The organism is Autumnicola edwardsiae, from assembly GCF_031846505.1.
Classification (GTDB): domain Bacteria; phylum Bacteroidota; class Bacteroidia; order Flavobacteriales; family Flavobacteriaceae; genus Autumnicola; species Autumnicola edwardsiae.
On record NZ_JAVRHP010000009.1, the window covers coordinates 1 to 57671 of the forward strand.

56 protein-coding genes (1 of these 56 running past the window's edge) are annotated in these 57671 nt (G+C 39.5%); 39 read left to right on the forward strand and 17 right to left on the reverse strand.

Annotated elements, in window-relative coordinates:
* Window positions 1–41 precede the first annotated feature (41 nt).
* Window positions 42–2510, forward strand: a complete 2469-nt coding sequence (locus RM529_RS03050; RefSeq protein WP_311483280.1) for a ligase-associated DNA damage response DEXH box helicase — start codon at window positions 42–44, stop codon at window positions 2508–2510.
* Here the strand turns inward: RM529_RS03050 and RM529_RS03055 are convergent, their stop codons facing one another.
* Window positions 2511–3026, reverse strand: coding sequence for a DUF1440 domain-containing protein (locus RM529_RS03055; RefSeq protein ID WP_311483281.1), 516 nt, complete (start codon window positions 3024–3026; stop codon window positions 2511–2513).
* A 104-nt stretch (window positions 3027–3130) separates the two neighbouring features.
* On the opposite strand from RM529_RS03055, the gene RM529_RS03060 reads away from it, so the two are divergent.
* Window positions 3131–3910: an amidohydrolase gene (locus RM529_RS03060; RefSeq protein WP_311483282.1), complete on the forward strand. Its 780-nt coding sequence runs from the start codon at window positions 3131–3133 to the stop codon at window positions 3908–3910.
* Here the strand turns inward: RM529_RS03060 and RM529_RS03065 are convergent.
* On the reverse strand, window positions 3897–5510 hold the full coding sequence (locus RM529_RS03065; RefSeq protein ID WP_311483283.1) for an Ig-like domain-containing domain: 1614 nt from the start codon (window positions 5508–5510) through the stop codon (window positions 3897–3899). The genes RM529_RS03060 and RM529_RS03065 overlap by 14 nt on opposite strands.
* A 57-nt stretch (window positions 5511–5567) precedes the next feature.
* Window positions 5568–6248: a ComF family protein gene (locus tag RM529_RS03070; protein WP_311483284.1), complete on the reverse strand. Its 681-nt coding sequence runs from the start codon at window positions 6246–6248 to the stop codon at window positions 5568–5570.
* A gap of 60 nt (window positions 6249–6308) precedes the next feature.
* Between RM529_RS03070 and RM529_RS03075 the strand changes: the two genes are divergently transcribed.
* The 6 genes from RM529_RS03075 (at window position 6309) to RM529_RS03100 (ending at window position 14975) form a co-directional block, all read left to right on the forward strand.
* On the forward strand, window positions 6309–7193 hold the full coding sequence (locus RM529_RS03075) for a DUF8428 domain-containing protein (RefSeq protein ID WP_311483285.1): 885 nt from the start codon (window positions 6309–6311) through the stop codon (window positions 7191–7193).
* 60 nt (window positions 7194–7253) lie between these two features.
* The gene (locus RM529_RS03080; RefSeq protein WP_311483286.1) at window positions 7254–8792 is read left to right on the forward strand and encodes a glycine--tRNA ligase; all 1539 of its coding nucleotides are present in this window, start codon (window positions 7254–7256) and stop codon (window positions 8790–8792) included.
* 177 nt (window positions 8793–8969) lie between these two features.
* Window positions 8970–11957 carry a GEVED domain-containing protein gene (locus tag RM529_RS03085; RefSeq protein WP_311483287.1) on the forward strand — a complete coding sequence of 996 codons (2988 nt, stop codon included), beginning with the start codon at window positions 8970–8972 and terminating at the stop codon, window positions 11955–11957.
* Window positions 11958–12094: 137 nt separating this feature from the next.
* Entirely contained in the window at window positions 12095–12856 is a 762-nt protein-coding gene (locus tag RM529_RS03090; protein WP_311483288.1) for an exodeoxyribonuclease III, read from the forward strand.
* A gap of 13 nt (window positions 12857–12869) precedes the next feature.
* Window positions 12870–13823 (forward strand): OmpA/MotB family protein, encoded by a 954-nt coding sequence (locus RM529_RS03095; protein ID WP_311483289.1) that lies wholly within the window; start codon window positions 12870–12872, stop codon window positions 13821–13823.
* A 120-nt stretch (window positions 13824–13943) separates the two neighbouring features.
* On the forward strand, window positions 13944–14975 hold the full coding sequence (locus RM529_RS03100; RefSeq protein ID WP_311483290.1) for an NADP(H)-dependent aldo-keto reductase: 1032 nt from the start codon (window positions 13944–13946) through the stop codon (window positions 14973–14975).
* On the opposite strand, the gene RM529_RS03105 is transcribed toward RM529_RS03100, so the two are convergent.
* Genes RM529_RS03105 through panC form a run of 6 tightly spaced genes read right to left on the reverse strand, consistent with a single transcriptional unit; the run spans window position 14972 to window position 20898 of the window.
* Complete coding sequence (locus RM529_RS03105) at window positions 14972–16102, reverse strand: M23 family metallopeptidase (RefSeq protein WP_311483291.1); 1131 nt, start codon at window positions 16100–16102, stop codon at window positions 14972–14974. The two genes, RM529_RS03100 and RM529_RS03105, sit on opposite strands and share 4 nt — an antisense overlap.
* Window positions 16103–16145: 43 nt before the next feature.
* Complete coding sequence (gene radA / locus RM529_RS03110; protein WP_311483292.1) at window positions 16146–17510, reverse strand: DNA repair protein RadA; 1365 nt, start codon at window positions 17508–17510, stop codon at window positions 16146–16148.
* Window positions 17511–17531: 21 nt separating this feature from the next.
* Window positions 17532–18680: an alpha/beta hydrolase gene (locus RM529_RS03115; RefSeq protein ID WP_311483293.1), complete on the reverse strand. Its 1149-nt coding sequence runs from the start codon at window positions 18678–18680 to the stop codon at window positions 17532–17534.
* Between the two features lie 35 nt (window positions 18681–18715).
* A complete protein-coding gene (locus tag RM529_RS03120; protein ID WP_311483294.1) occupies window positions 18716–19681 on the reverse strand; it encodes a lysylphosphatidylglycerol synthase transmembrane domain-containing protein in 966 nt (321 codons plus the stop codon).
* Between the two features lie 4 nt (window positions 19682–19685).
* Window positions 19686–20036: an aspartate 1-decarboxylase gene (panD, locus tag RM529_RS03125; protein ID WP_311483295.1), complete on the reverse strand. Its 351-nt coding sequence runs from the start codon at window positions 20034–20036 to the stop codon at window positions 19686–19688.
* Window positions 20037–20046: 10 nt separating this feature from the next.
* A complete protein-coding gene (gene panC, locus RM529_RS03130; RefSeq protein ID WP_311483296.1) occupies window positions 20047–20898 on the reverse strand; it encodes a pantoate--beta-alanine ligase in 852 nt (283 codons plus the stop codon).
* A 110-nt stretch (window positions 20899–21008) separates the two neighbouring features.
* On the opposite strand from panC, the gene RM529_RS03135 reads away from it, so the two are divergent.
* From RM529_RS03135 to RM529_RS03155, 5 genes are all read left to right on the forward strand, one after another.
* The gene (locus RM529_RS03135; protein ID WP_311483297.1) at window positions 21009–21821 is read left to right on the forward strand and encodes a glycogen/starch synthase; all 813 of its coding nucleotides are present in this window, start codon (window positions 21009–21011) and stop codon (window positions 21819–21821) included.
* A gap of 10 nt (window positions 21822–21831) precedes the next feature.
* Window positions 21832–23382 carry a BamH family beta-barrel-assembly machinery protein gene (gene bamH / locus RM529_RS03140; RefSeq protein ID WP_311483298.1) on the forward strand — a complete coding sequence of 517 codons (1551 nt, stop codon included), beginning with the start codon at window positions 21832–21834 and terminating at the stop codon, window positions 23380–23382.
* A 5-nt stretch (window positions 23383–23387) separates the two neighbouring features.
* On the forward strand, window positions 23388–25235 hold the full coding sequence (gene glmS, locus RM529_RS03145; protein WP_311483299.1) for a glutamine--fructose-6-phosphate transaminase (isomerizing): 1848 nt from the start codon (window positions 23388–23390) through the stop codon (window positions 25233–25235).
* A 269-nt stretch (window positions 25236–25504) separates the two neighbouring features.
* Window positions 25505–27016 (forward strand): F0F1 ATP synthase subunit beta, encoded by a 1512-nt coding sequence (gene atpD / locus RM529_RS03150; protein WP_311483300.1) that lies wholly within the window; start codon window positions 25505–25507, stop codon window positions 27014–27016.
* Window positions 27017–27120: 104 nt separating this feature from the next.
* Entirely contained in the window at window positions 27121–27408 is a 288-nt protein-coding gene (locus tag RM529_RS03155) for a F0F1 ATP synthase subunit delta/epsilon (protein WP_311483301.1), read from the forward strand.
* A 302-nt stretch (window positions 27409–27710) separates the two neighbouring features.
* Here the strand turns inward: RM529_RS03155 and RM529_RS03160 are convergent, their stop codons facing one another.
* Both RM529_RS03160 and RM529_RS03165 read right to left on the reverse strand, forming a co-directional pair.
* Window positions 27711–27920, reverse strand: a complete 210-nt coding sequence (locus RM529_RS03160; RefSeq protein WP_311483302.1) for a helix-turn-helix domain-containing protein — start codon at window positions 27918–27920, stop codon at window positions 27711–27713.
* A 3-nt stretch (window positions 27921–27923) separates the two neighbouring features.
* Entirely contained in the window at window positions 27924–28430 is a 507-nt protein-coding gene (locus RM529_RS03165) for a DUF2975 domain-containing protein (RefSeq protein ID WP_311483303.1), read from the reverse strand.
* A gap of 278 nt (window positions 28431–28708) precedes the next feature.
* Here RM529_RS03165 and RM529_RS03170 point away from each other — a divergent pair, with 278 nt between their 5' ends.
* The 17 genes from RM529_RS03170 to RM529_RS03250 all read left to right on the forward strand — a co-directional run bounded on the left by RM529_RS03170 (window position 28709) and on the right by RM529_RS03250 (window position 43351).
* Complete coding sequence (locus RM529_RS03170; protein WP_311483304.1) at window positions 28709–31018, forward strand: putative monovalent cation/H+ antiporter subunit A; 2310 nt, start codon at window positions 28709–28711, stop codon at window positions 31016–31018.
* Between the two features lie 32 nt (window positions 31019–31050).
* Window positions 31051–31464, forward strand: a complete 414-nt coding sequence (locus RM529_RS03175) for a Na+/H+ antiporter subunit B (RefSeq protein WP_311483305.1) — start codon at window positions 31051–31053, stop codon at window positions 31462–31464.
* Window positions 31465–31818, forward strand: coding sequence for a Na+/H+ antiporter subunit C (locus tag RM529_RS03180; protein ID WP_311483306.1), 354 nt, complete (start codon window positions 31465–31467; stop codon window positions 31816–31818).
* Window positions 31815–33341, forward strand: coding sequence for a proton-conducting transporter transmembrane domain-containing protein (locus RM529_RS03185; protein ID WP_311483307.1), 1527 nt, complete (start codon window positions 31815–31817; stop codon window positions 33339–33341). The genes RM529_RS03180 and RM529_RS03185 overlap by 4 nt, the downstream gene beginning before the upstream one ends.
* Complete coding sequence (locus tag RM529_RS03190) at window positions 33341–33817, forward strand: Na+/H+ antiporter subunit E (RefSeq protein WP_311483308.1); 477 nt, start codon at window positions 33341–33343, stop codon at window positions 33815–33817. Before RM529_RS03185 ends, RM529_RS03190 begins: the two co-directional genes overlap by 1 nt.
* Window positions 33814–34086 carry a cation:proton antiporter gene (locus RM529_RS03195; protein ID WP_311483309.1) on the forward strand — a complete coding sequence of 91 codons (273 nt, stop codon included), beginning with the start codon at window positions 33814–33816 and terminating at the stop codon, window positions 34084–34086. The genes RM529_RS03190 and RM529_RS03195 overlap by 4 nt, the downstream gene beginning before the upstream one ends.
* Window positions 34083–34490, forward strand: a complete 408-nt coding sequence (gene mnhG, locus RM529_RS03200; RefSeq protein WP_311483310.1) for a monovalent cation/H(+) antiporter subunit G — start codon at window positions 34083–34085, stop codon at window positions 34488–34490. The genes RM529_RS03195 and mnhG overlap by 4 nt, the downstream gene beginning before the upstream one ends.
* 153 nt (window positions 34491–34643) lie before the next feature.
* Window positions 34644–35789, forward strand: coding sequence for an aminotransferase class I/II-fold pyridoxal phosphate-dependent enzyme (locus RM529_RS03205; protein WP_311483311.1), 1146 nt, complete (start codon window positions 34644–34646; stop codon window positions 35787–35789).
* Window positions 35786–36403: a dethiobiotin synthase gene (bioD, locus tag RM529_RS03210; protein ID WP_311483312.1), complete on the forward strand. Its 618-nt coding sequence runs from the start codon at window positions 35786–35788 to the stop codon at window positions 36401–36403. Before RM529_RS03205 ends, bioD begins: the two co-directional genes overlap by 4 nt.
* A 137-nt stretch (window positions 36404–36540) precedes the next feature.
* Window positions 36541–36786 carry a hypothetical protein gene (locus RM529_RS03215; RefSeq protein WP_311483313.1) on the forward strand — a complete coding sequence of 82 codons (246 nt, stop codon included), beginning with the start codon at window positions 36541–36543 and terminating at the stop codon, window positions 36784–36786.
* Window positions 36776–37045: a type II toxin-antitoxin system RelE/ParE family toxin gene (locus RM529_RS03220; RefSeq protein ID WP_311483314.1), complete on the forward strand. Its 270-nt coding sequence runs from the start codon at window positions 36776–36778 to the stop codon at window positions 37043–37045. The genes RM529_RS03215 and RM529_RS03220 overlap by 11 nt, the downstream gene beginning before the upstream one ends.
* Window positions 37046–37114: 69 nt before the next feature.
* Window positions 37115–38416, forward strand: coding sequence for an adenosylmethionine--8-amino-7-oxononanoate transaminase (bioA, locus tag RM529_RS03225; RefSeq protein ID WP_311483315.1), 1302 nt, complete (start codon window positions 37115–37117; stop codon window positions 38414–38416).
* A gap of 81 nt (window positions 38417–38497) precedes the next feature.
* Window positions 38498–39085, forward strand: coding sequence for an SET domain-containing protein (locus tag RM529_RS03230; RefSeq protein WP_311483316.1), 588 nt, complete (start codon window positions 38498–38500; stop codon window positions 39083–39085).
* 76 nt (window positions 39086–39161) lie between these two features.
* On the forward strand, window positions 39162–40316 hold the full coding sequence (locus RM529_RS03235; protein ID WP_311483317.1) for a beta-ketoacyl synthase N-terminal-like domain-containing protein: 1155 nt from the start codon (window positions 39162–39164) through the stop codon (window positions 40314–40316).
* A gap of 159 nt (window positions 40317–40475) precedes the next feature.
* A complete protein-coding gene (gene bioB / locus RM529_RS03240) occupies window positions 40476–41567 on the forward strand; it encodes a biotin synthase BioB (protein WP_311483318.1) in 1092 nt (363 codons plus the stop codon).
* A gap of 303 nt (window positions 41568–41870) precedes the next feature.
* Complete coding sequence (locus RM529_RS03245; protein WP_311483319.1) at window positions 41871–42752, forward strand: cupin-like domain-containing protein; 882 nt, start codon at window positions 41871–41873, stop codon at window positions 42750–42752.
* A gap of 182 nt (window positions 42753–42934) precedes the next feature.
* On the forward strand, window positions 42935–43351 hold the full coding sequence (locus RM529_RS03250; protein ID WP_311483320.1) for an ester cyclase: 417 nt from the start codon (window positions 42935–42937) through the stop codon (window positions 43349–43351).
* Window positions 43352–43357: 6 nt separating this feature from the next.
* Here the strand turns inward: RM529_RS03250 and RM529_RS03255 are convergent, their stop codons facing one another.
* From RM529_RS03255 to RM529_RS03270, 4 genes are all read right to left on the reverse strand, one after another.
* Window positions 43358–43834 (reverse strand): regulatory protein RecX, encoded by a 477-nt coding sequence (locus RM529_RS03255; RefSeq protein ID WP_432264524.1) that lies wholly within the window; start codon window positions 43832–43834, stop codon window positions 43358–43360.
* 120 nt (window positions 43835–43954) lie between these two features.
* Entirely contained in the window at window positions 43955–44695 is a 741-nt protein-coding gene (locus RM529_RS03260) for an SUMF1/EgtB/PvdO family nonheme iron enzyme (protein ID WP_311483321.1), read from the reverse strand.
* 474 nt (window positions 44696–45169) lie between these two features.
* Window positions 45170–46708 (reverse strand): Rne/Rng family ribonuclease, encoded by a 1539-nt coding sequence (locus RM529_RS03265; protein ID WP_311483322.1) that lies wholly within the window; start codon window positions 46706–46708, stop codon window positions 45170–45172.
* A 301-nt stretch (window positions 46709–47009) separates the two neighbouring features.
* Window positions 47010–47303 carry an HU family DNA-binding protein gene (locus RM529_RS03270; RefSeq protein ID WP_311483323.1) on the reverse strand — a complete coding sequence of 98 codons (294 nt, stop codon included), beginning with the start codon at window positions 47301–47303 and terminating at the stop codon, window positions 47010–47012.
* A gap of 135 nt (window positions 47304–47438) precedes the next feature.
* Between RM529_RS03270 and mutY the strand changes: the two genes are divergently transcribed.
* From mutY to RM529_RS03295, 5 genes are all read left to right on the forward strand, one after another.
* Complete coding sequence (mutY, locus tag RM529_RS03275) at window positions 47439–48485, forward strand: A/G-specific adenine glycosylase (RefSeq protein WP_311483324.1); 1047 nt, start codon at window positions 47439–47441, stop codon at window positions 48483–48485.
* A gap of 100 nt (window positions 48486–48585) precedes the next feature.
* Window positions 48586–49050, forward strand: a complete 465-nt coding sequence (locus RM529_RS03280) for a single-stranded DNA-binding protein (protein WP_311483325.1) — start codon at window positions 48586–48588, stop codon at window positions 49048–49050.
* A gap of 22 nt (window positions 49051–49072) precedes the next feature.
* Window positions 49073–50395 carry a gliding motility-associated protein GldE gene (locus RM529_RS03285; RefSeq protein ID WP_311483326.1) on the forward strand — a complete coding sequence of 441 codons (1323 nt, stop codon included), beginning with the start codon at window positions 49073–49075 and terminating at the stop codon, window positions 50393–50395.
* Window positions 50392–50955 carry a gliding motility lipoprotein GldD gene (gldD, locus tag RM529_RS03290; RefSeq protein ID WP_311483328.1) on the forward strand — a complete coding sequence of 188 codons (564 nt, stop codon included), beginning with the start codon at window positions 50392–50394 and terminating at the stop codon, window positions 50953–50955. Before RM529_RS03285 ends, gldD begins: the two co-directional genes overlap by 4 nt.
* Before the next feature lie 63 nt (window positions 50956–51018).
* Window positions 51019–51924 (forward strand): DMT family transporter, encoded by a 906-nt coding sequence (locus RM529_RS03295; RefSeq protein WP_311483329.1) that lies wholly within the window; start codon window positions 51019–51021, stop codon window positions 51922–51924.
* Window positions 51925–51979: 55 nt separating this feature from the next.
* Here RM529_RS03295 and RM529_RS03300 read toward each other — a convergent pair whose 3' ends face one another.
* Both RM529_RS03300 and RM529_RS03305 read right to left on the reverse strand, forming a co-directional pair.
* A complete protein-coding gene (locus RM529_RS03300) occupies window positions 51980–54040 on the reverse strand; it encodes a M16 family metallopeptidase (RefSeq protein ID WP_311483330.1) in 2061 nt (686 codons plus the stop codon).
* Between the two features lie 18 nt (window positions 54041–54058).
* The gene (locus RM529_RS03305) at window positions 54059–55384 is read right to left on the reverse strand and encodes a M16 family metallopeptidase (RefSeq protein ID WP_311483331.1); all 1326 of its coding nucleotides are present in this window, start codon (window positions 55382–55384) and stop codon (window positions 54059–54061) included.
* A gap of 174 nt (window positions 55385–55558) precedes the next feature.
* Between RM529_RS03305 and RM529_RS03310 the strand changes: the two genes are divergently transcribed.
* The 4 genes from RM529_RS03310 to RM529_RS03325 all read left to right on the forward strand — a co-directional run.
* Window positions 55559–56023, forward strand: coding sequence for a DUF4199 domain-containing protein (locus RM529_RS03310; RefSeq protein WP_311483332.1), 465 nt, complete (start codon window positions 55559–55561; stop codon window positions 56021–56023).
* A gap of 108 nt (window positions 56024–56131) precedes the next feature.
* A complete protein-coding gene (gene rplU / locus RM529_RS03315) occupies window positions 56132–56629 on the forward strand; it encodes a 50S ribosomal protein L21 (RefSeq protein WP_311483333.1) in 498 nt (165 codons plus the stop codon).
* Window positions 56630–56658: 29 nt separating this feature from the next.
* The gene (gene rpmA / locus RM529_RS03320) at window positions 56659–56919 is read left to right on the forward strand and encodes a 50S ribosomal protein L27 (protein WP_311483334.1); all 261 of its coding nucleotides are present in this window, start codon (window positions 56659–56661) and stop codon (window positions 56917–56919) included.
* A gap of 247 nt (window positions 56920–57166) precedes the next feature.
* Window positions 57167–57671: the 5' portion of a DUF3332 domain-containing protein gene (locus RM529_RS03325; protein ID WP_311483335.1), read on the forward strand. 74 nt of this gene lie beyond the right edge of the window; 505 of the gene's 579 nt are visible here — the first part of the coding sequence; its start codon is at window positions 57167–57169; the stop codon falls past the right edge of the window.

The following is a 57671-nucleotide window of genomic DNA, read 5'->3' on the forward strand; positions in this document are numbered from 1 at the left end:
ATTAATCAGCGGGAGCTGATTAAGACGGAAGGGTAAAAAACATGAATAAAACTCAACTCATAAAATTAGCAGAATCATGGTTCTCTAAGCAGAACTGGAAAGCCTTTCCATTTCAGAAACAAACCTGGAACGCTTACCTGAAGGGCGAAAATGGCCTTTTAAACGCACCCACCGGGAGCGGAAAAACTTATGCGCTCTGGATTCCTATAGTTCTTGAATACATCAAAAACAATCCTGATTACAAAGAGAAGCATAAAAAAGGACTAAAAGCGATCTGGATAACTCCGCTACGTGCTCTTTCCGTAGAAATAGAACAATCAGCACAACGTTTTGCTGAAGAAATGGGGACAAATTTTACCGTAGGGATAAGAACCGGTGATACTCCTCAAAAGATTAGGGCAGCCCAGAAAAGGTCGATGCCAGATTTGCTCATTACAACGCCTGAGAGTTTGCAGTTGCTCCTTTCCTCCAAAAATTATGGCAAGACTTTTAAAAATTTAAATGCGGTAGTCGTAGACGAGTGGCACGAGTTACTCGGCACAAAAAGAGGCGTTCAGGTAGAGTTGGCCTTGTCACGCTTAAAAACAATTTCCCGAAAACTTAAGATTTGGGGTATTTCAGCGACTATAGGAAACCTTCAGCAGGCAAGAGAAGTTTTGTTGGGACCGGAATCTGAGGCTTTTAAAAATTCAGTATTAATAAAAGCGAACCTGGATAAAAAGATAACAGTACGATCTGTAATTCCGGAGAAAATGGAAAAATTTCCGTGGCGCGGGCACCTGGGACTGCATCTAATTGATGAGGTTGTGCCGATCATAAAAAACTCACGTACCACGCTGCTTTTTACAAATACCCGGTCGCAATGTGAAATCTGGTTTCAGAAACTAATCAACAAATATCCGGAATTTGCAGGGGACGTGGCGATGCACCACGGCAGTATTAACAGGGAAACGCGCTTATGGGTCGAGCAGGCAATTAGAAATGAGAGTCTAAAAGCTGTGGTTTGTACTTCCAGCCTGGATTTGGGAGTAGATTTTGCGCCGGTAGAGACCATCGTGCAGATTGGTGGGCCCAAGGGAGTGGCAAGGTTCCTGCAAAGGGCGGGAAGGAGTGGCCACCAGCCGGGAAAGGAGAGCGTGATCTATTTTTTGCCTACACATGCGATAGAACTTATTGAGGCTTCTGCTTTGCAAAAGGCAGCAAAGAAAACCGCGGTAGAAGACCGTATCCCGTACCTGCTTAGTTTTGATGTGTTGGTACAGTACCTTACCACACTGGCAGTTTCTGACGGATTTTTTCCGAAGGAAATTTATCCCGAAATAAAATCTACTTTTTGCTTTAACTTCATAACAGAAGACGAATGGCGCTGGATCCTCAATTTTGTTACCAAAGGAAGTCAGAGCCTGCAGGCTTATGATGAGTACAAAAAGATTGAAATTGAAGAGGATGGGAAGTTTAAAGTAAACGATCGCGGCGTCGCCATGCGGCATCGTTTGCAAATTGGGACCATAGTTAGCGACGCAATGTTGAGCGTGAAATACGTGACGGGTGGTTATATAGGAACGATTGAAGAATATTTTATTTCTAAACTCAATCCCGGAGATGTTTTTACGTTTGCGGGGAGGAACCTGGAACTGGTGCGTATTAAAAGCATGCAGGTACAGGTGAAGAAGTCTAGCAAGAAAACTTCAAAAGTTCCAAGCTGGATGGGCGGCAGGATGACTTTTTCTGCACAAATGAGTGAATTGCTCAGGCAGGAAATGTATGAAGCCGCGGCTTCAGTTTCAAAAGGGACAGATTCTGCAGAGCTTAAGGCATTAAAACCTATTTTGAAAAGGCAGCAAAAAGAATCTATTGTGCCCGATAATAGCCAATTTTTAATAGAGACTTTTAAAACGAGAGAGGGGTATCATGCAATTTTTTATCCATTTGAAGGACGATTTGTTCATGAAGCACTTGCCAGCCTGCTGGCATACAGGATAAGCCTTCTCTCCCCCATTTCCTTTTCTATCGCTTATAATGATTATGGGTTTGAGCTTCTTTCAGATCAGGAAATAAACATGCAGCAGGTACTGGATAACAATCTTTTTTCTGCGGAATATCTTATGGATGATCTTTATAAAAGTTTAAATGCTACTGAAATGGCACGAAGAAAATTCCGGGATATTGCTGTGATTGCGGGCTTGGTGTTTACCGGTTATCCTAATAAAATGATCAAAAACAAGCATCTTCAGTCAAGTTCCCAGCTTTTATTTAGTGTTTTCAGAGATTATGAGGATGATAATTTACTTTATCAGCAGTCATTTAGAGAAACTTTTGAACATCAATTGGAAGAAGGCAGGTTGAGAATAGCTTTGGAGCGGATTGCTTCTCAGGATATTATCTGGAAAAATTGTGAAAAACCCACTCCGTTCTCATTTCCTATTATTACAGACAGGCTTCGGGAGAAATTGTCTTCAGAAAAAGTAGAAGACAGGATAAAAAAAATGTTGAAGCAGCTGGAGAAATAATTACTCCTTAAGTCTTCGGTTTACATAATCTCTAACCAATTCTGTAGTTACACCGAACATTGCATATGCAAAAAGTTCATTCATCTGTAAACCAATAGGAATGTCTTTAGGACTTTCCTTCAGGCCCATTAAGGGGAGGGAAGTCTCGTGCGTAGATGCCCAGGTAGAGCTTCCTAAAATAACCCCGTCCCTGAAATTCAGTTTGTCCTTCTTCTTTTTTCCATAACCGTAAGCCGCACCAATGCTTATTCCCACAGGGAAATTCACCAGTTGTTCTGCCAAAGCTTCGTTATGTACACTTATTGGACTTCCTGTGATTTTTGTGGAAAGATCATCCAAAATTTTTATTTGCGCAGATCGCTGCTCAACCTTCCTTACCTTGAGAAATTTTTCGAACAGGCTTTTTACTGCTGTTCCTGCAAGCCCTCCAACGGCCCCTGCTATAAGGCTGCGGCTCGTGCTGGAAGTGAAGGTATCTCTTTGAAAAAATGAAGTAACGTCTTGACTGGAATTCATAAGTTGAGGTTTTTTAGACAAATAAAGCTATTTAATAGCATGCTTCTTTGCAATGATTTAACAACGAATTGGGAGCAATTTTTTAAAATTTAATAACTTTACGTATGGCTCAAAATCTAAACATAGCAATGCTTCAGGTTAATCTAAATTGGGAGCATCCGGAAAATAATCGTAGTCTCTTCAGTAAAGAAATCAAGGCACTTTCAGGAAATGTTGACCTGGTGATCCTGCCGGAAATGTTTACTACGGGATTTAGCATGAATGCTGAAAAGCTTGCTGAAGAAACAAAGGGGCCAACTTTGCTTTGGATGCAGGAAATGGCTGAACGGCAAAACCTGGCCATAACCGGGAGTGTAATAATTACCGAAAATGGCAATTTTTACAACAGGTTATTCTTTGTATATCCCGATGGCTCGTATAAAGTATACGACAAGAGGCACACCTTTGCCCTGGCGAAGGAGGATAAAACGTATACTGCAGGGGAAGAGCGGCTTATAGTGAAATATAAAGGTTGGAAAATTTGTCCGCTGGTGTGTTATGATCTTCGTTTTCCGGTTTTTTCAAGGAATACTGTAGATTACAATTTGTTGATTTACGTGGCCAACTGGCCAGAAAAACGGGTAGCAGCATGGGATGCACTCTTAAAGGCACGTGCTATAGAAAACATGAGCTTTTGTATAGGATTAAACAGGACGGGTCTTGATGGCGAAGGACACCGGTACAATGGCCACAGTGCTGTTTATGATTGCCTTGGGCAAAACCTTACGGAGCTGGACGTGGAAGAACCATTTTCTAAAGAGGTTGAGTTGGATTATAATCATCTTATCGAAACAAGGGAAAAAATGAAGTTCTTGCTCGACAGGGATGAGTTTAATCTAAAATAAAAAGTTCATCCATATCCCAATTCGCGCGGATATCCAGCGTATCGGGAAAGTATTCTATTCTTTCTGGTTTTAATTTTTTCAGGTAATTCCCTGTGTCCCATTTACGGTTCTCATTGCGGTCAAAAATGATCCTCATAAAATATTCACCGGCATTTATATTTCCGAAGCTGATAACACTTTCTCCTGTAGAATATTTCTCTCTTATAACTTCGCCTTTAAGATCTGTAAGTTGAACCAAAACAGGATATTGCTGCACATTCTGGAGCCTGAAGGTGATATTTCCAAATTCAGAAAAAGCTTTTGTGGACACGCGTTGAGTCAATGTATCGTTTGTAGCTTCAAACATGTCTACTACTGTTCCAGGTAAAACTTGTATAGAATACTGGCTGCTTTCTTCTTTTTCAAATGAAATACGCAGTTCATTTTCCAATAATCTTAATTCCGTAGAAAAAGGAATAAAGATCGAATCCTGATTCATAATAGAAATGAGACTGTCATTACTTTCTACAAGAGGTGTATTTGCCCTTAGAAACACTTCCTGGTCAAAACCAATATTCCCGCTAGGTGTAACGCTTATGTTTAGAGAATCCCGTTCCATCTCTGCAATCCTGGCAAAAAGTGTGTCCCTGCGTTCGGGGCTAAAAACTTCAAAGGTGAGACTATCTGTCTCCAGCGTGGGCCTGTACCAGTAATAGAGAGAATCTGTTTCCCTGTCTTGCACAATACGGGAGGTAAAATCTTCCGGTTTTGGATTAAGTAACTCTATGCGTACACTATCCAGATCTAAAACACCCTCGTATCCAAACACAATTTGTTGTCCTTTTAGTTGCTTTGGTCGCTGTATTTCAAACTCCAGCTCTTCCTGGAACAGTGTAATTTCATAAGTAGAATCGGTAGGAATGGTAATAAAATCCTCTACAAATCCAATTTTTTCGTTCTTGGGATTAAACAGATAATTATCATTTTCGTCCATTATGGCGAGCATCTGATAAGTGCCGGCTTTTAAGTTTTCAAGCTGAAAAATATTTGTACTATCTCGTGTGTAAGTAACGTAGCGTGGAGTTCTTTGATAAACAACAGAGTCTGAAAAGGTAGAATCTACCTCATACAGAAAAACGGAAATGAAATCTGCGGGTTTTTTAAGATAAGCGTCTTCCACTGTTCCGCCAACTTCAAGTGAATCGATGTAGTCTCCGGTAGAAAAAACGTATTTAAAATAGTTTAAGGGATTATTTTCATTGTTGTCTATAATGCTTTTTCCGAAGTTAATGGTGTAGGTGGTGTTTTCCTGGAGTGTGTCAAAAATTTCTATCTGGACATCTCTTCTTGCCGTGCCAAGGGGTAAGATAGAGGGCCTTGGGTTCATAGGCGGAGAGATGATGACCTGTTGCTGCGGATTTTTCAGCTTAACATATTCGTCAAAAAATATTCTTATCTCCTCTCTGCTGAAATTAGTGGTATAATTTTCAGGATTTGCTCTTATAAACTCGGGTGGCTCCTCATCTCTAGGGCCACCTTCAGGCATTCCTTTTTTTGCACATTGCACCAGTGTTAAAAGGAGAACAATAACAATTAAAAAGCCCGGAATTCTATTTCTCATTTATTGGAAGCTAATTTTAAAGCAAAGAAACAATTATTTTAAGTTTTAACGCAAAATTCAATTTGTAATTGCCATTGTGGCGATACTCACCTTTACGCCTTCAATTTGCTGAATTTTTTCTATACAAGCTTCCAGTGTTGCACCTGTTGTAATTATATCGTCTACAAGCAGTACATTTTTGTTTTGTATTTTTTCGGAATTTTCCAGCAGGAATGTCTCTTCCATGTTACCCCATCGTGAAAGCCTGTTTCTGAGTGCCTGGGTGTTGCCCGGAGACTTTTTTACCAGTACATCATCTACGTATTCCGCATCTAACTTTTCAGCAATTTTTCTGGCGAATCCTTCCACCTGATTAAAACCGCGGGATTTTAACTTGAGTTTGTGCAGGGGTACAGGGATTACTACATCAAGACTCTGGTAATCTTCAATTTCAGATAAGTCCGAGCCTACCCATTCCCCAAGGAAAGTACTTATTTGTTCATGGCCTCGGTATTTTAAATTATGGATTAAAGTTTGGACCATTCCCTTTTTTCTGAAGTAAAGTAGAGCAGTGGCATTCTCTATTTCTGCACGTCCATAAAACACTTTTTTTACCGGATTTTCGTTATAAAGGTGGTAATTTGTAACAGGAAGTTCATGCAGGCAGGTGGTGCAGACGGTTTTTTCATTCTTAGCCAATTCAGTACTACAGCAATTGCAGGTTTCGGGATAGAACAGGGAGACTAAATCGTGAAACATTTGTTAATGCATTGTGTGTTACTTCGTTAAAACATAAATTTACAAACTAAATTCATATGTATGATGACCGAAAAGAAAAACAATACAGCATTAAAAATATTAACAGGGGTGCTGGCTGTGGCCTTAATCGCGTTGAGCATTTATACCATTAAGTTTTATAATGAAGAAAAAGAGAATAAAGAAATTCTTCAGAATGAGAAAGCAAATATAGAAGATGAGCTTAATGACCTCATCGTAAAGTACGATGAAGCCATTGAAGAGAATGAAATAATGGACCAGAATATGGTGGAAGCGCGGGAACGAATAAACAGGTTACTGGATTCTGTTCAAGACAACGAAGCGAATCTTGCTCTTATTTCTCGATACCGAAGGGAAATTGGAAACCTGAGAGCCGAAAAGGACAGGCTTTTCAGGGTTGTAGATAGCTTAAGTTCACAAAATCAGCGCTTAACTTCAGCAATAGACAGTACAAATACGGTGCTGGAGGAACGTACCAGGATCTCAGATTCTTTACAAAATACCAATCAAAGCCTTTCTTCAAAAGTAGATCGTGCTTCAAGATTAAAAATTACCGGATTAAGGGGAGAGGGAGTAATTGTGAGGAATAGTGGCAGGGTTGTAGAGAATGACAGGACGCGAAGGGTAGACCAGATAAGGACCTGCTTTACCATATCCTCCAATGAGCTGGCCGAGCCGGGAGAGAAAACTATTAATGTGCAGGTTTATAATCCTGAGAATGAACTTGTAGGTGACCAGATTGCCGTGCAGCATGAAGGCGGGGTGATGGTATATAGTGCAAACTCCCGGGTTTATTATGAAAATGAAGAACTGGATGTTTGCGTTCTTGCCAACGCGAGTGAAGACATGTTAATTGAAGGTGAATATAAAGTCTATGTATATTCAGATGCCTACCTTATAGGTACTTCTACTTTTAGTTTAAGATAATTTTAAACAAAAAAGAGGCCGTCTTGATGGATATCAGGGCGGTTTTTTTATTTTTGCTCTATGGCGAAAAACGAAGATTTATTCAAAAATGTAATATCCCATGCTAAAGAGTATGGGTATATTTTTGCATCGAGCGAAATATATGATGGATTGAGCGCGGTTTATGACTACGGTCAAAATGGTGCCGAACTAAAGAAAAATATAAAGGAGTACTGGTGGAAAAGTATGGTGCAGATGCACCAGAACATCGTGGGTATAGATGCGGCAATTTTAATGCACCCCACAACCTGGAAGGCTTCTGGGCACGTAGATGCCTTTAATGATCCATTAATTGACAATAAAGATTCCAAGCGGCGTTACCGTGCAGATGTGCTTGTAGAAGATTATGCTGAAAAGCTCCTTCAAAAGGCACAAAAAGAAATAGATAAAGCAAAGAAACGCTTTGGGGAAGAATTTGATGAAGAACAATATAAGGCTACCAATCCACGGGTAAAGCGCTATTTAGGTGATCGGAAAGAAATTCTGGAACGTTTGGGAAGATCACTAACAAACGAGGATCTTGCCGATGTAAAGTCACTTATTGAAGAACTTGAAATTGCCGATCCTGAAACCGGTTCTAGGAACTGGACAGATGTGAGGCAGTTTAACCTGATGTTTGGGACCAAACTGGGAGCTTCAGCAGATTCTGCAACACAATTATACCTTCGGCCGGAGACTGCACAGGGTATTTTCGTAAACTTTTCTAACGTACAAAAAACCGGAAGGATGAAAATTCCTTTTGGAATTGCACAAATAGGAAAAGCTTTCAGAAATGAAATTGTCGCGCGACAGTTTATATTCAGAATGCGGGAATTTGAACAAATGGAGATGCAGTTTTTTGTGCGCCCGGGAGAAGAACTAAAGTGGTATGAGCACTGGAAAGAGGTGCGTCTAAAATGGCATTTATCACTGGGTCTCGGGGATGAAAATTACCGTTTTCACGACCACGATAAACTGGCGCATTACGCAAATGCTGCTGCAGATATCGAATTTGATTATCCGTTTGGGTTTAAGGAACTTGAGGGGATCCATTCGCGTACAGACTTTGATTTAAAAGCTCATGAAGAACATTCAGGCAAAAAACTGAGGTTTTATGATCCTGAATTGAAGGAAAATTATGTTCCTTATGTAATAGAAACTTCCATTGGTCTCGACAGGATGTTCCTCTCTGTACTTGCGGCGTCCTTAAAAGAAGAAGAGCTGGAAGATGGCAGTAGCAGGACGGTTTTAAAGCTTCCGGCGGTACTTGCGCCTACAAAAGCGGCAATTTTGCCTTTAGTGAAGAAAGACGATTTACCGGAGCTTGCCCAGGAAATTTTTGACGAGTTAAAATGGGATTTTAACGTTCAGTTTGACGAAAAAGATGCCATTGGCAGGAGATACAGGAGGCAAGATGCTGCAGGAACTCCGCTTTGCATCACTGTAGATCACGATTCCATTGAAGACCAGACAGTTACTGTTCGTTTTAGGGATACAATGGAACAGAAGAGGGTCGAAATTTCGCAATTATCGGCAATTATAAAAAAGGAAACCGACTTTAGAAGCTGGCTTGGAAGTTGACATTTCAGGTGTAAACACTGCAGTTGATTTTTTCAGGTTAACATAAAATTTAAAAGTCTTGGGCCGTTTGGGAATTTCCGGTAGGCGCACATAAAGATATGAGGAGGAAATTTCAGGATTATATTATTAACTTTAGAGCTTCTTCTTTTGTTTAAAACGATATATTATTGTCTAATTTTGAAGAAGCGATCCCTTGTAATGATGAAAAACCTACTATACTTTTTAATTCTTGTCTTTCTTTTTCATCCTGATGCAAAGGCGCAAAATAAGCAAATTTCAGGTCCTGTTTACGTAGATTCGGCACGTGCTGTGCCTTCAGGGGCACTTTCAAAAGGTAAACTGGTTGCTCCTTCTTCAGAATTTAAAATTTATAATCCGCGTAACCGGGGTATCAATAAGGTGGTGCCGGGAAAAGGGCTGCCAAAAACTACAGATCCTGCATTACAAAGCAAAATGGGGGAGGTGCCTTCAAAAGCACCAATATTGTCCTATGAAGCTGTAAGTTCCAGGTCTACGCCTACAGATCCAACCGGTTTTGTGGGTCCAAACCACTACGTAAACGCGTGGAATTCGGCATTTTCAATTTGGGACAAAAGTGGAAATCAACTCATGCCGCCCGCCTCTTTGGCAAGTATTGGCGGAGAATTTGCCAATGAAGTGCTTGGTGACCCTATCGTTATTTATGATGAATTTGCAGATCGTTATCTTATAAGTCAGTTTAGCGATACCCCTGAAAGTTTTCTTATAGCAGTTTCCCGTGGGCCGGACCCCTTAAATGACGGATGGTTTACGTACAGGTTTACTACAAATGGCGTATTGCCAGATTATATAAAAATTTCTGTTTGGGGTGATGGTTATTATATTACCACTAACAAACATTCCAATACTGCAGATCAAAGTCAGGTGATTTACGTAGTGGAACGGGACAGGATGCTCCAGGGCGAAACTGCAGGAATTGTATCTTTTCCTTTACCGGGTATCCAGACCAATGGGTTTTACAGTCCAGCCGGTTTTAATGCAATAGGAGAGATGGAGCCACCGCGTGGGAATTCACCTATCATTTTTATGCAGGACGATGCCTGGGCAGGAATAACCCAGGATCACTTAAAAATCTGGCTGGTAAATGTAGATTGGGACAATCCTTCTGCTTCGGTTATTTCAGAGTCACAGGAACTGGGCCAGGCAGACGGTGTTTCCCCTTTTGTTGCAACTTTTGACGGAGGTTCCTTCAGCAACCTTTCCCAACCCGGCAATGCTCCCGAAATTGATGCCCTCCAGGCGACAATGATGTATATGACACAATACAGACGCTTTGATACCCATACGTCTGTAGTAATGAATTTTGTGGTAGACGTAGACCCTGGTGCTGCAGAACATGCCGGTATAAGATGGTATGAGCTCAGGCAAGAGGCTAATGAAGAAATATGGTCTGTTTATCAGGAAGGAACTTATGCCCCGGATAACAGTGACAGGTTTAGCGGAAGTATAGGTATAGACAGTCAGGGTAATATTGGCCTTGGATTTACAATTTTAGACGATAACCCTGAAACCCCAATTTTCCCATCTATAAGGTACACCGGGAGGTATGCCGGCGATGAATTGGGAATAATGAGCCTGGAGGAACAGACGATAGTAGAAGGAGAAGATCCCGACCCTAACAGCAGGTATGGAGATTACGCCCATCTTTCTGTAGATCCTGCAGATGGCCTCACGTTTTGGCATAATGCTGAATATTTTGAAGGTGTGGTTCGTAAAAACCGGGTGGGGGTGTTTAGGATTGCGGCAGATAACCAAAACGATGTGGGCGCTATCTCCCGTATATCTCCTCAGGACGCAACTCTGGGAAATGCTGAAGAAGTTACCGTTAGGGTAAGGAATTTCGGTTCTAATGCACAATCTGGATTTCCTGTGAGTTATACAATAAACGGAGGGGAAACAGTTACTGAAATTTTTACTGAAAGTCTTCCGGCAACCGAGTCGGCCGACTTCACGTTCTCGCAACCGGCAGATTTTTCTGAAATAGGAGAAACCTATGAAGTTGTGTTTACCACTTCACTTAGTAACGATCAGGATTCAGAAAATGACACTTTTGTAGCTCAAATAAGAAACCTGCCGCCCAGGGATGTGGGCGTAACTTCTATAGATGTTCCCGTTACAGGACAAAATTTAACGCCTACAGAAGTTGTTACCGTTACAATTGAGAATTTTGGAGGAGAGCCGCAATCAGGTTTTCCGGTTTCTTACCAGGTAGGGAACAATGCGCCGGTGAGAGAAGTTTTTGAAGGCACTGTTGGAGTAGGGGAGAATGAAATATATACCTTTAATCAAAGAGCAGACCTTAGCCCCTCGGGAAGTTACAGGGTAATTGCCAGAACACAGCTTGAGGAAGATTTTGACCCTACCAATGATTCTACGGTGAAATCTATTGCAAATCTGAATTGTATTCCTGAAGGTTCAGATTGTTCTTTTGGGGACGGGCTTTTCTATTTTGAATTGGAAGAAATTTTGAACGAGCGTATCCCCTGTGGAGATGGCTATATAGACTTTATTGGTTCCCAAGCCACGCTGGATCGTTCGCAGGGTACCTTTACAGTAACCGTAAAATCTCTGTTTGCAGAGGAGGAAAACGAACGTTTTTCTATGTGGATTGATCTTAACGACGACGCAGTTTTTGATGATGATGAACTGTTAATCAGTTCAAGAGTGATACCACAGCCCAATACGGCCCTTTCTGTAGAATTTTCTATTCCTGAAAACGCTCCCTTGGGAGAGCATCTTCTAAGGATACGGGCGGGGGACACCAGCTTTGAGGGAGATCTTAATGATCCCTGTGATGTAATGGAATACGGAACAACCCACGATTACTCCGTAAATGTGACCGACAGTACTCTGAATATTGAAGATTTTATTCTTAATGAAGCTGAACTGCTTGTTGTGAGAAGCCCTGACGGAACCTATCGTGTGGCCATTGAAACAGATTATGATGAGACACTTAGGATAACAGTTCATGATATGCTTGGACAAAAGCTTCTTGAGAACCAGATTGAAAACAACGGGTATGGCTATGTTTACGATCTTGATATGTCTTACGCCGCAAGAGGTGTTTACCTTGTAAGAGTGGGGACAAGGGAATTCGGTAAGGTAAAGCGTTTTATAGTAAAGTAAGCTCGAAGAAGCTGCTCTATGTGAATTGTAAGCTTTTTTCAGCAGAATTTCAGCCTTATAACTTCATTAAATTTATTCCTTTGTCGGTTTGAAGATGCCTCTGATAAACATATTTTTGAAAATTTAGAACAAACTACATGCGAATAATTTCTTATAACGTTAACGGAATAAGAGCAGCAATCAGAAAAGGGTTTTTGGAATGGTTGCAGCAGGCCAATCCAGACGTTGTATGTCTCCAGGAAATAAAAGCCTCTCCGGATCAATTAAATTTGCAGGATTTTGAAGAAGCCGGGTATCCTTATCATTATTGGTATCCCGCTCAAAAGAAAGGCTATAGCGGGGTAGCCATCCTCAGCAAGTTAAAACCTCTTCATGTGGAGTATGGAACGGGTGTGGATTATATGGATTTTGAAGGACGCAATCTGCGGGCCGATTTTGAAGAATTTTCGGTAATGAGCCTTTACCTTCCTTCGGGAACAAATATTAAGAGGCTGGATCATAAATTTCAGTATATGGCAGATTTTCAGCGGTACGTGGATAAGCTGAAACTTGAAATTCCAAACCTCATTATCTGCGGGGATTACAATATTTGTCACGAGGCCATAGATATTCATGACCCTGTGCGGTTAAAGAATGTTTCAGGATTTCTTCCGGAGGAAAGGGAATGGATTAATAACTTTATGAAAAAAGGATTTATAGACTCCTTTCGGCATTTTAATGAAGAAGGTGATCATTATTCCTGGTGGAGTTACCGGGCAAATGCCCGGAATAATAATAAAGGCTGGCGTATAGATTACAACCTGGTTTCAGAAACCCTACAAGAAAGAATGAAGCGTGCCGTTATATTACCTGAAGCATATCACAGTGATCACTGCCCGGTTTTGATTGAGTTGGAATAAAATTTAGACTAAAATGATAAGGATATCTTTTCTTTTTGTATTTGCAATTGCTTTGTTGCTGAGTTCTTGTGTTTCTTCTAAAACCTATAAGGAACTCGAGAATAAACACGCTGATCTCCAGCGTGAAAACCGTGAAATGTCTGCTGACCTGGAGCGGTACAGAAAAATGGACACGGAATATAAAACCTTGCAGGAGGAGCATCAAAACCTAACCGCAGAACGCAATAATTTAGCTGAAAATTTATCTTCACTCCAATCGAAGTACGATAATTTGAAAAATTCGTATGACGCTTTGGAGCAGAATAGTTCTGCTGCTATTGCTGAAAATTCCAGGCAAAACCGGGAGTTGCTGGCTCAACTGGAAGAAAAGGAAAATACGCTTGCAGCTGAGCAAACAAGGCTGGAGAAACTTCAGCGCGATTTGCAGGCACGGTCCAATCGCATAAGTGAACTGGAAGGGCTTATTGCTGCAAAAGACGCTAAAATGAATGCTTTAAAGGAAGCTATTTCTAAAGCACTCACCAACTTTGAAGGCAAAGGTCTTACTGTAGAGCAGCGCGATGGGAAGGTTTATGTTTCCATGGAAAATAAACTACTGTTTGGCTCGGGAAGCTGGGCAGTAAATTCTGAAGGAAGAAGAGCCGTTGAGCAGTTGGGAGAAGTGCTGGCCCAAAATCCTGATATTGCCGTTTTAATTGAAGGACATACCGATAATGTGCCTTACGGGGGCAGCGGTCCGTTAACCGATAATTGGGATCTTTCCACCAAACGCGCAACTGCGATTGTGCAGATTTTAAAAGAGAACAGTAACATCGATCCGCAGAACCTAACGGCGGCCGGAAGGGGAGAATATGCGCCGGTAGCAAGTAATGAAACTGCTGAAGGAAGGGCTAAAAACCGCAGAATCGAAGTTATCCTTACTCCAAAACTGGATGAGGTAACGCGTTTGCTAAATGAAACGGAATAGTAGAGGATCCTTAACTAAGAATAAAAAACTGGGAATCGACTGTTTTGTGGAATTGAGTCATCAAAATGAATTAATGTTAGAAAGGAATTTTCGGGCAGCCTGATTTTCAAAAAATTGAATATGAAATATACAAGATTACCTAATACAGATCTAAAAGTCAGTAAAATATGTCTGGGTACTATGACTTGGGGAGAACAGAATACCGAAGCCGAAGGTCATGAACAGATCGAATATGCGCTGGAGCAGGGAGTTAATTTTATGGATGCTGCAGAGATGTATCCAGTTCCTGCAAAACCGGAAACCCAGGGAAGAACTGAAGAGATTATTGGAAGCTGGTTTAAGAAATCCGGTAGGAGAAAAGAAGTAGTTCTTGCCTCTAAAATAGCCGGCCCGGCTGAGATGGTTTCCCATATAAGGCCTAAGCTGGGTTACCACAAAGAAGCAGTAGAAGATGCGGTAAATAAAAGTTTGCAACGCCTGCAAACAGATCATATCGACCTTTATCAATTACATTGGCCGGAACGACAAACCAATTTTTTCGGAAAGAAAGGTTACACTCATGAAGATGAAGAGTGGGAAGACAATTTTCGGGAAGTCCTGGAGAATCTGGATAAGATGATCAAGGCTGGAAAAATAGGATATATTGGGTTATCCAACGAAACTCCATTTGGTTTAATGAGGTGCCTGGAGGAGAGCAGGAACGGCCTGCCCAGGGTGGTAAGTGTTCAAAACCCATATAATCTTTTGAACAGGAAGGACGAAATTGGCCTTACCGAGATCCTTCATCGGGAAAATGTAGGGCTATTGCCTTATTCTCCTTTAGGAATGGGCGTTCTGTCTGGAAAGCACCTTGGCGGAATTAAAGAAAACACAAGGTTAAGCCTGTTTCCGCAGTACAAGAGGTACACCGGGGAAGGGGCGGTAAAAGCTACAGGCGCGTATAATGATATCGCTAAAAAGCACAATATCGGCCTTACGCATTTAGCTTTGGCGTTTATAAATCAGCAGCCTTTTGTGACCAGTAATATTATTGGGGCGACAACAATAGATCAATTAAGCGAAAATATAGACAGCATTAATGTTAATCTTTCCGAAGAAATCCTTCAGGAAATAGAAGAGGTGCATAAAGCTATATCAAATCCTGCGCCTTAAATAGGTTTTACGAGGCTTTGATGAATAAATGAAGCTTTATTTTCGGGAGTTCTTATATGATACCAATCTTTTGATTTTCCCAAAATTTGGAGCGTGTCCTGTGCTTTGGAAGAACCTATAATTTTTGACCCCGAAGTCGTGGGTTTGTTTCTGAGGTTTGCCGTGACCGCTTTGGTAAGGATTTTATTTGGAATCTCATCCTCCAGGTTGTCAAGATTTAATGGCTTTGGAAGAAAAACAAAGCTTAACGGGTCTATGGCACCTTCAAAGTTTTTGTAAATTCCGAAGTGAAGATGGGGCGGTGTAGTTCTCGCGTTACCGGTGTTTCCTACAAATCCTAAAGTGTCTCCTACCTTTACACTTCCAGAGATGGGCTTAATGCTGTCCAGGTGTGCGTAATAAAGCGACTGGCCTCTGCGGCTATCCCTTAACCATACCTGTTTTCCGCCAAGGCCTTTTTCGCCGGTATAAGTAACGCGGCCAGAAGTAGCGGCGACAACTGGAGTTCCGCGCTTTGCAAATATATCAATCCCTTCATGGCTTCTTGCCCCTCCATCTCGTTGGGCTCCCCAAAGGCTTTGGATTGCGGAATTTGTATAAGATGCGACCGGGAAAAGATAAGCAGGACTTTTAATCATCTTCAGTAAGAAAGGTGAATTTGCCTCAATTGCAGGTTGAATTACTACTTTAAAGTTTCCTTTCTCCTTAGCTTCAAAAGTAAATTGCTTCGCACCAAATGCAGCGCTTTCTACTTTTTTGTAGGGATTTAGAGAGTCTGTAGTTCTTCTGAAAACATCAATAAAAACCAGCTCCTTAATAGAATCGGTTTCTATTTCAAAATTAAAAAGCTCCCCGGGAGTTAGGCTGACTTCATACGAATACACAGGAAAAGCACGGGGTAGAAATTTGCCTTTTTCGGCATATGGCAGTTCTACCTGTACACTATCTTTTAAAGCAAGGTCCACCTGATTATTCCAAAGCGTGAAAAGACTATCTGAAAGATTAAAATCTCTCTTGTACACTTCTTTTGCAGTGGGATTTGTAATATAATCTGAAGCTTTATTGAGCTGGGAACAACCTGTGAGGATAACTGCTGTTAATACTATCAATAATTTTATTTGTCGCATATAATTATTTTTCAGCAGTTTAAGAGCATTAACTATGCCATTTTTATTCAAATAAATGACTTACTACATCTTCAATTTTTGCTAATTTAATAATTTGAATGCTAAAATTGTTCTTGGGAACTTTACTTTGTGTTGAAATTAAGATTTTTCCGAAACCGAGTTTTTCGGCTTCAATTATTCGCTGCTCAACCCTGGTTACGGGACGTATTTCTCCTGCCAGGCCTACTTCTGCAGCAAAACAAACATCTTTTTCTACGGGAATATCTTCATTAGAAGAGAGAATAGCGGCTACCACGGCAAGATCTATCGCAGGATCATCAACTGAAATTCCACCGGTTATATTCAGAAAGACATCTTTTGCACCAAGTTTAAATCCGGCTCGTTTTTCCAGTACCGCAAGTATCATATTGAGCCTTTTGGCATTGTAACCTGTAGTAGAGCGCTGTGGTGTGCCATAAACGGCGGTACTTACCAGAGCCTGAATTTCTATCATTAAAGGGCGCATTCCTTCTAGTGTAGCGGCGATAGCAGTACCGCTTAAGTCTTCGTCATTTTTTGAAATAAGGATTTCCGACGGATTGCTTACTTCTCTTAATCCGCTGCCCTGCATTTCATAAATACCAAGCTCGTGTGTTGAACCAAACCTGTTCTTATGTGCTCTTAATATCCTGTATACGTGATTGCGATCTCCTTCAAACTGTAGGACAGTATCTACCATATGCTCCAGTACCTTTGGACCTGCAATACTACCTTCTTTGGTAATATGGCCAATAAGAATAACGGGTACACCGCTTTCTTTGGCAAATTTTATAAGTTCTGCGGTGCATTCCCTTATTTGGGAAATACTGCCCGGGGAACTTTCGATATAATCACTGTGGAGGGTTTGTATAGAATCAATTATAACTACTTCCGGAGAAATAGCTTCTATTTGCCGAAAGATGTTTTGGGTTTTTGTTTCGGTTAGAATATAACAATTTGAGGGATTTGGATCTATACGTTCAGCTCGCATTTTAATTTGCTGCTGGCTTTCTTCTCCCGAAACGTATAACACCTTAAATTTAAACTGAAGCGAAATTTGCAATAGCAGAGTACTTTTTCCAATACCGGGTTCACCTCCTAAAAGTGTAAGGGATCCAGGAACAAGACCGCCGCCAAGAACGCGGTCCAGCTCATTATTACCTGTTTTCCAACGGTTATGGGGGGCATTCTCTATTTCGGCAAGTTTTAATGGCCTGGAAACCCTCTTTGCTTCTTTTGCTGCAGGCGATTTCCAGTCTTTTGGATCTGGTTTCTGCACAACTTCTTCTACAATGGTGTTCCACTCATTGCACGAAGTACACCTGCCTTGCCATTTTGAATATTGTGCCCCACAATTCTGGCAATAGAATGCGGTTTTTACTTTTGCCATTGCTATTTTAAAATTTTATTTTTAGTAGCCGAAATCCCTTTTTATCGCGTTTGCCTTTTCCAGCATAAAATCGACATCTAAAAAAGCTATTTTTTGCTGTCCGTAAGCATTTTGATAGGTTCTCATTGCTTTTTTGGGATTACCTGTCTCTTCTTCATACCGGGCTTCAAAATAGGTGCTTAACATCGTGCCTGGGAAATGATCGTTTGCAAGTTTGCTTAGCTCATCATATTCTTCCCATCTTCTTGTTTTCTCTATGGCCTGATGGATTGCAAGAAAATCATTTAACCTTATTTGTTTTTCAAGGCCAAAAAGCTTTTCAATAGACTCATATTTCTGAATAAGATATTCTGAAGGAGAAATGGAGGTTTGCAGGAGTACTTCATTATATTCTTTCTGCGAAATCGGTCCGAAGACGTCGAAAATGCTTTCAATGGCTGAAGGGATTGCCCTCCCCACGAGTGAATAATGACTGGCATCTTTAAAATTGTCAAATTTATAAGATAGCAAGTCGTTATCCAGAGCTGCTATTTGATTGTCCAGAGAAAGTATGCCTTCCTTTAACTGAGGGATATCTTCGCTTCCTGTAGCCAGGTAGTACCATCTTTTACTTTCGGTCTTTGAAAGTACGCTGGTAATACGGTTTGCCATTTCGGGAGCAAGATCGGGACTAAGGTTAATATATCCTTCAAATACTGGTTCAGGTTTAAGTAAATAATAATTCAGGAAGTTTGCAGTAAGGTCGTGGCCTACAATTATTTGAAAAGGCGCTGTCCTGTATTTTTGATCTATAGTTTTTAAAAGTTCCATTCCCAGGAATTCAAAAAATTCAGCTCCCTCGTCCGAGGGTAAAAATCGTTCGTTGTCGTAGCTCGAATCTTCATTTCTCGAACCTGCCTGATTGACACCAACGATGATCATTTCCGGAATATTTTCCCAATAAGAATAGTAATCAACAATTCCAGCTACAGGTTCAAAAAGATAATCGCCGTCCAGTACTAAAACTACAGGATAGTATTTTTCTTTATTCTCTTCGTAATTACGGGGTAGCTGAACTTTAATTTCACGCGTTTCCTGCATTTTTGCAGAGGAAACCGTTTCGTAAATGATTTGTGCGGAACTGATAAGGGGAAATATCAGGACCACCAGCATAAGTAGTTTTTTCATCATAGGTTATAGATAGGTTAACCCAGGCAAGGTAAGCATTATTTCTTTTGGTTTAAAACGGGTAAAAGAATGAAAGACAGGCCACCAAAGACGAGCACCATTAACGTCTGCGAGCCCCATAAAATCCAGCCAAAAGCTTCGCCGCTCTGTTTGCTTATTCCGTAAAGAATAAGGATGGCCCCAATTGCAACAGGATAAACACCGATTCCCCCATTTGTTGCAGAAATAGCAAAAGAACCTACTACGAAAGCTGCCATTATTGCCCCCACGCTTGCATTTGCAGTTTCGGGAACCGTGAAGACAATTACATAAAACATTAACACGTACATAGCCCAGATAAAGATGGTGTGAAGTATAAACTCCCACTTCTTCTTCATCTTCAGGATGCTTTTCATTCCCTCCAGCAGCCCTTTTGCCAGCTTCCTTACCTTTATGGCAATGGACCATTGGGATCTTTTGATAAATTGTAAACCCAGAACACCCAGGAAAATTAAAGCTATAAATAGACCTATACTCACCAGGGGATTTACATTATTAGCTTTAAAATAGGTTAGAAGATGGTCTGTTTGTAGAGCAATGGTCACCGCAACGATAAGCAGAAGGATAACCATATCTGCAATTCTCTCAGAAATTATAGTGCCGAATCCTTTCTCGAATGGCACCTTTTCGTAGGAAGAAAGTGTGACGGCGCGTAAAACTTCGCCCGATCTTGGAATGCCAAAATTAGCAAGATAACCTACCATAACTGCCATAAAACTGTTTGCAAGTCCCGGGTTATAACCCAAAGGCTCCAGTAGGTATTTCCATCTGTAGGCTCTGGAGAGATGGGACAAAGCTCCTAGGGTTATAGAGAGGATAATCCAGAAGGGATTAGCTTTTAGAACATTGTCGAGCAGTTCTTCGCGCTCCAAAGGAGTCGCACTTTGTAGCGAGTACCAAATTAAAAAAATCCCCAGTGCCAGGGGGATTATGATTTTTAATAATTTGATGGTCTTTTTCTTCAAAAGATCAGGTCAATAAGTTGGTTTCTTCATCTGGAAAAACAAGAGAGGGCTTGAAGCTTTTAGCCTCTTCAAAATCCATTATGGCATATGCAATTAAAATAAGGATATCGCCTTTTGCGACCTTTCTGGCGGCAGCTCCGTTTAGGGTTATTTCCCCTGAATTTCGCGTGCCGGGAATTACATAAGTCTCTAACCTTTCCCCGTTATTGTTATTTACGATCTGCACTTTTTCGCCTTCAATTATGTTGGCAGCTTCCATAAGATCTTCATCTATAGTAATACTTCCAATATAATTTAGATCGGCTCCGGTGACTTTAACCCGGTGAATTTTTGATTTTACTACGTGCACCTGCATTTTCAAGAAATTAATTGTTTAAAGGCATGTTATCTATTAACCGAATATCATCAGCATAAGCTGCAATAAAAGCCCTGTATTGTGCTCCTTTTTTCTTCTGCTCAGCTTTTTTTAATGTCTGGGTATCGGCAATTTCAAAATATTCAAGTTCCAAATAAGGATAGTTTTTAAATTCATCTTCTACCCATTTTACTATATAATCTGCACTTTTTGTGCCAAAGAGCTGCCGCGATTTTTTCAGTGTATTATAAATAAACGCCGCTTTTTCTCTATGTAAGCTACTTAGTCGTTCGTTTCTGGAACTTCTTGCAAGTCCCGAATCTTCCCTTAAAATCGGGCAGCCTACAATCTCTACCGGTAACTTAAGAATTTCAGTTAATTTTCTGATAATTTGGAGTTGCTGAAAATCTTTTTCGCCAAAGAATGCCTTGTCGGGTTGAATGATCGTAAACAAAAGTTTTATGATGGTTCCAACCCCGTCAAAATGGCCAGTTCTGTACTTGCCTTCCATTACTTTTTCCAGTCCCTGAAAATCAAAATGCTCAGAGATAATTTTTTCGCCGTAAAGTTCATTTGCATTAGGCGCAAAAATAAGCAGATCTTCGTGTGCCTGCTTTAGCAGCGCTATATCCTGCTCCAGTGTTCTGGGATATTTCTCCAGGTCTTGGGGATTGTCAAATTGAGTAGGGTTAACAAAGATACTTACCACCACCTTATCGCACTCCTCCAAAGCCTGTTTTACAAGGGAAAGGTGACCCTCGTGAAGGGCTCCCATTGTAGGGACCAGTCCAATAGTCTTGCCGGAAGATTTGTAGCTCCCGAGAGTAGTTATTAGCGGTTGTTTTTCCTTAAATATCTGCACTTTATTATAAAATTAACAGCGTGCAAACTTAATATATTACTAGCAATCTGCATAAATTTTTGTAATTTTGCGTGTTTTTTATTCGCAATCGCAATTAAAGCAAAGATTTTATGAAAGATAAGAGAGTATTGTACGTCTCCTCTGAAGTTATACCCTACCTGCCTGAAACAGACATTTCATCCACCTCTTTTGAAGCCGCAAAAATGGTAAATAACCAGGGTGGCCAAATTAGGATTTTTATGCCAAGGTTTGGTAATATCAATGAAAGGCGTCATCAATTGCATGAGGTAATACGGCTTTCAGGAATCAATCTTGTTATCAACGATCTCGATATGCCATTAATTATTAAAGTGGCATCTATTCCAAAGGAAAGAATGCAGGTTTATTTTATTGATAATGAAGATTACTTTAAAAGAAAAGCTACCCTTACAGACGAGGACGGGAATTTATTTGATGATAATGATGAGCGTGCCATCTTTTTTGCAAAGGGAGTAATTGAAACAGTAAAGAAATTAAATTGGTCCCCCGATATAATCCACGTTCACGGCTGGCTGGCTTCCCTGCTGCCGTTGTACCTGAGAAACTACTACGGAAACGAGCCCCTGTTTAGTGATGCAAAAATTGTTACTTCAATATACAATCAAAGTTTCGATGAAACGTTAAGTACTGAGATGCAGGAAAAAGTTCTTTTTGATGGAATGGAAGATGAGGATGTAAAGCATTTGGAAGAACCAAATTACGTAAACCTCATAAAAACTGCCGTAGATAATTCCGATGCTATTATCCTGAGTGGAGATAATGTGCCGGATGATCTCAAAACGTATGTAAACAGATTAAATAAGCCTGTTTTACCTTATAAAAACAGAGAGGAATTTGCACAGGCTTATCAGGACTTTTATGCTGCAAAAGTTCTAAAACAGTAAAAAACAGCGAATGATTTTAAATAGATTGACTTTAAAAATAGCAGCAACTTTTGTTGTTGTTTTTTCTTTTGTGTCCTGCGATGAGGATTATACTGAAATTGGAGGAGAAGTAATAGGAAACCCAACAGGTGTTGATTTGCGGGAGATAGACGTTACTGCCTGGTCCAGGAAGATCAAATCAGTTCAAACCAATAATTTGCCTAACCACTTATTAGGTGCTTACAACCACCCGGTTTATGGATTAAGTGAGGCGAGTATTTTAACCCAGGTTTCACTCTCCAGCGTAAATCCCGTTTTTGGAGATGATCCGGTGCTGGATAGTGTGGTGCTTAAAATTCCATTTTTCAGTCATACTTTAGGTGGTGTTGCAAATGTTGCAGATGCTTATGAGCTGGATTCGATCTACGGAAATTCTCCTTTTAAAGTTTCTGTTTTGGCGTCTGACTATTACCTGAATGATCTTGATCCTGAAAGTAATTTTGAGCAAAGGCAGAAATATTATTCAGATCAGCAAGAGTTGTTTGGACAATATATAATAGGTGATACCCTATATGAAAATGGCAATTATCGTCCTTCAACACAACAAATAGTTTCTTATGAGCCTACTGCTGCCGGTGAAACGGATACAGTGGTTTCTGCACCTGCTTTAAGGATGAAACTTCCGGTTGAATTTTTTCAGCAGAGAATTCTGGATAAAGAAGGTGATTCAGAACTTGCAAATAACGCAAATTTCAGAAACTATCTCCGCGGTCTTTTTATTAAAGCTGAAGCTGTTAATAATGACGGTAGTATGGCGCTGCTTAACCTTGCAGCTGCGAGTGGAGCCGGTATTACACTCTATTACAAATATGATAACGCAACCAACGGTGATGAGGAAGTTACCAGAGCGAGACGTAGCTTTAATCTGAATTTTGGAAATAACGTCGTTAATACATTTGAGGGAGAATATCCAGAGGAGGTGCTACAGGTAATACAAAGTTCTGCTGAAGAGAATGGTGCAGAGAACCTTTATATTCAAGGAGGTGAGGGTAGTATGGCAATTATCGATCTGTTCTCAGATCCTGCGGAACTGGAAGAGTTAAAGCAAAACAATTGGTTGGTAAATGAAGCCAATTTAAGTTTTTATGTTAATCAGGACATTGCCGAAGGGGTTAATGAACCAGAACGTGTCTATCTTTATGACCTCAATAACAACAGAAGGCTTATTGATTATAGTTTTGATCCCGGAGCGAACGACAGAGATCCTTTAAATTCATTAACAACCCATTCTTCCCGCTTGGAAACAGAGGAAGATGGTAATGGTTTAAAATACACGCTGCGCATTACACAGCATGTAAATAATATTTTAAATAAAGATTCAACCAATGTGCGCTTAGGATTAGTGGTTACTTCAAATATAAATATTACAGCAAACGCTGCAGTAAGAGATTCTGAAAATATAGATAGAGTGCCATTAACTTCAGTTATGACTCCGCTGGGGACTGTTTTACATGGAAACAGGTCTGAAGACGAAGAAAAAAGACTGAAGCTAAGAATTTATTATACTGAAACAAACGAATAAGAATTATGTGTGGAATTGTTGGTTATATTGGCCACAGGGATGCTTATCCCATAGTTTTAAAAGGGCTCCAGAGATTAGAATACCGTGGGTATGATAGCGCAGGAATAGCTCTGTTTGATGACGGGGAACTAAAACTTTGTAAGACAAAAGGGAAAGTTTCAGATCTTAAGGAGAAGATGGAGAATTCCATCGAAACATCGGGAAAGGTAGGTATCGGTCATACACGCTGGGCCACGCATGGTGAACCAAATGATGTAAATTCGCATCCGCATTACTCTAATTCCGGAGACCTTGTAATTATCCATAACGGAATTATAGAGAATTATGATTCCTTAAAAAAGGAATTGAAAAAGCGTGGTTATACCTTCAAAAGTGAAACAGATACCGAGGTTCTTGTTAACCTTATTGAAGATGTAATACAAAAAGAAGGCGTGAAACTTGGAAAAGCGGTACAGATAGCCTTGAACCAGACGATTGGTGCTTATGCAATTGCTGTTTTTGATAAGAAAAAACCAGACGAAATAGTAGTGGCAAGATTGGGGAGCCCTCTTGCAATTGGTGTTGGCGAAGAGGAATTCTTTGTAGCGTCAGATGCTTCTCCTTTTATTGAATTTACCAATAATGCGATTTACCTGGAAGACGGCGAAATGGCTGTTGTTCGGCTTCATAAAGGTGTGAAAATAAGAAAAATTAAAGATGATACACTTGTAGATCCTTATATTCATGAGCTTCAGATGAACCTGGAGCAAATTGAAAAAGGAGGCTATGATCATTTTATGCTGAAAGAGATCTATGAGCAACCTAGTGCTATAAGTGATACATACCGGGGCAGGATGTTGCCAGATAAAGGTATAATCAGAATGGCTGGGGTAGACGATAATATTGAAAGAATAGCCAATGCGCGCAGGATTCTTATAGTTGCCTGCGGAACTTCATGGCATGCCGGGCTTGTTGCCGAATATATTTTTGAAGACCTTGCGAGGATACCTGTAGAGGTGGAATATGCTTCAGAATTTAGATATAGAAATCCTATTATTACAGAAAATGATGTGGTTATTGCTATCTCACAGAGTGGGGAAACAGCAGATACCATGGCCGCGATAAAACTGGCTAAAGAGAAAGGTGCTTTCGTATTTGGGGTTTGTAATGTGGTTGGCTCTTCCATTTCCAGGGAAACCAATGCAGGTGCTTATACCCACGCCGGCCCAGAAATTGGTGTGGCTTCAACAAAAGCTTTTACCACACAAATTACAGTCCTGACTTTAATGGCGTTAAAACTTGCGAAGCATAAAGGGACTATTTCCAATTCAGATTTCCGTTTTCACTTGCAGGAACTGGAGCGAATTCCGGAGAAGGTAAAAGAGGCGCTTAATTCTGACGAGCACATTCGTGGAATTGCAGATATTTATAAAGAAGCCACGAACTGTCTCTATCTGGGAAGAGGATTTAATTTTCCTGTTGCGCTGGAAGGAGCTTTAAAATTAAAGGAAATTTCTTATATACATGCTGAAGGATATCCTGCAGCAGAGATGAAACATGGACCTATCGCCCTCATTGATGAGCAAATGCCCGTGGTGGTAATCGCAACTAAAAAGGGGCATTACGAAAAAGTGGTGAGTAACATCCAGGAGATTAAATCCAGAAAAGGAAAGATCATTGCTGTGGTGACTGATGGTGATACTGAAGTTAGAGAACTTGCAGATCATGTAATTGAAGTGCCCGAGACTATCGAGTCTCTTACTCCGCTTCTTACTACAATTCCTTTGCAGTTATTGTCTTACCATATAGCAGTTATGCTTGGAAGAAACGTGGATCAGCCAAGAAATCTGGCGAAATCTGTTACTGTAGAGTAAAAGATTCTGTTGAAAAATTTAAAAAATCCGTTTCTGAAATTTCAGGAGCGGATTTTTTTAGTTTTTATTCTAGAGGAAATCGTCTACAGCTCTTTTGAAGAACACCTGTAAACAAATGAGTAAAAAAACTTCTTTATTGCAGTATATGAATTTATAAAGAAAAAACTATCTTTGCAGCCTGAAATTGACCTCTTTCAGGTTTAGGGAATTATTAATCAGGCCTGTAGGTTTTTTCATATTTAAAGTATTAAACAATAAAGAATTAGATAATGTCTAAAGTCACAGGTAAAGTTGCTCAAATTATTGGTCCTGTAGTTGACGTTGTGTTCAACTCAGAGAATGCTGAACTGCCAAGGATTTACGATTCTTTGGAAATTACAAGAAAAGACGGTTCCACTTTGGTACTGGAAGTACAGTCTCACATTGGTGAAGACACTGTAAGAACTGTTTCTATGGATTCTACCGATGGTTTAAGTAGGGGTGTGGAAGTAGTTGCTACGGGCGCACCAATTCAAATGCCGGTTGGTACAGATGTTTACGGCCGCTTATTTAATGTAATTGGTGATGCCATAGATGGTCTTGGAAACCTGCCAAAAGCAGGAAAAGACGGTCTTCCAATTCACCGTGAAGCACCAAAATTTGAAGATTTATCTGTTTCTACTGAAGTTTTATTTACAGGTATAAAAGTAATCGACTTGATTGAACCTTATTCAAAAGGAGGTAAGATTGGTCTTTTTGGAGGTGCCGGGGTAGGTAAAACGGTACTTATTCAGGAACTTATTAATAACATTGCGAAAGGTCACGGCGGACTTTCTGTATTTGCAGGGGTTGGAGAGAGAACGAGAGAAGGAAACGACCTTTTGAGAGAGATGCTGGAATCTGGTATTATCAAATACGGAGACGATTTTATGCATTCTATGGAAGAAGGCGGTTGGGACCTTCAAAAGGTGGATAAAACTGCGATGAAAGATTCTAAAGCGACTTTCGTTTTTGGACAAATGAACGAACCACCTGGAGCACGTGCTCGTGTAGCTTTGTCTGGTCTTACCATTGCAGAATATTTTCGTGATGGAGCCGGGGAAGGACAGGGAAAAGACGTTCTTTTCTTTGTAGATAATATTTTCCGTTTTACACAGGCGGGATCAGAGGTGTCTGCGCTTCTTGGGCGTATGCCTTCTGCGGTAGGATATCAGCCAACTTTGGCAACAGAGATGGGTGCGATGCAGGAGCGTATTACTTCAACTAAAAATGGGTCTATTACATCTGTACAGGCGGTTTACGTACCTGCAGATGACCTTACAGATCCGGCGCCGGCAACAACTTTTGCCCACCTGGATGCAACCACGGTACTTTCCCGTAAAATTGCCGAGCTGGGTATTTATCCTGCGGTAGACCCATTAGATTCTACCTCAAGGATCCTTACACCAGATATTCTTGGCGACGATCATTATAACTGTGCTCAAAGAGTAAAAGAGCTTTTACAACGATATAAAGAACTACAGGATATTATCGCCATTCTCGGGATGGAAGAATTATCTGAAGAGGATAAATTGGCCGTTTCCCGTGCAAGGCGTGTACAGCGTTTCTTATCGCAGCCTTTCCATGTAGCCGAGCAGTTTACAGGTTTAAAAGGTGTTTTAGTAGATATTAAGGAGACTATTAAAGGTTTCAATATGATTATGGATGGCGAATTGGATCACCTTCCGGAAGCAGCTTTTAACCTTAAAGGTACTATAGAAGAGGCTATTGAAGCAGGAGAAAAAATGCTGGCTGAATCTTAATCTGAAGCTTATAAAAAGTCAATAATAATTCTCTCTTTTTTAAGGGGAGAGGCCCACAGGGCAGAGGGGTCAGATTTTTACTCCTCTTTTTAATAATACTAATTATGTATTTAGAAATAGTTACTCCTGAAGCAGTTGTTTTTAGTGCTGAAGTAGACGCGGTAAAGGTTCCCGGCCACGATGGGGAATTTCAGATGTTAAACAATCACGCGCCTATAGTTTCAACACTCACCAGGGGAGAAGTGAAAATAAACCTAGCCGGGGGAGCTTCGCCCGAAAAGCTGCATAAAACTGTAAGGAAATCTTCATCAGATTCTAAAGAGCTGTTCTATAATATTGATGGAGGAGTGCTGGAATTAAAAGATAATAAAGTGATTATTCTGGCTGATTGAGTTTGAATAATTTCTGAATAATTACAAAACCTGTTGCGGACCCGCAACAGGTTTTTTGCTTTACCAGGTGTTCCTGAAAGAGGGTCATCGAAAATGGCAATTATCGGCCTATGTTATATTCTATAACTAAAAAAGCTAATTTTTCGTGCATTTCGGCTTCCTTTGACCCTTTTCCGGCTTTTATATCTTGTATAGGACCCTTCTAAAGTTTTTCTAAATCTAAATATGATATAAATGCTGAAAATTGCCATTTTTTGAGGGTCTTTTTGTGATATCATATGAAGTATATTCTTGAATAGCGGTTATTCTTCTTCAGAATATTTGAGAATATCACCAGGCTGGCAATCTAGTACCACACAAAGGGCCTCTAGTGTAGAAAAGCGCACAGCCCGTGCTTTTCCCGTCTTTAAAATAGATAGATTTGCAGTGGTTATACCAACTTTTTCAGCAAGTTCATTGCTCCTCATATTTCGCTTTTCGAGTAGGACGTCTAAATTGATGATTATTGGCATAATTTAAATAGTTAGATCGTTTTCTTCTTTTAACTTCTCTGCATCCCGAAAGATCTTTCCTAGAAATATAAAAAAAGCACCAAGAGCAACAAATAACCAAAAATCAGGAAAGCTTGCTACAACTTCTATTCTGGCTTTTAAAGCCATTTTCAGAATAAATTCTGCGAGGGCATTAATTACTATAAACCAAATTATAAGTTGACCAATTAAATTAAAACCTGCAACTTGATATCTAGTAAAAAGGGGGCCGGTAATAAGGTTATCCACTAATTTTCTGACTAGATAAACAAGATATATCATAAACCCATATTTAAACAAAAAGTAAATGATAGTAGTTATTAGGTCGTTCTTCGAATGCACTATGAGGTTCTGGGAAAAATTGTTCAGTGGATATTCTATGCCACCTCCGCTAATTGTATAAATTAGGAAAATGAATAGTGTACTCCAGCCAAAGATCAGGAGAATATAACTAATGTTTAAGATGCCAGTTAAAATCTTCGAAGCGTTCATAGTTAATCGTTATTGTTTTTCAATAACAAACATAATTTAAATTATTGATATTCGATAATTTATATTTTCTTAAAAGTTAAATTTAAAATTTCTCCTGATTTTAATTCTGCAAGAATTCGATCTTTTTAAGAAAATTGCTGCTAATTATTTATGCTAAGATCCTTAAAGATTTTATCCTTGTGTTATGATAGCTGTAGCAGCAGATAAGTGGTTCTTCAAATCCCGAAAACTTAAATATTCCTGCTATATTTGTCTGAACACGGAATTTTTTTTGAAATATGTTAACAGCAATACTTCTGGGATTTTTATTTGCTTTTTTTCTGGTCTTTGCAGGAAAATTATTTAAAGGAAAATTTTCCGTACTGGCTTCGCTGCTTCCACTTGGTTTATTCATTTACTTCTGCAGGTTTATTCCTGCGATTTCAAGTGGTGAGGTGATTAGAAGATCTTATGAATGGGTTCCTTCATTTGGTGTAAACCTCAGTTTTACCTTAGACGGTCTTTCTTTACTGTTTTCTTTGATGATTACCGGGATTGGCTTTCTCGTGTTTGCCTATACTTCAGCTTATCTCAAAGGCCACGAATACCTGGAAAGGTTTTACGGTTATTTGAGCGCCTTTATGGGAGCAATGCTGGGACTGGTCCTTTCTGATAATATAATTTCCCTGTTTGTCTTCTGGGAATTAACGAGTATAAGTTCGTTTTTCCTTATTGGCTTTAATAATACTAATCCGGCATCCAGAAAATCGGCATTAACAGCATTGGGAATTACCGGGATTGGCGGTTTGTTCCTGTTACTTGCGGGCCTGGTTTTAGGAAATATTTCGGGTACTTATACTATTTCCGAAATGCTTGGCATGAAGGAAGCTATTGCCGGGCATGAGTATTATGTGCTTGCCGTTATTTTTATTTTTATTGCGGCTTTTACTAAATCGGCACAGTTTCCTTTTCATTTCTGGCTGCCGGGAGCAATGAAGGCACCCACTCCGGTTTCTACGTACCTGCATTCCGCGACCATGGTAAAAGCGGGGATTTATCTTTTAATGCGGTTTACACCGGTTTTGGGAGATCAGGAGATCTGGAACACAACGCTCATCATTATTGGGGCGGTTACCATGGTTTATTCAGCTATACATACACTCTTTAGAACAGATTTAAAAGGTATTTTAGCTTATTCCACAATTTCAGCGCTGGGAATTCTTGTATTTCTTGTTGGGATGGGCACCCGCGATACGCTTTTGGCTGCGGCAGTTTTCATTATTGTCCACGCATTGTACAAAGCTACGTTGTTCCTGGTAACGGGTATTATTGATCATGAAACCGGTACAAGGGACGTTACTGCGCTGTCTGGGCTGCGGAAGGTTTTAATGCCGGTGGCTATTGCTGGATTTCTTGCAGCTGTTTCCAGTGCCGGAATTCCGCCGAGTATCGGGTTTTTGGGAAAAGAACTTACGTATGAAGGTACACTGCATTCTGAAGCTTTTAATATTATCCTGATTGGTGCAATTGTACTGACTAAAATATTACTTTTTTACGCTGGTTTTGTGGCGGGGCTAAAACCTTTTACCGGGAAATTGCCGGAGCGCTTTACAAACCTGCACATGCCGGGGCCTTTAATGTGGGTGCCGCCGGTATTTCTTGCTGTTCTTGGGATGACCTTCGGGATTTTTCCTGCACTTATTCAGGATTCGATTATAAAACCGGCAGTGACTGCTTTGGGTGCTGATGCTCAGGATGTGCATCTAGCGCTCTGGCATGGCTTCAATACAGCATTCATCCTGAGTCTGGTGACAATTGTTGTAGGGGCGATTATGTATTTTGTACTAAAACCTTCAGCTAAACTGGAATCATTTATTGGCAAATTTGAATCTTTTTCTCCAAAAAGTCTTCTTGAAAAAGGCAGTGGTTTTTTCGTGATTTTTTCAGGATACTGGACCAGGATTTTTCAGAACGGATATTTGCGTAACTACGTTTCTACCATTGTTTTTTTCCTTGTGGTTTTGGTTGGTTACACAATGATAGGAAATACTGAGCTTAAGCTGGACTACGCATCTCTTTCAGAAATTACCATTTATGAGATGGCCATTGCTATACTTCTTATTTGTGGTGTTCTCTATACCGTTTTTACAAAATCGAGACTTGCGGCTGTTGCTGCCATGGGGGTTGTAGGCCTGGCGATTTGCCTGATTTTTGTGTTCTATAGTGCGCCAGATCTTGCCATGACGCAATTTTCTATCGATACTTTAACGGTGATCCTTTTTGTACTGGTACTTTACAAGCTGCCACGTTATCTAAGGCTTTCAGATTATAAAATGAGGATTAAGGACGGAGTTCTTTCTATTGCTTTTGGTGCTGTAGTGGCAATTCTGGCCCTGGAAGTTTTATCTGAACCCGTGAATAACGAAATTGGTGATTTTTATGCAAAGAATGCATACATTATGGCGCATGGTAAGAACGTGGTAAATGTGATTCTTGTAGATTTCAGGGGATCTGATACTATGGTGGAAATCTCAGTACTTGCTATTGCTGCAATAGGGGTTTTTGGATTATTGAAGTTGCGGTTAAAAAGTTCAGATCGTATCAAGTAGATCTTGTGAAATAGCTATTTTAAACAAAAAGAATGAAAACTATAATATTAAGAACAGCATCTAACTATCTTTTACCGGTACTATTGCTGTTTTCGGTATTTATTTTACTGCGGGGACATTACCTTCCCGGGGGAGGTTTTGTGGGTGGCCTGATAGCAGCAATTGCTTTTGTGCTTCATTCCTTCGCCAACGGATTAAAGAATACCAAGGACCTTTTAAGAATGCATCCGGGTTTCCTGATGCCCGTGGGGCTTGCAATATCATTTTTAAGCGGAATGTCTCCGGTGCTGTTTGCAGACATGCCATTTATGACGGGCCTTTGGATGGAGGGCCACGTTCCGGTGCTGGGTTCCATTGGTTCTGCTTTATTCTTTGATATAGGAGTTTACCTGGTAGTTGTTGGCGTTACGCTTACAATAATTTTCACAATATCAGAATCTGCATAAATGGAAATACTCATAGCAATAATGATAGGGGTTCTTTACGCTTCAGGAATTTACATGATCCTGCGGCGCAGCCTGGTAAAACTAATTATTGGAATAATACTTTTTGGAAATGGAGCTAACCTGCTAATCTTTCTCCTGGGAAGGATTACCAAAGGAGCCCCGCCAATAATTCCTGGCGAGTCCGATATATTTTTGGAAGCCTATGCAGATCCTGTACCCCAGGCTTTAATATTAACTGCGATCGTAATAAGCTTTGGGCTGCAGTCTTTTGCCATTATTTTGGTAAGGAGAGCGCACAAAGTGGTTAAGACCGACGATTTAGATGAAATGAACGCAACCGACGAAGATTCATGACACAACAATTAATTATATATCCCTTATTCCTGCAGATTTTGCTGGCGGTCTTTTTGATGTTCTTTTGGAACAGGATCAATTCGCAGCGTATCATCAGTATTATAGGTAGCACGATTAACCTGGGGATCTCCATCTGGCTGTTTTCTGCAATATGGGAGCATGGAACTTATACAGTACAGGCGGGGAATTGGGAGGCTCCTTTCGGAATTACTTTTGTTGCCGATATGCTTTCGGCTACCCTGGTGCTGTTAACTGCCATTTCGGGACTGGCGGTTTCGGTATTTTCTTCAGGTTCTATAATTCCCGATCGGTTGCGATTTGGCTATTTCCCGATTTTTCACTTTTTACTGCTAGGCCTGAACGGAGCATTTTTAACCGGCGATATTTTTAACCTTTACGTATGGTTCGAAATTATAATCATTAGTTCGTTTGTGCTCATTACCATTGGAGGGGAGAAAGCCCAACTGGAAGGTGCGGTAAAATATTTTACTATGAATATTTTGGCCTCGATGATCTTCCTTACGGCCATTGCGGTCTTATATGGCCTAACCGGAAGCTTGAATATGGCCGATCTTGCAGGTAAGGTGGCCGCGGTGGAAAATCGCGGTTTGGTGGAAGTCACTGCCATTTTATTCTTAATAGGCTTCGGAATTAAAGCGGCTGTTTTTCCGCTGTATTTCTGGTTGCCGGCTTCTTATCATACTCCTCCTTCTGCCGTATCGGCAATTTTTGGCGGGCTTTTAACCAAAGTTGGTGTCTATGCCTTGATCCGCGTTTTTACGCTGATTTTTGTTGGGGACGCATTTTTGGATCAAATTTTAATGGTAATTGCTATTCTTACGCTGTTTAGCGGTGGTGTGGGGGCTTTGGTTCAGAATAACGTCAGGAAAGTCTTCTCTTACCTTATTATTTGCCATATTGGGTATATGATTGCAGGTTTGGGAATGTTTACTGAAGTGGCTATTGCAGGAACAATTTTCTACCTTATTCACGATATTATAGTCAAGACAAATTTATTTATGTTAAGCGGCTTGATTTATAAAATCAAAGGCTCTAACAGCATGCGGGTGCTGGGAGGATTTTACGGGGAATTTCCTAAATTGAGTTTGCTTATTTTTATTCCGTTGTTTTCACTTGTAGGTATACCGCCACTATCGGGATTCTGGCCCAAAATTTCCCTGATTAATGCCGGTTTTACGAATGAAAGCTACTGGACCATCTCCGCTATTATTTTTGCGAGTTTTATCACATTGGTAATTATTGCGAAACTTTGGGCAGAAGTATTTTGGAAAACACCCGAAGAACGCCCTCGGCATTCGAGCTTCGAATATTTTAGTGATATAAGTAAATTAAGAAAAATTCAGTTTATAGGTCCAATTGTATTTCTTAGCTTGGTTTCCCTGTATATCGGTTTTGGGGCAGAAAATGTTCAATTACTTTCCTCAAGGATTGCAGAAGAGTTGATAAATAACGATCACTATGTAGATGCTGTCCTTAATAACAGTAATCAAATGCTTGAATAATGAAAAACAGGTTTGTATCCAACTTATTGCTGAGCCTTATTTGGGTTGCCTTAACGGGAACCTTTACTGTGGCCAATTACCTGTTTGGATTTATCCTTAGTTTTGTTATTCTAAGGGTAATAACAAAGGGATCTGGAACTGGGAGGTATTTTACGATTGTTCCTAAAATTATAGTTTTTATAATTTATTTTTTTTACGAACTAATAAAAGCGAACCTGCAGGTAGCGTATGAAGTTAGTACGCCAAGATTTAAAATGAAGCCGGGAATAGTTAAAGTTCCTCTGGATGTAAAGTCTAATATTGGAATTACGCTGCTGGCCAATTTAATTTCTCTTACCCCGGGAACACTCAGCCTGGACGTTTCTAACGATCGTAAAGTGCTGTATGTACATGCAATGTATGTTTCTGATCGGCAGAAGTTTGTGGATAGCATAAAGAATGGTTTTGAAAAACGCATATTGGAAATTTTAACATGACATTAGAAGACTATCTATACTTTATAATACTACCCGTCTTAATGGTGGCGATAATCCTTATTTTTTATCGCTTCCTTAAGGGACCAAGTATAGCCGATAAAATTATAGCACTCGATCTTTTAATCACAACAGGAATAGGCGTGATAAGTGTTTACTGTATTGTAAGCGGCAAGTCCACGCTGTTGGACGTGGCCATGATTCTTGCATTAATAGCTTTTTTAAGTACCGTCGCGTTATCATATTACCTGGAAAAAAGAAATAGAAAATGACGTCAACCATAGTTGCAATACTGGCTACGTTGGGAGCACTTTTTGTGCTTTTGGCCGCCGTGGGAATAGTGAGAATGCCAGATACTTATCTGCGTATCTCGGTAACCACCAAAGCTGCCACTTTGGGAGTGGGATTGTTGCTGCTGGCTGTAGCAGTATATTTTCTGGAACTTTCCACAACAACCAGAACGATAATTATAGTAGTTTTTATGTTTATGACCGCACCGGTAAGTGCGCACTTAATAGGAAGGGCCTCTTATTTCATCGGAATAAGACTTTGGGAAAATTCTGTAATGGACGATTTAGAAGGCAAATACCAGAAGAATTCACACGTATTAAAAAGTGAAACAGACAATACACCAGAAGATAATGTGCGTCATAGTGATGAAGATGAATTTTTGTAAGCATTATCCTTTTCTTCTAATCAAAATAATTTTTCTTTAAGTATACTGAAGTCAGTGAGCGGACACTAACAGTGGCCCGATCAGTCCTGATTATTTATACAAATTCCTTCTATTTTGTATGATCAGATTTTCCTGAAGTTGTAATTTCGTTTTATGTCCAGACATCCACTTAATTTAGAGAAAAGGCTTGAAAATCGAAAGAAGGATGGGGCCTTTCGTACGTTGGGCGGAGCTAACGAGCTGGTGGATTTTTCTTCAAACGATTATCTCGGGTTCTCTTCTTCTGAAGTAATCTTTGATGCTGCGGAAGAAATTCTGAACTATCATAATCTTCGGAAAAACGGGGCTACAGGGTCAAGGCTATTGTCTGGAAATCACAAATTATATGCTGTTGCTGAAGATTATCTGAAGAATTTCCATAACACTGAAGCCGCTCTTATCTTTAATTCGGGTTATGATGCCAATATTGGCCTTTTTTCGTCGGTGCCTCAGCGGGGAGATTTTGTATTTTATGATGAGCTTGTGCATGCTTCCATTCGCGATGGGATAAAAATGAGCAATGCCAAACCTTACAGTTTTCGGCATAATAACCTGGAAGATCTTAAAAGCAAAATTGGCAGGCTCGAAACTAAAAATTCAGCTGTTTTTATAGTTACGGAATCGGTTTTTTCTATGGATGGCGACTCTCCCGAATTAAAATCACTTTCAAATTATGCTTCGGAAAATAATTTCTTCCTGATTGTAGATGAAGCGCATGCTACAGGTGTTTTTGGGCAAAAAGGAGAAGGTTTGGTTCAGGAATTGGGGCTGGAACACGCTGTTTTTGCCAGAATTGTCACTTTTGGCAAGGGAATGGGTTGTCACGGTGCGGCAATTTTAGGTAGTAATATCCTGAAGGATTATCTAATCAATTTTTGCCGGAGTTTTATTTTTACCACCGCTCTGCCGCCGCATGCTGTAGCCACTATTTTAAGTGCATATCGAAATTTGGCAAATATCGACCTTCATCATCTTGAGCGGCTCAAAAGTAATATTAACTATTTCAAGGATCAGCTAAAACTTCAGGATCTGGAATCGCGTTTTATTGCGAGCAATTCTGCAATTCAGTCGTGTATCATTCCTGGTAATACAGAAGTAAAATCAGCTGCAGAAGATCTTCAGAAAAAAGGATTTTCAGTAAAACCAATTCTTTCCCCAACCATCCCCAAAGGAAAGGAAAGATTGCGGTTTTGCCTGCATTCTTTTAATTCCGAAGAAGAGATTCAAAAAGTATTAAAATCACTTTCAAAAATAATATGAAACATAAATATTTTATCACCGGAATCGGAACCGAGGTAGGTAAAACCATTGCTTCGGCAATTATCACCGAAGCCTTGGAAGCCGATTACTGGAAGCCAATCCAGGCGGGCGATCTCGAAAATTCCGATACTCACAAAGTTGAAAAACTGATCAGCAACAACAAAACGGAATTTCATTCAAATTCCTTTGCTTTAAAAACGCCAATGAGTCCACACGCCGCGGCGGCAATTGATAAGGTTAAAATCACTTCAGAAAAAATTAACGAGCCGCGAACAGATAATCACCTGGTAATTGAAGGTGCCGGCGGCCTTCTGGTGCCTATTAATGATCATCAAACCATTGCAGATCTTATAAAACCCGATTACAGGGTGATCCTGGTTTCCCGGCATTACCTCGGAAGCATTAATCACACGCTTTTGAGCCTGGAACTGCTTAAAAGTCGCGGACTAGAATGCTTCGGAATAATTTTTAGCGGAGAAGAGCATCCAACTTCCGAAGAAATTATAGAGAAGATGGGAAAGGTGCCGATAATTGGAAGAATTGACCAGGAACCTTATTTTGACCGGAATGTAGTAAAGGAGTATGCGGAAAGTTTTAGAGGAAAGCTGTCTTAAAAAGTATGATTAGATCTGCAACAAAGGCTCACAGTAAAATAAAGCCTTATAGGTTTCAAAAAAAACCGTGAGGTCTGAAAAATGAGAGCCGGATTAAAAAAATATTTTATAACTTTGGTATATATAAAGTATATATCATGGAGAAAGTTAGAAAGCTTATAGATATTGAGGAAGATGTCCTGAATATTTTAGAACAGGAGGCCAAAAAGCAGAAACGTTCTTTAAAAAATTTGTTGGAGTACACTATTGAGGAAACTGCGCGAAAGCTGGAATCGCCTTCTGCAGAATATCAAACCATGATGGACGACATGCTGCAGCGCCTGGAAAAAGATGAAGTGAATTTTAGTCCTATTGAGGAAATCAAAAAGAAATATGACTTATAAGGTCCTTATTTCCAAAGAAGCCGAAATAGAACTTGCCACTGCAGAATGTTACTTTAGGGCGAGAAATCTCCACCGGAATTTTTTAAATGATTTTAAACGGCAACTTCAATTTCTTGAGCATACCCCGGAATCTTTTCAGAAAAAATATAGGGAGGTGAGAATAGTAAATTTCAATCAATTTAATTATTCTGTTCATTATATAATTTCTGGTGACAAAGTTCTGCTTCTGCGCATTCTAAATCAGCGACAAAATTTTTAAATAAAACTTTACCGAAAGACCTTACTGGTTTTTAAAACCTGTGAGGTCTAAAACCAGAAAAAGAAAAATATGCCAGTTTTAGACTACCATTCCAATGAACAAAACCTTTCAGAAAGAGATAAAAAACACCTTTGGCATCCTTTAACGCAGCACAAAATTTCTCCGGAAATGCTGGCAATAGAAAAAGCAAAAGGTGCAAAATTGTATGATGAAGCAGGGAAGGAATATATCGATGGGATTGCTTCCTGGTACACTTGTATGTACGGCCATTGTAAAGAAGTTATCACTTCCCGTGTGGCGGCGCAGATGCAAAAGCTGGACCAGGTGGTTTTTAGCGGATTTACACACCGGCCCGCGGTAGAACTTTCTGAAGCCTTGATGAAAATTTTACCTGCAAACCAGCAGAAATTATTTTTTAACGATAATGGTTCTACAGCGACAGAGATCGGGATAAAAATGGCGTTACAGTACCATCACAACCAGGGCAACGACCGCAAAGTGATGCTGGCTTTTGAGGATGGTTTTCATGGAGATACTTTTGGTGCAATGTCGGTTTCGGGACTTTCGGTTTATAACGGTGCTTTTGAGGATCATTTTATAGAAGTGGTACGCATTCCCACGCCAAATGGCACCAATAATTCTGCAGTTATCGGTAAATTAAAGAAGTTGATTTCAGAAAATAAGCTTGCTGGGTTTATTTATGAGCCGCTGGTACAGGGTGCTGCGGCCATGAAAATGCATGATGCAAAAGGTCTGGAAGAAATCCTGAACATTTGTAAACAGCATGAGATTATTTGTGTTGCAGACGAGGTGATGACAGGTTTTGGAAAAACAGGAAAATATTTTGCTTCAGATTACCTGGAGACGCAACCAGATATTGTGTGTATGTCCAAAGCGCTTACCGCTGGGCTTTTACCAATGGGGCTTACTTCCTGCACCCAGGCAGTTTATGATGCGTTTTATTCAGATGAGCTTGCGAAAGGGCTTTTTCACGGGCATACGTATTCGGCTAATCCGCTCGCTTGTACCGCGGCTTTGGTAGGTATAGAATTACTTACTTCTAAGGATATTCAGGAAGATATTCAGCGGGTAATAAAGTCTCATCAGGATTTTAATTTAAGGATCAAAGATCATCCAAAAGTCACCAATCAACGGCAGCTCGGGGTGATCTATGCGTTTGATCTGGATGTGAAAATGGAACGCTACGGAAACCTTCGCAACGAGCTTTTTAAGCATTTTATGGACAGCGGAATCTTTCTCCGGCCGCTTGGCAATACGATTTACATTCTGGCACCTTTTGTTATTTCTAATGCAGAACTTGATAAAATTTATAATTCGATAGAAGAAGTCCTGGAGAAATTCGGAAACTAAATATTTAACTTTTGCGGTGCAAAAATTTTCACTTTCATGTTCTTTTATTTACTTAATTTATAAGAACGAATTCTGAAAATTATGATGCATCCGGATACGGAAGTCTGCTTTATCAGCGACGAGATTGGTTATGGTGTTGTGGCCAAAAAGCTGATTCCGAAGGGAACAATAACCTGGGTACAGGACGATCTTGACCGGATTTATACTTCCAAGGAATTTGAAGCCATAAGTCCTTTTGCCCGAGAGATGCTGGATAAATATTCTTTTAGAAATAGTAAGGGCAACTTTGTTTTGTGCTGGGATATTTCCAAATATGTTAACCATAGTTTCCGGTCCAATTGCCTTTCTACGGCTTATGATTTTGAAATTGCCATTCGCGATATTCAAAAAGATGAAGAGCTTACCGATGACTATGGATATTTAAATGTTACCGAAGCTTTTAAAGCAAAAGAGGAAGGAACTTCGCGTACAATCGTTTATCCAGATGATCTTCTTAATTTTCATGAAGAATGGGACCGGCAGTTGCAGGAAGCCTTTGCATATCTAAATAAAGTCTCTCAGCCTCTTAAAGTATTAATTTCTGCGGAAGTTCAGCAGGAAATAAAGCAGGTGTTGGATGGGGAAAGGAAAATGAAATCTATACTGAACTGTTATTATTCAGAAATGTAGATTTTACCAGGCAAATTTAAGTCATAAAAGTTAGCAGAAGAATCCTGAGGTGTTATTTTTACTGAAAATTCAGGTTTTGAAAAAAGCGGTTTCAATTACTTCAATGGCTTCAGTTTCTCCACTGGGAAAAACTTCAGAAGAAATTTGGGAAAATTATTTAAATCCGAAGCATCACCTTTCAAAAGGAAATTTCCAGGAAAATGAAGCTTTTGCTGGTTTTCTTCCGAAGAAATTAGCAGAGGAGGTAGAAAGGTTACGTGCTGAAAATGCCAATTTTCGGTATGTAGATAAGTCGGTGCTGTTTGCAGTCTTTGCTGCAAGGGAAGCGACGAAAAAAGCCGGATGGGAAAATGATAGAAACATCGGGATTAATATTGGAAGTTCCCGGGGCGCTACCGAACTTTTTGAAAAATACCATAAATCATTTTTAGAAAACGGAAAAGCAGAAACACTGGCCTCTCCAACAACAACTTTGGGAAATATATCTTCCTGGGTTGGGCAGGATTTGGAAACTACCGGTCCGGAATTTTCCCACAGCGTCACTTGTTCTACCGGTTTGCACGCTGTGGTGAATGGTATTGCGTGGATACAGGCAGGACTTTCTGAAAAATTTCTGGTGGGAGGAAGTGAAGCGGCCTTAACGTCTTTTACCATGGCCCAGATGAAGGCGATGAAGATTTATGCTTCTGAAGATCTGGACTATCCCTGCCAGGCACTCAATCTCGATAAATCCCGGAATTCTATGGTGCTTGGCGAAGGCGCAGGAATGCTTTGTATGGAAGCCGGTAATGCTGAAAATACCATTGCCAAAATTACTGGAATGGGCTATGCAACCGAGAAATTGAAGCACAGCGTTTCCATCTCGGCAAATGGTGACTGTATGCAGAAATCTATGAAAATGGCCATGGCAGGAAAAGATCCTTCACGAATTGACGTTGTGGTGACGCATACCCCGGGAACTATTAAAGGAGATTTGGCCGAAACTAATGCCATCAAGGAGGTTTTTGGAAAGGACCTTCCGGCAATTACCTGTAATAAATGGAAGATAGGGCATACTTTTGCGGCATCTGGAAACCTAAGCCTGGAAATGGCAATTTTGATGCTTCAGCACCAGCAGTTTATTCCGGTTCCTTTTTCAGATTTTGATAAAGTTCCGCAGAAATTGGAAAATATTCTGGTAAATGCAGTGGGCTTTGGCGGCAATGCGGTTTCAATATTGATTAGTAAATAACTGGCGGCAAATCCGGAAAATGATTGGAAAGCTTAAAGATATTTTAACCTGGAACCGGAATGCTTTAAATCTCACTTAATGAGTAAATCCTGAAAATCTTTGGCAGAGGACGGCTAATAAACTTCAGTTTTATTTATTTTTGATACAAATTAAATTTTCATGGATACAAAACACGACTGGACCAGGGAAGAAATCCTGGAAATATATAATAAACCTTTGATGGAGCTACTTTATGAAGCGGCTACCATCCACAGGCAACACCACGACCCTAATACGGTGCAAGTTTCGACATTATTATCTATAAAAACAGGCGGCTGCCCCGAGGACTGCGGATATTGTCCACAGGCAGCGAGATATCATACAGATCTTGAAGGAAACGACTTGATGAGTGTAAACCAGGTAAAAGCACAGGCACTAAGAGCTAAGGCAGCCGGTAGTTCGCGTGTTTGTATGGGTGCGGCCTGGAGAAATGTAAAGGACGGGGATGAGTTTGACGATGTGCTGGAAATGGTGCGAACGATTAATAAACTGGAAATGGAAGTTTGCTGTACGTTGGGAATGCTTACAGAGAACCAAGCGCAGCGCCTTGCAGAGGCAGGGCTTTATGCTTATAACCACAATTTAGATACTTCAGAAGATTATTATAAAGAGGTGATTTCTACCAGAGGTTTCGACGACAGGCTAAAAACGATCGATAATGTAAGAAAAACGAACGTGACTGTTTGTAGCGGCGGAATTATTGGAATGGGAGAAAGTGCAGAAGATCGTGCAGGAATGCTGGTGGCGCTTTCAACTTTGAATCCGCAACCGGAATCTGTCCCGATTAATGCTCTTGTACCCGTAGAAGGAACACCAATGGAAGAGCAGGAGCCTGTATCTATATGGGAAATGGTGCGAATGGTGGCAACGGCCAGGATTGTGATGCCAGAGACACAGGTGAGATTATCTGCCGGAAGAACGCAAATGAGCAGGGAAGGCCAGGCGATGTGCTTTTTTGCCGGGGCAAATTCAATTTTTGCCGGGGATAAACTGCTAACCACACCAAATCCAGATGTGAATGAGGATATGGAGATGTTTAAAGCATTGGGATTAAATCCGCAGAAGGCTTTTGAGAAAAAAGAGCAGCCGCAAAGTATTGACGCTGAACATTCGCAGTATCAAAACCTGGGAGAAAAGCCGAAATGGTCACGTCCCGGACATAAAATTGAAAGAAACCTCCAGGCGCAGGAGAAGCGTAAAACTAAAGCATAATAATTGCCATTTTAGAGCATACACTAATTTTTCAGTAATTCTGAAACCAAGAAAATCAGTAAGATAAAAGAGGAAACTTTCGTATAAGTTTCCTCTTTTTTTCCTTCAGAATTTGCAGAATCTTTGCGCTTCTTTTTCTAAGAATTAACCTGCTTTTATAAAAAAGTACAAGTTTATCCTTAAATTTGCATGCACTTCCGGAGACAGTTTAAGAGTCATTTTTATACTTCGGAAGCGGCAATAGAAGAGGTAAAACCGGAAAAAGAGAGCTATAATAATACGCATAAGTATAGAAACTGATTGATGATGAGCGACGGACTGCAACTTGCGGAGATACCAAGAGAGAAGCGAATTTCTAAAGCTGATTTTCTCAGGAAATACGTGCGACCTCAAAAACCTGTGGTAATTGAGCAGCTTATTGAAGACTGGCCGGCCTACGAAAAATGGAACCTGGAATATATAGACCAGGTCGCGGGTGATAAGGTTGTGCCGCTATACGACGACAGGCCCATTTCTTCAAAATATAAGTTTAATGAGCCGCATACGAAAATGAAAATGTCTGAATACATTGAGTTGCTTAAATCGGGGCCCACAAATTATCGTATTTTTCTGTATCATTTGCTTAAAGAAGTGCCGTCACTTCAGAAGGATTTTTCGTTTCCAGATTTAGGCATCCGCTTTCTAAAGCAGCTTCCAACACTGTTTTTTGGAGGAGAGAACTCGAAAGTATTTATGCATTACGATATAGATTTTGCCAATATTCTTCATTTTCATTTCCATGGCAAGAAGCAATGTATCTTATTTCCGCCTTCAGAAAGCCAGTACCTTTACAAAGTGCCGCATGCACTTATTTCCAGACAGGACATAGATTTTGTAAATCCTGATTTTGAAAAGTTTCCGGCGCTTAAAAAAGCAAAAGGTTATATAACCGAATTAAACCACGGAGAAGCACTTTATATGCCAGAGGGTTACTGGCACCAGATGACTTATCTTACCGCCGGCTTTTCTATGAGCCTGCGCGCCACACCACGTAGTGTTGCGAATTTCTCAAAAGCGGTTTATAACGTGTTCTTTATGCGTCATTTCGACAATTATATGCGTAAATGGAAGGGGCAGAAATGGATTGATTATAAGAACGAACAGGCGGTTAAAAAGACGCACCAGAGGAATAAAATTGAGCAGTAGTTTTTTCAACTTCTGAAAAACCCTTCTTTATAAGATTTAAATTTTTTAAAGGAGCTGCAGATGGATGGCCAGGAGTGTGTTATATGTTAATCCTTCTTAAGACATGCCTAAAACAATCAAAAGTAATTTTTATATACTCAGGATTTTTGTGAACTTCAGGAGGAACGAAAATTAAAAATATTATGAGTAAAGAAGAGAACAAAGAAATTCAGAAAAAATTTGGCGAGTCTATAAATACCGGAAATCTTGAAAATTTAAGAGATTTAGTGGCTGATGATGTGAAGGATCATGATCCGGCACCTAATCAGGGACCGGGCCCGCAGGGATATATCGATTTTTTCACGATGATGAGAAATGCTTTTCCCGATATGGAAGTAGAGGTTGAGCAGTTGGTGGCCGATGAGGATAATGTCGCTTTTGCGTATACGCTTACGGGGACTCACAAAGGTGATTTTATGGGAGTTGCCGGTACCGGAAAATCTATTAAAGCCCGCGGAATGCAAATTAGCAGGTTTGAAGATGGGAAGATGGTAGAGCGCTGGGGAAGCAGTGATGAACTGGGAATACTAAAACAAATTGGGGTAGATCCCGTCAAATAATAAATATTAGCTGAGGTAATCCTCGGTAATTTGGTATACAAGACTCGCCTCATAACCTCTGCGGAGTAAATGATCGGCGAGTTTTTTCCTTTTTTTAAAAGGATTGGATTCTTTTAAAAGTCTGACTTTTTTTTCGGCTACTTCATGTAAGGTGGAAATATAATCACTTTCATCAATTTCTGTAAGAGCGATTTTAATCACAGGATTGGAAATATCTTTTAGCTTAAGTTCCTGCTTGATTTTAATCCTGCCCCATTTTTTTATTCTGAATTTTCCCCGCACAAAGCTTCTGGCAAAACGTTCTTCGTTTAAAAAATTCTCCTGCATTAACTTAATTATGATTTGTTCCTGTGCTGCGGGAATCATATTCATCTCCTTCAGTTTTTCTTCTACTTCTTTATGGGAACGATCGCGATAGGCACAAAACTGCATCAGCTTAATGGTAGCTTCTTTTACGGTATAGGATTTATGCGTTTTATTCAAGGTTGTGAAGTAAATAAAAGGTTACCTGTTAATATAGTGGCTTCTCTGACTAATTTTATATCAATTTCTGGTATGGGATTTTTCTCTAATTGTTATAACTCGGTTCGAAAAAGTTATTTCTTATATTTCACAAATACATCGAAAAAAAATGTAATCGTCATTCGGTTTATCTGTATTCTTTAGTTTAGGTGAATCTTCTTTAAAATTTCTATTTGATGTCGTGAATTCTGGAATGCTTAATAATATGAAATTATCTTCATTCAAAAGTTTTTTAAGATCTAAGTCTATAGGCGAATTTTGATTTACAAGCAATAAATTGTTATTCTCTTCCATTGTTTTTTTCGCCAGTTCAAATTCTTCGTAGGTGGGAAGCCTGTATTTAATTTTTTTATACTTTCTCTTATCGTCTTTTATTTCTTTGCTCCATTTCAAATTCACCATATCCGTTCGCCATTGGCAAAATAATCGAGCCCGATCTTTTGAAATACCAACAACAGGATGATACTGGTACTCAGGATGATTAAAATAATATAGGATATTTATACTATCTGAAATTTTTTGATTTTTCGCCAAAATTATTTTATTGTAGATTTCTTTGCTTTGTTCGGGATTTAATGAGTGTGACGAAAGGGATTTATTGATATTTTCCAGTTCTAAAGATTTTAAAGAATCATGTAGAGTAAGGTTCCATAGATCTTTAACCTTGTCTGTAAATTCTAAATACATGATATTATCAACGGGCCCTTTATCAATATACAGGCTATCGTTTACTCTAACAGTGCCTGGGGGAGTTTCAAATAGTTTTTGGGCTTGAATTGCAAAGGCGAAAAAAATGAGAATAGTGGTAAAATAATACTTCATCAAAAAGTTAACTTTTAAGTGAAAGTTTGTAAGATGGAAGGCTTAGGTGTGTTTGAATATTATTTTTAGAACTGCACAACTGATACCGGGAATTCACAGGTAAATTCTCATTTTCTGTTTTTTCTTAGGAATATCGCAGTACTCTCTCCACTTTCGCCTCTTAGGTGATAAATAAAGGCATAATTATGATATAAAGAAAAAATAGGCTGAATAAAATACTAGGTTTTAGCTTGGTTTTTAATTTTTTCCACTTCAGCTGGGAAATTTAGATTGTTAATATTCATCCTGACTTGCCTTAAATTAAAAGGTTAATGTTTGAAGTACTCAAGATTTTATCTGGTCAATATGAATATTTCCCTGTTTTTATTAAAGAGTAATTTAGGCAGGAAATATGAAGCTAAAAAATTTCAGGAACGTAGAGAAGAAATCGAGAAACAAAAAAACGCCTCCCGAATTAACGAAAGGCGTTTTTAATTATATAATTACTTTCCCGTCTTTATCGTGAAAGTGGTATTCTAAATACGTGTAAGCGTCTCTAGGTAAGATTTTCACCCAACGTTTATGGTCCATAAACCATTGCGATCGGGGAGATGGAAAGCCTTTTGTTAAAAAGGCTGCAATAAATGGATGCGCACTTAAAGTGATCTTTTTGTGATTCTTCTTAAGTAACTTCTCAAAGTCGGCCTTTATCTTGTTTATTAGAATTATTGGTGCCTCAATTTCACCAGTTCCGTTCGGGTTGACTTCACGGGTTTTAATATTCATTTCGGGCCTTACGCGCTGTCTTGTAATTTGAATCAATCCAAATTTACTAGGCGGCAAAATCTTATGTTTTGCCCTGTCATCACTCATTTCATTTCGTAGGTGGTCGAAGAGCTTTTTACGATTTTCAGCTTTGTTCATATCGATAAAATCTACTACTATAATTCCTCCCATGTCACGAAGTCGTAACTGGCGGGCTATTTCGGTAGCGCTTATCATATTCACCTCGAGTGCGGTATCTTCCTGGTTTCTGGATTTATTAGACCTGTTGCCACTGTTTACGTCTATAACATGCATGGCTTCGGTATGTTCTATAACCAGATAGGCGCCTTTACTCATGGAGACGGTGCGCCCAAAGGAAGTTTTTATTTGTCTTTCGATACCGTGTTTTTCAAAGATTGGTACATTGGATTGGTACAATTTTACTATTGATTCTTTTTCTGGGACGATCTCGCCCACATAATCTTTAATTTGAGTATAAAGCGCTTCTTCATCTACTATAATGGAGGTGAAGCTATCGTTAAAGATATCTCTCAACAGGGAAGAAGCCCTGTTTAGTTCTCCTAACACCTTTGAAGGATGGTGCGGTTTATACAATTTTTTACACATTGCTGTCCAGCGCCCCATTAAATTTTGGAGATCTCTGTCCAGTTCTGCTACTTTTTTGCCTTCGGCTACGGTTCTTACAATAACACCAAACCCTTTGGGTTTAATGCTTTTAACCAATCTTTTTAAACGTTCCTTTTCTTCCTTGCTTTCGATTTTTTGTGAAACCGAAACCCGGTTAGAAAAAGGAACCAGCACTATATAACGTCCCGGCAGGGAAAGCTCTGAGCTTAGCCGGGGGCCTTTAGTGGAGATTGGTTCTTTTACTACCTGAACCAGTAGCGACTGATTTGATTTTAAGACATCGGTAATACTACCGTCTTTATCTATGTCTTTTTCAAAAGAAAAATTCTTTAAAGAATAATCTTTCAGTTTACCTGTGCTTACACGTTTTATGAACTTAAGCAAAGAAGATACTTGAGGACCCAGATCGTGATAGTGTAAAAAACCATCCTTTTCATAACCAACATTTACAAATGCGGCATTTAAACCGGGGACAGCTTTTCTAATTTTAGCGATAAGAATATCGCCAACATTAAATTTACTGTCATCTTCTTCCTTGTTGAGTTCAATAAGTTTTCCATCTTTTGTTAAGGCAAAATCTACAGCAGAGGATTCGGACCGGATAATTAATTCTTTGTCCACTCTTTTAGATTTTAATCTATACCTGCCAAGGCAGACACAGATGGATTAAACATTATTTTTTTCACAGGGTTTTCAATCCTGAAGAAACTGTAAACCATATTGGCTTCAGTTTCGATTTCAATGAACGTTTTAAAATGAAAAAAGTAGTTCTGGAACTACTTTTTCTTGTGACGGTTAGCTCTTCTTCTTTTTTTACGCTTGTGCGTGGCTACCTTATGTCTTTTTCTTTTTTTACCACTTGGCATAGTGTTGTCTTTTTAATTAATAATTCTTTGTTGGTTTCTGTTTTTAGGGAAAACAGTTATTCTTTCACCTCTACATTACTCTTAACACCTTCAACAAAAATCTTTGCAGGTTTAAAAGCAGGAATGTTGTGAGCTGGTATTTTAATTGTGGTGTTCTTAGAAATATTTCTTCCGGTTTTTTCTGCTCGTGTTTTTACAACAAAGCTTCCAAAACCTCTCAAATATACATTATCTCCACTTTCCAAAGAAGTTTTAACTTCTTCCATAAAGGATTCAATAGTAGCCTGAACATCTCCTTTTTCCATTCCTAATTTTTCTGAAATGTTTGCTACGATATCTGCTTTCGTCATTTTCGTGCTATTTTATAATTGGGGTTTGAATTTTCAAGGGGGCAAATATAAGAATTATATCTTCAATATTTCAAGCCTAATCCATTAAATAATAACGGAATAAAGATTTTATATTGCAGGCAGAAAATTAAATTTATGCAATTTTCCAATGTCTTGATTAATTGGTACTTAACTAGTAAACGTGACTTGCCGTGGCGTAAAACTAATGATCCTTACAGGATATGGCTAAGCGAAATTATGCTTCAACAGACGCGGGTAGAGCAGGGAATGCCGTATTATTTTCGGTTTATTGAAGCTTTTCCCTCCGTTTTTCATCTTGCGGAAGCTTCTCAGCAGGAGGTCTTAAAGCTTTGGCAGGGACTTGGTTATTATTCCAGGGCCAGGAACCTGCACGATACGGCAAAATATATTGCTGAAGAATGCGACGGAATTTTTCCTGACAATTATAAGGAGTTAAAAAAATTAAAAGGAGTTGGGGATTACACGGCTAGCGCGGTTGCCTCTATTTGTTATAATGAACCGGTCGCAGTGGTAGATGGAAATGTTTACCGTGTTTTGGCGAGATATTTTGGTAGCGATACACCAATAAATTCTTCTGCCGGAGTTAAGGAGTTTAAAGCTCTGGCTACAGAATTGCTGGATAAAGAAAACCCTTCAGCTTTTAACCAGGCGTTAATGGAATTTGGAGCACTGCAATGCAAACCAAAAAACCCTTTGTGCGTGAGCTGTCCTTTTAATAATAGTTGCCTTGCTTTAGAGGAGAATAGAATTTCAGAATTACCTGTAAAGCTGAAAAAAGGCAAAATCAGGCATCGGTTTTTTAATTACCTCGTTTTTTATTCCGAAGAAAATACGACACTTCTTCATCAAAGAAAGGGAAAGGGAATCTGGAACGGATTATATGAGTTTCCTTTAATTGAAACAGAAAAGCAGTTGACTGCTTTGGAATTCCTGTCCCTGGAAGAAATAAAGGAGAAAACCGGTGAGAATTCTTCTATTCAATTATACAATGAAAAACCTGTGGTCCATAAACTTTCACATCAGCATATTTATGCACGTTTCTGGCTGGTTAGTCTAAAAAAAACACCCGCCAAGGGGATTCCGATGTCGAAAATTGCCAAATATCCCGTTCCGGTTTTGATTCAGAATTTTCTTAATGAATATGAACCTGCGGACTATTGAGCAAAATTTGTCCAAATTTTATAGTTTTGACGTTCCTAAGCCGCTAATTTTTTCAGTATTTTACATACAGTTATAATTGCGCAATTAAAATAAAGAAGAAATGACAGGAACACTTAACAAGGTAATGCTCATTGGGCACACGGGAGATGATGTAAAAATGCATTATTTTGAAGGTGGTGGCGTTATTGGCCGTTTTCCCCTGGCGACCAATGAAGTTTATACCAACAGGACCACCGGAGAGAAAGTAAATAATACTGAGTGGCACAATGTTGTGGTGCGAAACAAGGCTGCTGAAGTTTGTGAGAAATATCTTAAAAAAGGAGATAAAGTTTACATAGAAGGTCGCATCAAAACACGTAAATGGCAGGATGACCAGGGTAACGACAGGTATTCTACTGAAGTGCAATGCACAGAATTTACTTTTCTTACGCCTAAAGGTGAAAGTGATTCTGGGAGCCAGTCTCAAAATTCACCAATGTCAGAAACGAAAAGCCAGTCAAAAAATGATAACTTTGCAAATCAACCGATTGGTCAAAACGAAGAGGAAGACGATTTGCCATTCTAGAGTTTAACTAAAATTTTCGCCTTTGGATCCGGAACCTCCCAGTTTGCTATTGCTTTGGGCCGCTTTCGACATAACCGATGTAATAAGTACCTTAATCTTATTGCTACTATTGCTATGTTCTGCACTCATCTCTGGTGCTGAAGTTGCTTTTTTTTCACTTACCCCCGCTAACTTTGTTACAGAAGATGGGAAGAGAACAAAGACCCAGGAGATTGTTATTAAGCTTCTTGATAAACCTAAAAAATTACTGGCTACTATCTTGGTAGCAAATAATTTTATAAACATTGCTATAGTTCTACTTTTTGATTCGCTTGCAGATGATTTATTTGGAGCGACAGATATGGAATTTATGGGTGTTGATTTTAGGTTTATAGTAGAAGTGGGCCTTGTTACTTTCCTTATATTACTATTTGGAGAAATTCTCCCCAAGGTGTACGCCAGCAGGAATAATGTAAAATTTTCTGGAATTATGGCTTATCCGCTTAATTTTTTAGATACGGTTTTTTCTCCGCTTAGTACTCCAATGCGTGCGGTAACGTTATATATTCAGGATAAATTTGGTAGAAAAAGATCTTTTATAAGTATAGATCATCTCTCGCAGGCGCTGGAATTAACAAGTGAGGAGGATACCACAAGGGAAGAACAGAAGATTTTAAAGGGGATTGTATCTTTTGGAAATACAGATACCAAACAGGTGATGCGCCCCAGAATGGATATTTTTGCATTAAATGAAGCCGACAATTATAAGGAGATCATACCTGCAATTATTGAGAACGGCTACTCGAGAATTCCTGTTTATAAAGAGAATATAGATAATGTTTCGGGAATACTTTACGTTAAAGATTTACTGCCCTATATAAACGAGCAGGTATTTGAATGGACAACTCTTTTAAGGGAGCCTTATTTTGTCCCGGAAAACAAGAAACTGGATGATTTGTTGAGCGACTTCCAAAGTAAAAGAAATCACCTGGCGATAGTGGTAGATGAATATGGGGGGACCAGCGGTCTTATTTCCCTGGAGGATATTATAGAGGAAATTGTTGGAGATATAAGTGACGAATTTGATGATGAAGACTTAATTTATTCTAAACTGGATGAAAGTAACTTTATCTTTGAAGGAAAAACTTCATTAAAAGATTTTTATAAGATTATAAAACTTGAAGATACTTCTGCTTTTGAAGAGCAAAGGGGAGAAGCGGAAACATTGGCCGGTTTCTTGCTGGAGATTTCTGGCGGTTTTCCCAAAAAGAATGATGAAATTATTTTTCTTAACTATACCTTTAAAGTAGAAGTAATTGACGACAGGCGTATTAAGCAAATAAAACTGAATATCGCACCGGTATGAACCTAAGTAAATCTTTGTTCTTATTATTAACGGTACTCTTCTTTGCATGTGCAGATGATCCCCAGCCCAAACCAAAAGGATTCCTGGCGCTGGAATATCCTGAGCCGGAATACTCACGTGTTAACTTCGGCTGCCCGTTTTCTTTTGAAAAAAATGATCTTGCCACTTTGGCTCCTGCCAGGGTAAACATCCCGTGCTGGTTAAACCTGGAGTATGAGCTTATGAACGGATCTATTTATCTTACGTATCAACCGGTAAACAATAACCTTGATTCCTTACTTCGTGATGCTCAAAAATTGCCATTGCAGCACACGATTAAAGCCGATGCCATTGAAGGTGATATCTATACCAATGATATTCGAAATACCTATGGAATGTTTTACGAAGTTTCCGGAAACGCAGCCTCACAGGCTCAGTTTTATTTAACAGACAGTACAAATCATTTTTTAACAGGATCGGTGTATTTTGATAGTTTACCGAATTACGATTCTATTGTCCCGGCGGCAGCTTATCTTAAAAAAGATATCCGTTATTTGATGGAGAGCCTGGAGTGGAAATAAATTTTGCACTTTTACTTTGAAGCTCTTTTAGAATATCGATTTTTGCAGCTCTAAAAAATTGATATGCCTGCTAAAAATCTAAAATGGACTTATCTCGTCCTGCTTTCCCTGGTTTGGGGAAGTTCATTTATTTTAATTAAAAAAGGACTAATTGGTCTTTCTGCTGTTCAGGTAAGCTCTTTCAGGATAATTTTTGCCGCGATTTTCCTAATACTGGTGGGGTTCAGAACTTTGCTGAAGTTGAAATCAAGGCAGTGGAAATGGATAATTATTTCCGGTTTTCTGGGTTCCTTCTTTCCTGTTTACCTCTTCTCGTTTGCAGAAACCGAAATTGACAGCGCAATAGCCTCTATTCTGAATGCAACCACTCCTTTATTGACCCTCCTTTTTGGAGCTTTCTTCTTTGGTGCGGTTTTTACGCAGAATAAAATCCTGGGTGTCATTATAGGGCTGATTGGTACATTTGGGCTAATTCTAAGTGGTGCCAGTGTAAATCCAGATCAGAATTATTTTTATTCTGGTTTAGTGATACTTGCCGCAGGATTTTATGCTGTAAATGTAAATATCCTGAAGACGTATATGCATGATATTTCGGCCCTGGGGATAGCTGCGGGTAATTTCTTTGTTCTTCTTTTTCCGGCTCTGGCAATGCTTTATTTTTCAGGATTCTTTAGTACTAATTTTACTGAAGGTGAAATGCTTTCTTCTATTGGCTATGTGGCGATATTGGGCATTTTGGGCACCGGGGTTGCAATGATCATTTTTAACCGACTTGTGCAAATTTCAGATCCCGTTTTCACCACCTCAGTCACCTATACAATTCCTGTTGTAGCACTAGGCTGGGGTTTAATGGATGGGGAGATATTTACTTTCTGGCAGCTCTTTTCCGCATCTGTGATTCTGATAGGTGTATTTATTGTGAATCGAACAAAAAGCATCTATACCAGGCGTAGAAAGCAGTTTCATTAAAGCAAAAGAGCCGGTTTTCCTGAGAAAACCGGCTCTTCTAACATTAATAAAATTCTTATTCCTGGAAATCAGCCTCGCTTATTCCTTCGTTGATCATGATTTCAGTTACATCAAACTCAAATGTCTGTGGGCCTGCTGCCTGGGTCATTTTAAAAGGAAATTTCACTCCTTCTACTTCCTGGTAGTCGCTGTAGCCCGTTGGTATAGACATTGTTTGCCCTGCCTGCGCTACCGTTTGCACCGTTTGCAGTTTCAAGCCGCTTTCTACGCTGTAGTAGGCTTTGTTGTTTTCATTTAAAGCAACAACATAAGCATCAACACCTTCAACGCTCTCAATCCCTTCTAAAGTAGCATCACCGGCTTTTAGTTCAGGAAACGGATTGGCATCTATTTTAGCAGCTGTGATCTGATCTTCGTTGTAAGGCATTTTTTGTCCCTGTGCCACCACAAATCCAGATTCACCATCAAATACCTGCTTGCTCATTACATTCCCGCCAACAGAAACTTCCTGGTTTAGCTTACCGTCCGCAGTTCTTTTTAATACGAGGTTTAAAGCCATTCCCTGTACTGAAGCTTCAGCTTTCATAACAACGCTTTCTATTTCTTCTACAGCATTACGGCCACCAATAGCTTCGATATAATCCTGGTAAACCTTTACTACGGTTACAGAAGGATCAACTTCTTTAGCTTGCGGTTTTTCAACTTCCTCACCTAGCTTATTGTAATATCTAACCGGAATGGTTTTTTCGTTAAACTCTATTTTCTCCAGGTTTTCAGCGATTTCTGAAGCTTTACCTGCTATTATTAACCTCATATTATCGGTCTGATAATACTTGTTGGCGACACGCTGAATGTCCTCTGCAGTAACCGCATTGATATTTTGAAGAAAAGTTTCGTAAAAATCTTCCGAAAGATCGTTGGTTTTTACATTAAGTGCGTAATTGGCAATTGTAGAAGGTTGTTCTAAGCGTAAAACGAAATCACCGGCAAATTTACTTTTAGCGTTTTCCAGCATTTCAGGATCTACAGGCTCAGTCTTAATTCTTCTTATCTCTTTTAAAGATTCTACAATTGCACTATCGGTTACAGCGTTTCTCACACTTGCCTGGGCAACAAACCTCGAAGCATACTTATCGGCTCCTGTGCTGGTTCTTGCTCCGTATGTGTAACCTTTGTCTTCCCTAAGGTTCATGTTGAGGTAACTTCCAAAGCTGCCGCCCAGTATTTGATTTGCAACTAGTACCGGGAAGTAATCCTCATCAGACATTTTAAGGTCTATAGTGTTCTGAAGTCTTAATTCGCTCTGTACCGCATTCGGCATATCCACCAGGTTGATTTGAGTTTCGTCAACATTACCGACTATTGGCAGGTCCTTCTCGTTTGGAGCACCAGCTTCCCAACTACCAAAGTTCTTCCTGGCTAATTTCTTTACTTCAGATGTCTTGACATCACCCACTACAACAAGATAAGCATTGCCCGGTTTAAAATAGCTGTTGTAAAACTTCTCAACATCTTCTAGAGTAACATTTTCGGTATTTTCCACGGTAGCAAATTCCCCGTAAGGGTGATTGGCACCATAAGCTAAAGCTGCACTTACGCGGCTTGCGATAGAGCCCACATCTTTATTAATGGATTTTAAGCCTTCTACCTGTTTGTTCTTTTCCGCTTCAAATTCTTCCTGTGTAAATTTTGGCCTTAAAGCTCCTTCAGCCATAAGTTCCATTACCCGTGGGAAAAACTTGGAAAGGGAACTTGCATATACGCTTTCTGATCCAAAACTTATACGGGCTCCTAAAAAGTCTATTTCCTCATTAAAATCATCTTTAGACATATTCTCGGTTCCGGTGCCCATTAAAGAAGAAACCAAGTCAGAAGTCGCCGGTTTTTCTTCAGCGTGTGGTTTATTATCTAGAATTAAAGAGGCAGAGACTCGTGGTAATTTGTGATTTTCTACTACTAGAACTTTTAAACCGTTGCTAAGTGTAAATTCATCTGGCTGCCCAAGGTTGATCTTTGGTGCCGGTCCTGGTTCCGGTTGTTTAGAACGGTCTACCTGTGCAATTGCCGCTGTAGTCAAAAAACAGGCAATAAATAATGTTATAATATTAAATTTCATTCTTTCTATTTTTTTAATTTATTCCTTTTCGCTTTCAGGTAAGTAGTCTAACTCGAGTCTTTGGTTATCGTTTAGATATTCATTTGCAACTCGTTTAATATCTTCTCTTGTGATATCTCTGTAGATTTCAATCTCTTCGTTAATAAGATCGGTGTCTCCATAAAGTACATTGTATGTGGCAAGGGAAGAAGCAATTCCCTGGATGCTACTATTTGAATTTACAAAACGGTTCTCGAATTTATTCTGAAGTTTTTGGTATTCTTTTTCAGAGATCAATTCCGATTGAAGTTTGTCAATTTCTTCATCCATAGAAGTGGCAAGGGTATCTAACGGAGTTTCTCCCAACGCAAGAGCGCCCATTACGTAAGTTCCGTAATCTTCCTGAGACCTTGGAAAAGCCAATACCTGTAGTGCAGTTTTTTCTTCGTCTACCATTTTCTTGTACATTCTGGAGCTTCTGCCATCTGTAAGGATAGAAGAAATCATATCTAAAGTATAAGCGTCTTTTTCTATCATAGAGGGCGTACGGTAAACAAACAGCTTAGCAGGAATTTGAATATTGCTGTCGTATTCTGTAGCGGTGATAGCCCCGGTAATGGGCTCTTCTTTTATTGAGACACGCTCTACTTCATTTGCTTTAGGAATCTCGGAAAAATAATCCTTAATCATTTCCCGTGTTTCTTCAATCTCAATATCTCCGGCCACTACCAGGGTAGCATTATTTGGTCCGTAGTATTTATCGAAAAATGCTCTAAATTCTTCAAGTTCGGCTGCATCAAGATCTTCCATGGTGCCAATTACTGAATTTTTGTAGGGATGCTTGTCAAAAACATATTTGTTGATACCAGTAGAGTAAATAATCTTTCCGTATGGCGCATTGTCTATACGAGAGCGCTTTTCTTCTTTCACGACCTCATTCTGGGTTTCTACGCCAATTTCATTAATAACCGGGTGGAGCATTCTTTCAGATTCCATCCATAGACCAAGTTCAAGGTTATTAGAAGGGAATGTTTCGTAGTAATATGTGCGGTCCTGTGTGGTGTTGGCGTTATTACTACCGCCATTAGCGGCAACAATATCGAACCATTTTCCACGCTCAATATTTTCAGTGCCTTCAAATAAAAGATGCTCAAAAAAGTGAGCAAAACCAGAACGGCCAACTTCTTCGTCTTTGGCACCTACGTGGTACATCACTCCAACGGTGACAACGGGAGCTGTATTATCCTGGTGTAAAATTACATGTAATCCATTGTCCAGGTCATACTCGGTAAAGTCTACCTCCTGGGCAATTGCGCAGACCCCAAAAAATAGGGCGATGGCGGTGGTTTTAATCTTGTGGATCATTTTTAAGTTGTTTTTATTAATGTCTAATATAAGTAACAAAAAAGTTGAATTTGTTACATAGAAGATTTTTTTATTGAAGGCCCCCGTTTTATTGAGCTTCAGTTATAAATTAACAAGGCCTTAAGGCAAAAAATGCAAGTTTTTTCTGAAATTTACTATGAAAAATCAAAAGCAATGAAGAAATTAAGTACTCCAATAAAATTCGGGCTCGGTATTGCGGCCGCTCTTATTGTGTATTTTTTGATACTATCACTATTTGGGCTTCATAAATATCCTGCTTTTAGTATTTTTAACATGGTGATATTAGGAGCGGGCTTATATTTTGCTATTTCAGGTTATAAAAAGGAAGCAGGGCCCAAGTTTAAGTTCAGAAAAGGCTTTATGGTAGGATTAACTGCAGGCTTCCTTGCCACCGCAATATTTACAGTCTTCTTTCTTGTTTATGCTACAGAAATAGATACAGAGTTTATGGAAAAGGCTATGCCGGTTTGGGTGACAGATTGGTCTTCTACTGTAGGTTTTCTGCTGGTAGGAGTTGCGCTGGCTGGTTTTGCCAGTACCCTGGCGCTCACTTTTGCCTGGGTGCAATTGCATAAGGTCTCCAGGAATACAGAGGAGGGTAAAGAACATACGTTATAAAATTAGCGCGTAAAATATATAAACACTTTGTCAATTAATTATTTAGGAGTATATTTGCACCCGCTTGAAATAAGCACAATTATCTTTAAATAATTAATTAAATACGCTATGTACGCAATTGTAGAGATAGCAGGGCAGCAATTTAAAGTTGCAAAAGATCAGAAAGTATTTGTACACCGTTTGGCGGGAGAAGAAGGGGACAGCGTCTCTTTTGATAATGTTCTTCTTACCGGTGATGGTGACGATATTACTTTAGGCGCCCCGGCTATAGAAGGTGCTCTCGTGGGAGCAAAAATTACCCGCCACCTAAAAGGAGACAAAGTAATTGTTTTCAAAAAGAAAAGACGTAAAGGTTACCGTGTTAAGAATGGACACCGTCAATCTTTGACAGAAATTCAAATTGGAGACATCACTTTAAAAGGTGGTAAGAAATCTTCTTCTTCAGAAAAAACTGAAAAGAAAGAAGAAACTAAAGCTAAGTCCGACAACCAATCTGAAGATTTAAACAACTACACGGTTGTTGAATTGAGAGAGATGGCGAAAGACAAAGGAGTTGAAGGATATTCTTCAATGAAGAAAGCAGAATTGGTTGCTGCATTAAGCTAATTTTATTAATATACTAAAACTAATATAAGATGGCTCACAAAAAAGGAGTTGGTAGTTCCAAGAACGGTAGAGAATCAGAATCGAAACGCTTAGGTGTAAAGATATTTGGAGGTCAAGCTGCCATAGCCGGAAATATCATTGTAAGACAAAGAGGTACTGCACACAATCCAGGTGAGAATGTGTACGCAGGAAAAGATCATACTTTACATGCCAAAGTAGACGGCCTTGTAAAATTTACTAAAAAAAGAGATAATAAATCTTACGTTTCTATCGAACCGTTTGAGGCTTAAAAAGCTTTCTTTTTTTAAAATAATAAAACCCTTCTGAAATTTTCGGAAGGGTTTTTTACTTTCATAGCAAACCAGAAATACGAAATATCATAGTCGCAGCGTTTCTCTATCTGGTGGTGTAATTGCAAAGTTTTAGGATTATCTTACATAAATTTTCGAAAATTTTAAGATTCTCGGTCCATGAGCTAAGTGTATGGCTTTAGTATTTTTAGTACTTTTCGTAAAATTAACTAAAAACAAAATGATTATGAGAAAACTTTTAATGTGTAGTGTATTATCATTAGCTTTTTTAAGCACAAGTTGTTTGGGTTCCTTTAGTGCCTGGAATGGACTTAGGGACTGGAACGAGGACGCGGCCGATAACAAATTCGTCAACAATGCAATTTTCTGGGGATTAAATATTATTCCTGTTTATCCGCTGTTTTATGCGGGAGACGTATTGATTTTTAACGTGGTTGAATTTTGGAGCGGAGATAACCCTGTAGCTATGAATGAGGGCGAATCTCAAAAGCAGCTTATTGAAAAGGACGGTGTAAAATACGAAATGATCGCTACTAAGAACGAAATCAAAATTAAGGTGCTTTCTGGTGATAGAAAAGGAAGTGAATTAAAGATGGTTTTCGATCCTACAGATAAATCATGGAATGCGGTTAAAGACGGTGAGAAGATCAAGCTTTCTTCCTATGAAGAAGGTTTCTACATAGTTTACTTACCCAATGGCGAAGAAGTGAAAATTAAACATGGAATTTCTA

Excerpts from the sequence above, each read along its gene's own strand:
- RM529_RS03050 (WP_311483280.1), top strand. The coding sequence starts at position 42 with ATGAATAAAACTCAACTCATAAAATTAGCAGAATCATGGTTCTCTAAG.
- RM529_RS03055 (WP_311483281.1), bottom strand. The coding sequence starts at position 3,026 with ATGAATTCCAGTCAAGACGTTACTTCATTTTTTCAAAGAGATACCTTC.
- RM529_RS03060 (WP_311483282.1), top strand. The coding sequence starts at position 3,131 with ATGGCTCAAAATCTAAACATAGCAATGCTTCAGGTTAATCTAAATTGG.
- RM529_RS03065 (WP_311483283.1), bottom strand. The coding sequence starts at position 5,510 with ATGAGAAATAGAATTCCGGGCTTTTTAATTGTTATTGTTCTCCTTTTA.
- RM529_RS03070 (WP_311483284.1), bottom strand. The coding sequence starts at position 6,248 with ATGTTTCACGATTTAGTCTCCCTGTTCTATCCCGAAACCTGCAATTGC.
- RM529_RS03075 (WP_311483285.1), top strand. The coding sequence starts at position 6,309 with ATGATGACCGAAAAGAAAAACAATACAGCATTAAAAATATTAACAGGG.
- RM529_RS03080 (WP_311483286.1), top strand. The coding sequence starts at position 7,254 with ATGGCGAAAAACGAAGATTTATTCAAAAATGTAATATCCCATGCTAAA.
- RM529_RS03090 (WP_311483288.1), top strand. The coding sequence starts at position 12,095 with ATGCGAATAATTTCTTATAACGTTAACGGAATAAGAGCAGCAATCAGA.
- RM529_RS03095 (WP_311483289.1), top strand. The coding sequence starts at position 12,870 with ATGATAAGGATATCTTTTCTTTTTGTATTTGCAATTGCTTTGTTGCTG.
- RM529_RS03100 (WP_311483290.1), top strand. The coding sequence starts at position 13,944 with ATGAAATATACAAGATTACCTAATACAGATCTAAAAGTCAGTAAAATA.
- RM529_RS03105 (WP_311483291.1), bottom strand. The coding sequence starts at position 16,102 with ATGCGACAAATAAAATTATTGATAGTATTAACAGCAGTTATCCTCACA.
- radA (WP_311483292.1), bottom strand. The coding sequence starts at position 17,510 with ATGGCAAAAGTAAAAACCGCATTCTATTGCCAGAATTGTGGGGCACAA.
- RM529_RS03115 (WP_311483293.1), bottom strand. The coding sequence starts at position 18,680 with ATGATGAAAAAACTACTTATGCTGGTGGTCCTGATATTTCCCCTTATC.
- panD (WP_311483295.1), bottom strand. The coding sequence starts at position 20,036 with ATGCAGGTGCACGTAGTAAAATCAAAAATTCACCGGGTTAAAGTCACC.
- RM529_RS03135 (WP_311483297.1), top strand. The coding sequence starts at position 21,009 with ATGAAAGATAAGAGAGTATTGTACGTCTCCTCTGAAGTTATACCCTAC.
- bamH (WP_311483298.1), top strand. The coding sequence starts at position 21,832 with ATGATTTTAAATAGATTGACTTTAAAAATAGCAGCAACTTTTGTTGTT.
- glmS (WP_311483299.1), top strand. The coding sequence starts at position 23,388 with ATGTGTGGAATTGTTGGTTATATTGGCCACAGGGATGCTTATCCCATA.
- atpD (WP_311483300.1), top strand. The coding sequence starts at position 25,505 with ATGTCTAAAGTCACAGGTAAAGTTGCTCAAATTATTGGTCCTGTAGTT.
- RM529_RS03155 (WP_311483301.1), top strand. The coding sequence starts at position 27,121 with ATGTATTTAGAAATAGTTACTCCTGAAGCAGTTGTTTTTAGTGCTGAA.
- RM529_RS03160 (WP_311483302.1), bottom strand. The coding sequence starts at position 27,920 with ATGCCAATAATCATCAATTTAGACGTCCTACTCGAAAAGCGAAATATG.
- RM529_RS03165 (WP_311483303.1), bottom strand. The coding sequence starts at position 28,430 with ATGAACGCTTCGAAGATTTTAACTGGCATCTTAAACATTAGTTATATT.
- RM529_RS03170 (WP_311483304.1), top strand. The coding sequence starts at position 28,709 with ATGTTAACAGCAATACTTCTGGGATTTTTATTTGCTTTTTTTCTGGTC.
- RM529_RS03175 (WP_311483305.1), top strand. The coding sequence starts at position 31,051 with ATGAAAACTATAATATTAAGAACAGCATCTAACTATCTTTTACCGGTA.
- RM529_RS03180 (WP_311483306.1), top strand. The coding sequence starts at position 31,465 with ATGGAAATACTCATAGCAATAATGATAGGGGTTCTTTACGCTTCAGGA.
- RM529_RS03185 (WP_311483307.1), top strand. The coding sequence starts at position 31,815 with ATGACACAACAATTAATTATATATCCCTTATTCCTGCAGATTTTGCTG.
- RM529_RS03190 (WP_311483308.1), top strand. The coding sequence starts at position 33,341 with ATGAAAAACAGGTTTGTATCCAACTTATTGCTGAGCCTTATTTGGGTT.
- RM529_RS03195 (WP_311483309.1), top strand. The coding sequence starts at position 33,814 with ATGACATTAGAAGACTATCTATACTTTATAATACTACCCGTCTTAATG.
- mnhG (WP_311483310.1), top strand. The coding sequence starts at position 34,083 with ATGACGTCAACCATAGTTGCAATACTGGCTACGTTGGGAGCACTTTTT.
- RM529_RS03205 (WP_311483311.1), top strand. The coding sequence starts at position 34,644 with ATGTCCAGACATCCACTTAATTTAGAGAAAAGGCTTGAAAATCGAAAG.
- bioD (WP_311483312.1), top strand. The coding sequence starts at position 35,786 with ATGAAACATAAATATTTTATCACCGGAATCGGAACCGAGGTAGGTAAA.
- RM529_RS03215 (WP_311483313.1), top strand. The coding sequence starts at position 36,541 with ATGGAGAAAGTTAGAAAGCTTATAGATATTGAGGAAGATGTCCTGAAT.
- RM529_RS03220 (WP_311483314.1), top strand. The coding sequence starts at position 36,776 with ATGACTTATAAGGTCCTTATTTCCAAAGAAGCCGAAATAGAACTTGCC.
- bioA (WP_311483315.1), top strand. The coding sequence starts at position 37,115 with ATGCCAGTTTTAGACTACCATTCCAATGAACAAAACCTTTCAGAAAGA.
- RM529_RS03230 (WP_311483316.1), top strand. The coding sequence starts at position 38,498 with ATGATGCATCCGGATACGGAAGTCTGCTTTATCAGCGACGAGATTGGT.
- bioB (WP_311483318.1), top strand. The coding sequence starts at position 40,476 with ATGGATACAAAACACGACTGGACCAGGGAAGAAATCCTGGAAATATAT.
- RM529_RS03245 (WP_311483319.1), top strand. The coding sequence starts at position 41,871 with ATGATGAGCGACGGACTGCAACTTGCGGAGATACCAAGAGAGAAGCGA.
- RM529_RS03250 (WP_311483320.1), top strand. The coding sequence starts at position 42,935 with ATGAGTAAAGAAGAGAACAAAGAAATTCAGAAAAAATTTGGCGAGTCT.
- RM529_RS03260 (WP_311483321.1), bottom strand. The coding sequence starts at position 44,695 with ATGAAGTATTATTTTACCACTATTCTCATTTTTTTCGCCTTTGCAATT.
- RM529_RS03270 (WP_311483323.1), bottom strand. The coding sequence starts at position 47,303 with ATGACGAAAGCAGATATCGTAGCAAACATTTCAGAAAAATTAGGAATG.
- mutY (WP_311483324.1), top strand. The coding sequence starts at position 47,439 with ATGCAATTTTCCAATGTCTTGATTAATTGGTACTTAACTAGTAAACGT.
- RM529_RS03280 (WP_311483325.1), top strand. The coding sequence starts at position 48,586 with ATGACAGGAACACTTAACAAGGTAATGCTCATTGGGCACACGGGAGAT.
- gldD (WP_311483328.1), top strand. The coding sequence starts at position 50,392 with ATGAACCTAAGTAAATCTTTGTTCTTATTATTAACGGTACTCTTCTTT.
- RM529_RS03295 (WP_311483329.1), top strand. The coding sequence starts at position 51,019 with ATGCCTGCTAAAAATCTAAAATGGACTTATCTCGTCCTGCTTTCCCTG.
- RM529_RS03300 (WP_311483330.1), bottom strand. The coding sequence starts at position 54,040 with ATGAAATTTAATATTATAACATTATTTATTGCCTGTTTTTTGACTACA.
- RM529_RS03305 (WP_311483331.1), bottom strand. The coding sequence starts at position 55,384 with ATGATCCACAAGATTAAAACCACCGCCATCGCCCTATTTTTTGGGGTC.
- RM529_RS03310 (WP_311483332.1), top strand. The coding sequence starts at position 55,559 with ATGAAGAAATTAAGTACTCCAATAAAATTCGGGCTCGGTATTGCGGCC.
- rplU (WP_311483333.1), top strand. The coding sequence starts at position 56,132 with ATGTACGCAATTGTAGAGATAGCAGGGCAGCAATTTAAAGTTGCAAAA.
- rpmA (WP_311483334.1), top strand. The coding sequence starts at position 56,659 with ATGGCTCACAAAAAAGGAGTTGGTAGTTCCAAGAACGGTAGAGAATCA.